At 63.2% G+C, this 55,043-nt stretch carries 51 protein-coding genes; 26 read left to right on the top strand and 25 right to left on the bottom strand.

The genetic code is table 11. The features are described from left to right. From AB6809_RS19935 to AB6809_RS19960, 6 genes are all read right to left on the bottom strand, one after another. Nucleotides 1–578 (bottom strand): ABC transporter ATP-binding protein (locus tag AB6809_RS19935; protein ID WP_371027048.1); only part of this gene is annotated, 578 nt, incomplete at its 3' end. A gap of 23 nt (nucleotides 579–601) precedes the next feature. Continuing rightward, nucleotides 602–1,771, bottom strand: a complete 1,170-nt coding sequence (locus AB6809_RS19940) for an ABC transporter ATP-binding protein (RefSeq protein ID WP_006050123.1) — start codon at nucleotides 1,769–1,771, stop codon at nucleotides 602–604. A 22-nt stretch (nucleotides 1,772–1,793) separates the two neighbouring features. Continuing rightward, nucleotides 1,794–2,744, bottom strand: a complete 951-nt coding sequence (locus AB6809_RS19945; RefSeq protein WP_006050122.1) for a branched-chain amino acid ABC transporter permease — start codon at nucleotides 2,742–2,744, stop codon at nucleotides 1,794–1,796. A gap of 229 nt (nucleotides 2,745–2,973) precedes the next feature. Further along, nucleotides 2,974–4,173 (bottom strand): branched-chain amino acid ABC transporter substrate-binding protein, encoded by a 1,200-nt coding sequence (locus AB6809_RS19950; RefSeq protein ID WP_029968029.1) that lies wholly within the window; start codon nucleotides 4,171–4,173, stop codon nucleotides 2,974–2,976. Between the two features lie 543 nt (nucleotides 4,174–4,716). Further along, a complete protein-coding gene (ispH, locus tag AB6809_RS19955) occupies nucleotides 4,717–5,676 on the bottom strand; it encodes a 4-hydroxy-3-methylbut-2-enyl diphosphate reductase (protein ID WP_006050120.1) in 960 nt (319 codons plus the stop codon). A gap of 2 nt (nucleotides 5,677–5,678) precedes the next feature. Next, nucleotides 5,679–6,134: a peptidylprolyl isomerase gene (locus AB6809_RS19960; RefSeq protein ID WP_006050119.1), complete on the bottom strand. Its 456-nt coding sequence runs from the start codon at nucleotides 6,132–6,134 to the stop codon at nucleotides 5,679–5,681. A 177-nt stretch (nucleotides 6,135–6,311) separates the two neighbouring features. Between AB6809_RS19960 and radC the strand changes: the two genes are divergently transcribed. The 4 genes from radC (at nucleotide 6,312) to nadB (ending at nucleotide 9,608) form a co-directional block, all read left to right on the top strand. Next, nucleotides 6,312–7,076: a DNA repair protein RadC gene (gene radC, locus AB6809_RS19965; RefSeq protein ID WP_029968031.1), complete on the top strand. Its 765-nt coding sequence runs from the start codon at nucleotides 6,312–6,314 to the stop codon at nucleotides 7,074–7,076. 283 nt (nucleotides 7,077–7,359) lie between these two features. Next, entirely contained in the window at nucleotides 7,360–7,593 is a 234-nt protein-coding gene (gene rpmB, locus AB6809_RS19970) for a 50S ribosomal protein L28 (RefSeq protein WP_006050117.1), read from the top strand. Between the two features lie 10 nt (nucleotides 7,594–7,603). After that, nucleotides 7,604–7,771, top strand: coding sequence for a 50S ribosomal protein L33 (rpmG, locus tag AB6809_RS19975; RefSeq protein WP_006050116.1), 168 nt, complete (start codon nucleotides 7,604–7,606; stop codon nucleotides 7,769–7,771). A 238-nt stretch (nucleotides 7,772–8,009) separates the two neighbouring features. Then, nucleotides 8,010–9,608, top strand: coding sequence for an L-aspartate oxidase (gene nadB / locus AB6809_RS19980; protein WP_029968033.1), 1,599 nt, complete (start codon nucleotides 8,010–8,012; stop codon nucleotides 9,606–9,608). Between the two features lie 81 nt (nucleotides 9,609–9,689). Here nadB and nadC read toward each other — a convergent pair whose 3' ends face one another. The 6 genes from nadC to purN all read right to left on the bottom strand — a co-directional run bounded on the left by nadC (nucleotide 9,690) and on the right by purN (nucleotide 16,643). Next, entirely contained in the window at nucleotides 9,690–10,619 is a 930-nt protein-coding gene (nadC, locus tag AB6809_RS19985) for a carboxylating nicotinate-nucleotide diphosphorylase (RefSeq protein ID WP_029968034.1), read from the bottom strand. After that, the gene (nadA, locus tag AB6809_RS19990) at nucleotides 10,619–11,758 is read right to left on the bottom strand and encodes a quinolinate synthase NadA (protein ID WP_006050113.1); all 1,140 of its coding nucleotides are present in this window, start codon (nucleotides 11,756–11,758) and stop codon (nucleotides 10,619–10,621) included. Before nadA ends, nadC begins: the two co-directional genes overlap by 1 nt. Nucleotides 11,759–11,888: 130 nt before the next feature. Further along, nucleotides 11,889–13,085, bottom strand: a complete 1,197-nt coding sequence (locus AB6809_RS19995) for a fatty acid desaturase (protein ID WP_006050112.1) — start codon at nucleotides 13,083–13,085, stop codon at nucleotides 11,889–11,891. Between the two features lie 202 nt (nucleotides 13,086–13,287). Further along, on the bottom strand, nucleotides 13,288–14,661 hold the full coding sequence (locus AB6809_RS20000; protein WP_029968036.1) for a mechanosensitive ion channel family protein: 1,374 nt from the start codon (nucleotides 14,659–14,661) through the stop codon (nucleotides 13,288–13,290). 72 nt (nucleotides 14,662–14,733) lie between these two features. Further along, nucleotides 14,734–15,993, bottom strand: coding sequence for an RsmB/NOP family class I SAM-dependent RNA methyltransferase (locus tag AB6809_RS20005; RefSeq protein ID WP_029968038.1), 1,260 nt, complete (start codon nucleotides 15,991–15,993; stop codon nucleotides 14,734–14,736). Beyond that, nucleotides 15,990–16,643, bottom strand: coding sequence for a phosphoribosylglycinamide formyltransferase (gene purN, locus AB6809_RS20010; protein WP_029968040.1), 654 nt, complete (start codon nucleotides 16,641–16,643; stop codon nucleotides 15,990–15,992). The genes AB6809_RS20005 and purN overlap by 4 nt, the downstream gene beginning before the upstream one ends. 116 nt (nucleotides 16,644–16,759) lie before the next feature. On the opposite strand from purN, the gene AB6809_RS20015 reads away from it, so the two are divergent. From AB6809_RS20015 to dut, 6 genes are all read left to right on the top strand, one after another. Next, nucleotides 16,760–17,755, top strand: coding sequence for a bifunctional riboflavin kinase/FAD synthetase (locus tag AB6809_RS20015; RefSeq protein ID WP_006050108.1), 996 nt, complete (start codon nucleotides 16,760–16,762; stop codon nucleotides 17,753–17,755). A gap of 166 nt (nucleotides 17,756–17,921) precedes the next feature. Further along, nucleotides 17,922–20,759 (top strand): isoleucine--tRNA ligase, encoded by a 2,838-nt coding sequence (gene ileS, locus AB6809_RS20020; RefSeq protein ID WP_371027049.1) that lies wholly within the window; start codon nucleotides 17,922–17,924, stop codon nucleotides 20,757–20,759. 11 nt (nucleotides 20,760–20,770) lie between these two features. Next, nucleotides 20,771–21,277 carry a signal peptidase II gene (gene lspA / locus AB6809_RS20025; protein WP_035569887.1) on the top strand — a complete coding sequence of 169 codons (507 nt, stop codon included), beginning with the start codon at nucleotides 20,771–20,773 and terminating at the stop codon, nucleotides 21,275–21,277. Nucleotides 21,278–21,416: 139 nt separating this feature from the next. Next, the gene (coaBC, locus tag AB6809_RS20030; protein WP_029968043.1) at nucleotides 21,417–22,631 is read left to right on the top strand and encodes a bifunctional phosphopantothenoylcysteine decarboxylase/phosphopantothenate--cysteine ligase CoaBC; all 1,215 of its coding nucleotides are present in this window, start codon (nucleotides 21,417–21,419) and stop codon (nucleotides 22,629–22,631) included. Between the two features lie 64 nt (nucleotides 22,632–22,695). Next, nucleotides 22,696–23,715, top strand: coding sequence for an LLM class flavin-dependent oxidoreductase (locus AB6809_RS20035; RefSeq protein WP_029968046.1), 1,020 nt, complete (start codon nucleotides 22,696–22,698; stop codon nucleotides 23,713–23,715). Nucleotides 23,716–23,732: 17 nt separating this feature from the next. Then, entirely contained in the window at nucleotides 23,733–24,179 is a 447-nt protein-coding gene (gene dut / locus AB6809_RS20040) for a dUTP diphosphatase (protein ID WP_006050102.1), read from the top strand. Nucleotides 24,180–24,274: 95 nt separating this feature from the next. Here dut and clpA read toward each other — a convergent pair whose 3' ends face one another. Together clpA and clpS are read right to left on the bottom strand one after the other, a co-directional pair. Beyond that, nucleotides 24,275–26,572, bottom strand: coding sequence for an ATP-dependent Clp protease ATP-binding subunit ClpA (gene clpA / locus AB6809_RS20045; protein ID WP_029968048.1), 2,298 nt, complete (start codon nucleotides 26,570–26,572; stop codon nucleotides 24,275–24,277). Then, nucleotides 26,569–26,883, bottom strand: coding sequence for an ATP-dependent Clp protease adapter ClpS (gene clpS / locus AB6809_RS20050; protein ID WP_006050100.1), 315 nt, complete (start codon nucleotides 26,881–26,883; stop codon nucleotides 26,569–26,571). Before clpS ends, clpA begins: the two co-directional genes overlap by 4 nt. Before the next feature lie 548 nt (nucleotides 26,884–27,431). Here clpS and AB6809_RS20055 point away from each other — a divergent pair. Continuing rightward, nucleotides 27,432–27,638, top strand: coding sequence for a cold-shock protein (locus tag AB6809_RS20055; protein ID WP_007180614.1), 207 nt, complete (start codon nucleotides 27,432–27,434; stop codon nucleotides 27,636–27,638). A gap of 174 nt (nucleotides 27,639–27,812) precedes the next feature. On the opposite strand, the gene AB6809_RS20060 is transcribed toward AB6809_RS20055, so the two are convergent. The 8 genes from AB6809_RS20060 to icd all read right to left on the bottom strand — a co-directional run bounded on the left by AB6809_RS20060 (nucleotide 27,813) and on the right by icd (nucleotide 33,424). Beyond that, nucleotides 27,813–28,622 (bottom strand): hypothetical protein, encoded by an 810-nt coding sequence (locus AB6809_RS20060; protein ID WP_035569889.1) that lies wholly within the window; start codon nucleotides 28,620–28,622, stop codon nucleotides 27,813–27,815. 228 nt (nucleotides 28,623–28,850) lie between these two features. After that, on the bottom strand, nucleotides 28,851–29,573 hold the full coding sequence (locus AB6809_RS20065) for an immunity 52 family protein (protein ID WP_371027050.1): 723 nt from the start codon (nucleotides 29,571–29,573) through the stop codon (nucleotides 28,851–28,853). 7 nt (nucleotides 29,574–29,580) lie between these two features. Continuing rightward, entirely contained in the window at nucleotides 29,581–30,183 is a 603-nt protein-coding gene (locus AB6809_RS20070; protein WP_371027051.1) for a restriction endonuclease fold toxin 5 domain-containing protein, read from the bottom strand. Beyond that, entirely contained in the window at nucleotides 30,071–30,538 is a 468-nt protein-coding gene (locus tag AB6809_RS20075; RefSeq protein ID WP_006050093.1) for a hypothetical protein, read from the bottom strand. The genes AB6809_RS20070 and AB6809_RS20075 overlap by 113 nt, the downstream gene beginning before the upstream one ends. Continuing rightward, a complete protein-coding gene (locus tag AB6809_RS20080; protein ID WP_029968054.1) occupies nucleotides 30,531–31,040 on the bottom strand; it encodes a DUF4123 domain-containing protein in 510 nt (169 codons plus the stop codon). The genes AB6809_RS20075 and AB6809_RS20080 overlap by 8 nt, the downstream gene beginning before the upstream one ends. Nucleotides 31,041–31,043: 3 nt before the next feature. Next, nucleotides 31,044–31,457, bottom strand: coding sequence for a PAAR domain-containing protein (locus AB6809_RS20085; protein WP_029968055.1), 414 nt, complete (start codon nucleotides 31,455–31,457; stop codon nucleotides 31,044–31,046). Between the two features lie 168 nt (nucleotides 31,458–31,625). Continuing rightward, a complete protein-coding gene (locus tag AB6809_RS20090; protein ID WP_216649322.1) occupies nucleotides 31,626–31,916 on the bottom strand; it encodes a DUF1330 domain-containing protein in 291 nt (96 codons plus the stop codon). A gap of 251 nt (nucleotides 31,917–32,167) precedes the next feature. Next, nucleotides 32,168–33,424 (bottom strand): NADP-dependent isocitrate dehydrogenase, encoded by a 1,257-nt coding sequence (icd, locus tag AB6809_RS20095; RefSeq protein ID WP_006050089.1) that lies wholly within the window; start codon nucleotides 33,422–33,424, stop codon nucleotides 32,168–32,170. A 339-nt stretch (nucleotides 33,425–33,763) separates the two neighbouring features. Here icd and AB6809_RS20100 point away from each other — a divergent pair, with 339 nt between their 5' ends. The 11 genes from AB6809_RS20100 to AB6809_RS20150 all read left to right on the top strand — a co-directional run bounded on the left by AB6809_RS20100 (nucleotide 33,764) and on the right by AB6809_RS20150 (nucleotide 46,433). Then, the gene (locus AB6809_RS20100; protein WP_029968059.1) at nucleotides 33,764–34,333 is read left to right on the top strand and encodes a pseudouridine synthase; all 570 of its coding nucleotides are present in this window, start codon (nucleotides 33,764–33,766) and stop codon (nucleotides 34,331–34,333) included. A gap of 386 nt (nucleotides 34,334–34,719) precedes the next feature. Then, nucleotides 34,720–34,914, top strand: a complete 195-nt coding sequence (locus AB6809_RS20105; protein ID WP_027212290.1) for a hypothetical protein — start codon at nucleotides 34,720–34,722, stop codon at nucleotides 34,912–34,914. 144 nt (nucleotides 34,915–35,058) lie between these two features. Beyond that, entirely contained in the window at nucleotides 35,059–35,589 is a 531-nt protein-coding gene (locus AB6809_RS20110) for a DUF192 domain-containing protein (RefSeq protein ID WP_006050087.1), read from the top strand. A gap of 254 nt (nucleotides 35,590–35,843) precedes the next feature. Further along, the gene (gene fusA, locus AB6809_RS20115; RefSeq protein ID WP_006050086.1) at nucleotides 35,844–37,949 is read left to right on the top strand and encodes an elongation factor G; all 2,106 of its coding nucleotides are present in this window, start codon (nucleotides 35,844–35,846) and stop codon (nucleotides 37,947–37,949) included. Between the two features lie 196 nt (nucleotides 37,950–38,145). Then, the gene (locus tag AB6809_RS20120; RefSeq protein ID WP_006050085.1) at nucleotides 38,146–38,670 is read left to right on the top strand and encodes a cupin domain-containing protein; all 525 of its coding nucleotides are present in this window, start codon (nucleotides 38,146–38,148) and stop codon (nucleotides 38,668–38,670) included. An 18-nt stretch (nucleotides 38,671–38,688) separates the two neighbouring features. Beyond that, nucleotides 38,689–39,717 (top strand): HoxN/HupN/NixA family nickel/cobalt transporter, encoded by a 1,029-nt coding sequence (locus AB6809_RS20125; RefSeq protein ID WP_029968060.1) that lies wholly within the window; start codon nucleotides 38,689–38,691, stop codon nucleotides 39,715–39,717. A 369-nt stretch (nucleotides 39,718–40,086) separates the two neighbouring features. Further along, nucleotides 40,087–41,760 carry an ABC transporter substrate-binding protein gene (locus AB6809_RS20130; protein WP_029968062.1) on the top strand — a complete coding sequence of 558 codons (1,674 nt, stop codon included), beginning with the start codon at nucleotides 40,087–40,089 and terminating at the stop codon, nucleotides 41,758–41,760. 59 nt (nucleotides 41,761–41,819) lie between these two features. Beyond that, complete coding sequence (locus AB6809_RS20135) at nucleotides 41,820–42,827, top strand: ABC transporter permease (protein ID WP_029968064.1); 1,008 nt, start codon at nucleotides 41,820–41,822, stop codon at nucleotides 42,825–42,827. Beyond that, on the top strand, nucleotides 42,824–43,693 hold the full coding sequence (locus tag AB6809_RS20140) for an ABC transporter permease (RefSeq protein WP_006050081.1): 870 nt from the start codon (nucleotides 42,824–42,826) through the stop codon (nucleotides 43,691–43,693). The genes AB6809_RS20135 and AB6809_RS20140 overlap by 4 nt, the downstream gene beginning before the upstream one ends. Then, a complete protein-coding gene (locus tag AB6809_RS20145) occupies nucleotides 43,690–45,834 on the top strand; it encodes an ABC transporter ATP-binding protein (protein WP_035569892.1) in 2,145 nt (714 codons plus the stop codon). Before AB6809_RS20140 ends, AB6809_RS20145 begins: the two co-directional genes overlap by 4 nt. 116 nt (nucleotides 45,835–45,950) lie before the next feature. Beyond that, nucleotides 45,951–46,433: a hypothetical protein gene (locus AB6809_RS20150; protein WP_029968069.1), complete on the top strand. Its 483-nt coding sequence runs from the start codon at nucleotides 45,951–45,953 to the stop codon at nucleotides 46,431–46,433. A 31-nt stretch (nucleotides 46,434–46,464) separates the two neighbouring features. Here the strand turns inward: AB6809_RS20150 and AB6809_RS20155 are convergent, their stop codons facing one another. Next, entirely contained in the window at nucleotides 46,465–47,310 is an 846-nt protein-coding gene (locus AB6809_RS20155; protein ID WP_029968070.1) for an aldo/keto reductase, read from the bottom strand. A gap of 217 nt (nucleotides 47,311–47,527) precedes the next feature. Between AB6809_RS20155 and AB6809_RS20160 the strand changes: the two genes are divergently transcribed. After that, on the top strand, nucleotides 47,528–48,274 hold the full coding sequence (locus AB6809_RS20160) for a GntR family transcriptional regulator (RefSeq protein WP_006050077.1): 747 nt from the start codon (nucleotides 47,528–47,530) through the stop codon (nucleotides 48,272–48,274). Nucleotides 48,275–48,340: 66 nt separating this feature from the next. On the opposite strand, the gene AB6809_RS20165 is transcribed toward AB6809_RS20160, so the two are convergent. Continuing rightward, nucleotides 48,341–49,750: a CoA transferase gene (locus AB6809_RS20165; protein WP_029968072.1), complete on the bottom strand. Its 1,410-nt coding sequence runs from the start codon at nucleotides 49,748–49,750 to the stop codon at nucleotides 48,341–48,343. A 119-nt stretch (nucleotides 49,751–49,869) separates the two neighbouring features. Between AB6809_RS20165 and AB6809_RS20170 the strand changes: the two genes are divergently transcribed. Beyond that, nucleotides 49,870–51,096 (top strand): citrate synthase family protein, encoded by a 1,227-nt coding sequence (locus AB6809_RS20170; protein ID WP_029968074.1) that lies wholly within the window; start codon nucleotides 49,870–49,872, stop codon nucleotides 51,094–51,096. A gap of 99 nt (nucleotides 51,097–51,195) precedes the next feature. On the opposite strand, the gene AB6809_RS20175 is transcribed toward AB6809_RS20170, so the two are convergent. Then, the gene (locus AB6809_RS20175; protein WP_029968075.1) at nucleotides 51,196–51,513 is read right to left on the bottom strand and encodes a DUF2917 domain-containing protein; all 318 of its coding nucleotides are present in this window, start codon (nucleotides 51,511–51,513) and stop codon (nucleotides 51,196–51,198) included. A 173-nt stretch (nucleotides 51,514–51,686) separates the two neighbouring features. On the opposite strand from AB6809_RS20175, the gene AB6809_RS20180 reads away from it, so the two are divergent. Together AB6809_RS20180 and mdtD are read left to right on the top strand one after the other, a co-directional pair. After that, complete coding sequence (locus AB6809_RS20180; protein ID WP_029968077.1) at nucleotides 51,687–53,096, top strand: PLP-dependent aminotransferase family protein; 1,410 nt, start codon at nucleotides 51,687–51,689, stop codon at nucleotides 53,094–53,096. A 217-nt stretch (nucleotides 53,097–53,313) separates the two neighbouring features. Further along, nucleotides 53,314–54,774: a multidrug transporter subunit MdtD gene (mdtD, locus tag AB6809_RS20185; protein ID WP_006050071.1), complete on the top strand. Its 1,461-nt coding sequence runs from the start codon at nucleotides 53,314–53,316 to the stop codon at nucleotides 54,772–54,774. Nucleotides 54,775–55,043: the final 269 nt, after the last annotated feature.

The following is a 55,043-nucleotide window of genomic DNA, read 5'->3' on the forward strand; positions in this document are numbered from 1 at the left end:
TCGACCTTCTCCGTGGCGTTCATGCCGGCTGCGGGTTCGTCGAGTGCGAGCAGCTTCGGATCGGTCGCAAGCGCACGCGCGATTTCGAGCCGGCGCTGGTGGCCGTACGACAGATTGCGCGACGTGTAGTCCGCGTACTGCGCGATGCCGACGTACTCCAGCAGTTCGATCGCGCGCTCCTTGATCTCGCGCTCTTCCTTGCGCTCGGCCGGCGTCTGGAACACCGCGCCGATCAGGCCGTGCTTCGTGCGCACGTGGCGGCCGACCATCACGTTTTCCAGCGCGGTCATGCCGCCGAACAGACGAATGTTCTGGAACGTGCGCGCGATGCCGGCCTTCGCAACCTGATAGACGGCCGTCGGCGTGTAGTTCTGGCCGTCGAGCTTGAAGTCGCCCGAGTCAGGCGTGTAGAGGCCCGTGATCACGTTGAAGAACGTGGTCTTGCCGGCGCCGTTCGGGCCGATCAGACCGTAAATGGTGCCTTCCTCGATCTGAAGACCGACGTCCGATAGCGCCTGCAAACCGCCGAAGCGCTTGTTCACGCCCTGCACGGACAGCCGGATTTTTTTATCGCTCATGTGATTTCTCCTATCCGTGTCCGTTACGCGCGCACCGGCTTCTTGCCGGCACGCTTCGACAGTTTGGCAATCTTGTCTTCGTGCTTCGGCGACGGCCACAGGCCTTCCGAGCGGTACAGCATGATCAGCACCATCGCCAATGCGTAGACGAGCTGACGGATCACTTCCGTATCGACGATTTCATGGCCGAAGATCATGTGCTGCAGCGGACCCATCGTCGAGCGCAGGAATTCAGGCAGCACCGCGAGCAGCACCGCGCCGAGAATCACGCCCGGAATGTGGCCCATGCCGCCGAGCACCACGCACGCGAGCACCACGATCGACTCGGGCAGCGTGAACGATTCCGGCGACACGAAGCCCTGGAACGCGCCGAACATCGCGCCTGACAGACCGCCGAACGACGCGCCCATCGCGAACGCGAGCAGCTTCACGTTGCGCGTGTTGATGCCCATCGCCTTCGCGGCGATTTCGTCTTCGCGGATCGCGGCCCATGCGCGGCCGATACGCGAGTGCTGCAAACGCGTACACACCCAGATCACGAGCAGCGCGGCGAGCACGAACAGGTAGTAGTACGAGTACACCGACGGGAACTGGAAGCCGAACAGCGAGTGCGACTGCGACAGGCTGAAGTCGCCCAGGTGCACCGGCGCGATTGCCGTGATGCCCTTCGGGCCGTTGGTGATGTTCACCGGACGGTCGAGGTTGTTCAGGAAAATCCGCACGATTTCCCCGAAGCCCAACGTCACGATGGCGAGGTAGTCGCCGCGCAGACGCAGCGTCGGTGCCCCGAGCAAGACGCCGAACAGCGCGGCCACGCCCATCGCGCACGGCACGATGATGAGGAACGGCACGTGCAGCCCGTTCGGCGCGAGATGCGCGATCCATTCGAATTGCGACGACAGGTGCGGCGACGACAGCAGCGCCGCCGTGTACGCGCCGACCGCGTAGAACGCGATGTAGCCCAGGTCGAGCAGGCCGGCGAAGCCGACCACCACATTGAGGCCGAGCGCGAGCATCACGTACAGCATCGCGAAGTCGAGCACGCGGACCCAGTAGTTGCCGCCCGCAGTGCCGATGATCATCGGCGCGGCGATCACGAGCACCGCCGTGATGATGCCGACGGTCAGCGTCTTCGCCAGGTTCTTCTCGGGAATGAGCGTCGTGGACGGCTCGATCGGTTGAATTGAGGTCATTTGATTTACTCCTTGGCCTGGATCAAGCGCGATCCGCAACGCGTTCGCCGAGCAGACCCGACGGACGGAACACCAGCACGATGATCAGCACGATGAACGCAAACACGTCCTGATAGTTACTGCCGAACACACCACCTGTCAGGTTGCCGATATAACCCGCGCCCAACTGTTCGATGAGCCCCAGAATCACGCCGCCGACCATCGCGCCGCCGAGATTGCCGATACCGCCGAGCACGGCCGCGGTGAACGCCTTCAGGCCTGGGATGAAGCCCATGTAGAAGTGCGCGTTGCCATATTCGGAGGCGATCATCACACCGGCGAGCGCGGCGAGCGCCGAGCCGATCATGAAAGTGGCCGAGATCACGAAGTTCGGGTTCACGCCCATCAGCGAGGCGACGCCGGGGTTCTCGGCAATTGCGCGCATTGCGCGGCCGAGCTTGGTCTTGTGCACGAGGAGCAGCAGGCCCGCCATCACGAGGAACGCGACGACGATGATCACGATTTCAGTCATCGAGATCACGGCGCCGGGCGTCGTATCGGTGGCCTTGATCACGTTCAGCGGATCGGTCGGCAGAAGCTGCGGGAACGGCAGCGGATTGCGCGACCAGATCATCATGGCGAGCGTCTGCAGCAGGATCGACACGCCGATCGCGGTGATCAGCGGCGCGAGACGCGGCGCCTTGCGCAGCGGCCGGTATGCCACGCGCTCGATCGTATAGCCGACGACCGCGCAGACCACGGCGGCAATCGCCAGCGCGATGCAGAGCGTCGGCACATTGCCCAAGCCGGGGAAGTGGTTCTGCAGCACGCCTATGGCTGACAGCGCAACCATCGCGCCGACCATCAACACGTCGCCGTGAGCGAAGTTGATGATGCCCAAGATGCCGTAAACCATCGTATAGCCCAGTGCGATGATGGCGTAAACGCTGCCAAGCACCAGCCCGTTGAGGACCTGCTGGATGAAGATATCCATTTAATGCTCCTTAGCCCGTGCGGCTGGATTCGCGCTCTTCATCAGCCGGTGGGCGGTGATGCGTCACGCAATCTCAACGGCACTGCGGGTACTGATGTAAAAGACCGGTAAGGGTTTATCCGCCGCCGATTCGCCTTCACGACTGGGTCACAGTCGCAGGCTAGCCTTCAGCGGATGCAAAAACGGCACCGTCGGGTGGTTCGGTGCCGTCAGGCTGAACGTCCCGTCATTACATCTTCACGACGTCGAGAACCGCTTTCTTGCCGTCCTTGAAGTCGTAAAGCGTAATGGCGCCCTCTTTCAAATCACCCTTGTCGTCGAACGCGATGCGGCCGATTACCCCGTGGTAATCGGTGGACGGCATCGCAGCCAGCACCTTGGGCGCCTCGATCGAATTAGCGCGCTTCATTGCATCGACAATCACGTACACAGCGTCGTACGTGAACGGTGCGTAAATCTGCACCGGCGTGTGGAAGCGGTCGACGTACTTCTTCTCGAAGTCCGCTCCCCTGTCCATTTTCGAAAGCGCGAGTCCCGCTTCCGAACAGACCAGGTTTTGCACGGCGGTTCCCGCCAGCTCACCTACCTTGTCGGTACACACGCCGTCGCCGCCAAGGATTTTTGCCCTGATACCGAGCGCCGCCGCCTGTTTGGCAAACGGCCCGCCCGTTGCGTCCATGCCGCCGAACATGATGGCGTCCGGATGAACACTCTTGATCTTCGTGAGGATGGCCCGGAAGTCCGTGGCCCGGTCGTTCGTCGCTTCGCGCGTGACGACTTTCGCTCCGTTCGCCTCGGCGGTCTTCGCGAATTCGTCCGCGAGTCCCTTGCCGTAGGCGGTCGCATCGTCCACAACGGCGATGCGTTTCGCGCCCAGCGCCTTCGTCGCGTAATTGGCAAGCGCGGGACCCTGCTGCGCGTCGGTGGCGACGACGCGGTAGGTCGTCTTGAAACCCTGCTGCGTGTAAGCCGGGTTCGTCGACGACGGCGAGATCTGCACGATGCTCGCGTCGCTATAGACCTTGGAAGCCGGAATCGACACGCCCGAATTCAGATGCCCGACGACGGCCACCACGTGATCGTCCACCAGCTTTTGCGCGACGGCCGTTCCCGTTTTGGGATCGGCGGCGTCGTCCTGCGCGTCGAGTTGCAAGTCGATCTTGTGGCCGTCGATCGTCAGGCCCTGCGCGTTGATTTCCTCGACCGCGAGACGCGCGCCGTTTTCGTTGTCTTTACCGAGATGCGCAATGCCGCCCGTCAACGGAGCCGCGTGGCCGATTTTCACGACGATTGCTTCGCTTGCCGGCGCCGCGGATGCTGCTGCCGCCGACGCACCTGCTCCCGCCTCGCCATCCTGTTTTTTGCCGCACGCGGTCAACATCGCAACCGCGGCCGCGATGGACACGGCGTAAGCAAACTTGACTCGCATTAAGTAGGTCTCCCGCCCTTGCAAATTCCATCGTCTGAAGGCGCTAAGGCCTTGAGAACGCGCGCATTGTAACTCCAATTTTGCGACGGGCAATATTGTTGAACCGGCAGGGTTTTCCTGCATTGCAACCGTATTTTGAGACCGCTTTCGCGCAAAAGGCGCAACCCGGTTGCGACTGTTTTTCGTGCATCAGTTGCACCGGCTTGGGAACGCATGGCATCAAGTGTTGCGGCCGAACGGCGCTGCGGCCTGCTACAGCGTGGTTTACGTCAAATGGTGGGTTTTGTTGAGCCGCCTTTGGCGAGCACCATTTTAGTGCGCCAAAATTGCAACAGGGCAGATAGGTCGCAAATAATCGGGGACGCATCATCCGAAAAGGGATTTAATGCCAGATCGAATTTCAAAAAAGATTGACTGCGTCGGTGTGGGAAACCGCATTTCGCAGTGATGTGGCACCGTTTCTTGCATGGCCTTCGCGGCGTCGGGATGAAAAAAACGCGCCCGAAGGCGCGCTTTCTTATGGTCTATGGTGGCTGCGAACCGTCAGGCCGGCAGACCCAAGCCACGCGGCAGCGGAAACGCGATGTTTTCCTCGATGCCGTCGAGCGCGCGAACATTGCGCACACCCAACTCCCGCAATCGGGCGATGACCGCCTGCGCCAGCACTTCCGGCGCCGAAGCGCCGGCAGTCACGCCGATGCGGCGCTTGCCCTCGACCCATGTCGGATCGATCTGATCCGGGGAATCGACCATATAGGCCGGGACGCCGAGCTTCTCAGCCAGTTCGCGCAGCCGGTTCGAGTTCGAACTGTTCGGGCTGCCGACCACGATCACCACGTCGCACTGCGGCGCCATGAACTTGACGGCGTCCTGGCGGTTCTGCGTCGCGTAGCAGATGTCCTGCTTCTTCGGCTCGCGGATGGACGGGTATTTCGCCTTCAGCGCGCCGATGATTTCGGCGGCGTCGTCGACCGACAGCGTGGTTTGCGTAACGAACGCGATGCGCTCGGGGTCGGCCAGTTGCAGCGCCTGCACGTCCTCGATGTCTTCGACGAGATGCATGCCCTCGCCCGCCTGGCCCATCGTGCCTTCCACTTCCGGATGGCCCTTGTGGCCGATCATCACGATGTCGAAGCCGTCCTGGCGCATCTTCGCGACCTCGATGTGCACCTTGGTCACGAGCGGACAGGTCGCGTCGTACACGCGCAGCCCGCGCGATTCGGCTTCGCTGCGCACCGCTTTCGACACGCCGTGCGCGCTGAAGATAACCGTGTTGCCGGGCGGCACTTCTTCCAGCCGCTCAATGAAAATCGCGCCCTTCTTGCGCAGATCTTCGACGACGTAGGCGTTATGGACGATTTCGTGACGCACGTAAATCGGCGAGCCGTGCAGCTTGATCGCGCGTTCGACGATCTCGATAGCCCGATCGACGCCGGCACAGAACCCGCGCGGCTGCGCCAGCAGGATCTCGGTTTCGGCAAGGGTCGTATCCGCGATGGTCATGTTTACAAAATCCCGATGATTTTCACTTCGAACGCCAGCGCCTGGCCGGCAAGCGGGTGGTTGAAATCGAACAGGGCCGACGTTTCGCTCACTTCTTTCAGAACGCCGGCGTAGCGGCCGCCACCCGGCGCGTTGAATTCGACCAGGTCGCCCGGAGAAAAATCCTCACCGATCATGCTGTTTTCGCGCAGCGTGGCCAGCGACACGCGCTGGATCAACTCGGGATTGCGCGGACCGAAGGCGACGCCGGGATCTAGCCGAAAGGTCGAATGGTGCCCGACCTTCAAACCCAGCAAAATGTCTTCCAGCGGCGGCGCGAGCTGACCGGCGCCGAGCAGCAGCGTGGCGGGCTTGTCGTTGAAGGTATTGATGACTTCGGCGCCATCGGCAAGGGAAAGCCGGTAGTGAAGCGTCACGTGTGAACCGGGCTTCACTTCGGAAATGTCGATGATGCTCATGCAGTGCTCGCTCAGTCGAAGCGCGCTCTCACGCGTGCGCCGCGGGCGCAGCTGACGCGTGCGGCACACCGTCGGCGTGCCGTGCGCAAAGCGTCTATTGTAAGCCACATGGCTGGCCTCGGCTTGCGTCCATCGCACGCACGAAGCTTCAACCCTAAGCGGAGGAATTGTCTCTATATGTCTGATTATGCGTCCACAATCGGCGATCCAATGTTGGATTTCGCTCGTTCGCCGCCCGTCGCCCGCCCTGCCGATGCGCCCAATCCGCGCCGCCGGCGCAAATGGCCCAAACACGATATGCCGCGCGAACGGCTCATCGATCAGGGCCCGGCTGTGCTGTCGGACACGGAGATGATCGTGCTCGTGCTCGGCTCCGGCCTGCCCGGCCACGACGTGTTCAGCGTGGCGCGCGAACTGCTCGACCGCTTCGGCTCGCTGCGGGCCATGCTCGATGCGACTTACGCGGATTTCGACGGCCTGCGCGGCATCGGGCCCGCGAAAAAAGCGCAATTGCTCGCGATCATGGAAATGGCGCGCCGTTCGCTGGTCGACAAGATGCGCCGGCGTTCGCTGATGAATTCGCCCGAGGCCGTGGAAGATTACCTGCGGCTTCTGATCGGCGGCCGTCCGCAGGAAGTGTTCGTGTCGCTGTTCCTCGACGCGCGGCATCGGCTGATTCGCAGCGAGGAAAGCGCGCGCGGCACGCTCACGCGCATGGCGGTGTATCCGCGCGAAATCGTGCGGCGGGCGCTGGCGCTCAATGCGGCAAGTCTGATCGTCGCGCACAATCATCCGTCGGGCGCGGTGCAGCCGAGCGCCAGCGACTGCAGTCTCACGCGCACACTGCGTGAAGCGCTGGCGCTGATCGACGTGCAACTCGTCGATCATCTCGTGATCGGCGCGGACAGCGTATACTCGTTCGCCCGCGCCGGGTGGCCGTGACGCAGTGCGGCCGGCACCTTGACGGGTCTTTCGGCGCTCTTTAGGCGACATGAAAAAAGCGTGAACGGGACGCGAAAAGGCGCCGCGCCGTGTCTCGCCACCGCAAATAAGGTTTGATTTTGCGGCTTTTTTCCTGCTAGAATTCCGGTTTGCCTATTTCCAACCCCCTGTTCCGAAGCCACCAAGGCGTTCCGGAAAGGATACGTGCCTGATTTCAGCGCGACTCTTTTCGGGAAACTTTCACGGCGTTCGAACTCAGAATTAGCGTATTAGGAGTGCTCTCATGGCACGCGTATGCCAAGTAACTGGGAAAGCGCCGATGAGCGGCAACAACGTTTCCCACGCGAACAACAAAACCAAGCGCCGGTTCCTGCCGAACCTGCAAAGCCGCCGTATTTGGGTGGAAAGCGAAAACCGTTGGGTGCGTCTGCGTATTTCGAACGCCGGCCTGCGCCTGATCGACAAGAACGGTATCGACGCTGTGCTCGCAGATCTGCGCGCACGCGGTGAAGCCTAAGGAGTAAATCATGGCGAAAGGCGCACGCGACAAGATCAAGCTGGAATCGACCGCAGGCACGGGTCACTTCTACACGACTACGAAGAACAAACGCAACATGCCGGAAAAGATGCTGATCAAGAAGTTTGATCCGGTCGTCCGTAAGCACGTTGACTACAAGGAAACCAAGATCAAGTAAGTCTTGGCTCCTGCCTTTTGACGAAGGCAAAGACATGTGCAAAAAGCCTCGCATTCGTGCGGGGCTTTTTTGTTTCTGGGTCGTCAAAACCGTCGTTTGACCTTGATGTGCGCGGTCGTGAAGTCTTATGACGTCCGGCTAGCTTTCCCTCGACCGTCGCGGCGCGTATCCTTTCTCGTTTTAGCAGCGCGTGATTGACGCGTTTGCACAGCAAAACGAAAAGACGGAGATGCAAGCAATGGAATTCGATGTGGCGATTGTCGGTAGCGGTCTCGCGGGGCTGAGCGTCGCGCTCAACCTCGCAGAAACGCGGCGGGTCGCGGTGATCGCCAAGCGGTCGATGACTGAAGGCGCGAGTGATTGGGCGCAAGGCGGCATCGCCGCCGTGCTGGATTCCGCGGACAGCATCGACAATCACGTGCGCGACACGCTGATTGCCGGCGGCGGCCTGTGCGACGAAGCGGCGACGCGGTTCATCGTCGAACACGGGCGTGCCGCGATTGAATGGCTGATCGACCAGGGCGTGCCGTTCACGAAAGACGACGCGGCGGAGCTCGGCTTCCACCTCACGCGCGAGGGCGGCCATAGCCACCGGCGGATTATTCATGCGGCCGACGCCACGGGCCATGCGGTTGTCACCACGCTCAGCGAGCGTGTGCGGCGGCATCCGAACATCACACTGCTCGAAGATCACTGCGCGATCGACCTGATCACCTCCGACCGGCTGGGATTGCCGGGACGCCGTTGTCATGGCCTCTATGCGCTCGATGTGCAAACCGGCCGCACCGTCACCATCGAAGCGCCGCACACAGTGCTCGCCACCGGCGGCGCGGGCAAGGTCTACCTGTACACCACGAATCCGGACACGGCGACGGGCGACGGCATCGCGATGGCATGGCGCGCGGGCTGCCGCGTCTCGAACATGGAGTTCATCCAGTTCCATCCGACCTGCCTGTTCCATCCGTACGCCAAGTCGTTTCTGATTTCGGAAGCCGTGCGCGGCGAGGGCGGCGTGCTGAAGCTGCCGGACGGCACGCGTTTCATGCCGAACCACGACGAGCGCGCCGAACTCGCGCCGCGCGACATCGTCGCGCGCGCGATCGACTTCGAGATCAAGAAGCGCGGCATCGATTGTGTGTATCTGGACATCAGCCATCAGCCGGCCGATTTCCTGCGCGAGCATTTTCCGACGATCCTCGCGCGCTGCCTGGAATTCGGCATCGACATCACGAAGGAACCCATTCCGGTCGTGCCGGCGGCGCACTATACGTGCGGCGGCGTCGTCACCGATCTGGCGGGCCGCACCGATCTCGCGGGCCTCTATGCAGTCGGCGAGACCTCTTGCACGGGGCTGCACGGCGCGAACCGCCTGGCCAGCAATTCGCTGCTCGAGTGTCTGGTGATCGGCCGCTCGGCTGCGCGCGCCATCGAAGAAGAAGGCTTTAGCGGCGCGGTTCATGCGCCGTTGCCGGACTGGGACGAAAGCCGCGTGTCCGATCCGGACGAAGAAGTGGTGGTCGCCCACAATTGGGACGAGCTTCGCCGGCTCATGTGGAACTACGTGGGCATTGTGCGCACGGACAAACGGCTTGCGCGAGCGCGCCACCGGCTCGCCCTCTTGCGCGACGAGATTCACGAGTATTACGCGAATTTCAAGGTGAGCCGCGACCTGCTGGAGTTGCGCAATCTGGTGGACGTGGCTTCGCTAATCGTCGACGGCGCGCGCTCGCGGCGCGAAAGCCGCGGCCTGCATTTCAGCCGCGACTGGCCGGCGACTTTGCCCAAAGCGCTGCCGACCGTGCTCTCGCCGGAATACGTGCGCAACCGCAACGTGTGATGCAAACGGAAACGCCATCGCCGGCTTTCATGCCAGCGATGGCGCTTTATGTCTCATCAACCCGAACCGCTGGAAACCGCGTCAGACGATTCGCAACGAGTAATCGGTCGCTCGCACGTCTTTCGTCAGGGCGCCGATCGACACGCGGTCGACGCCTGTCTCCGCAATCGTCCGCACCGTCTCGAAGTTGACGCCGCCGGACACTTCCAGCACCGCGCGCCCGGCGGTGATGCGCACCGCGTCGCGCATTGCATCGAAGGAAAAGTTGTCGAGCAGAATGGACTGCGCGCGATGCGCCAATGCCGTTTCCAACTGTTCGAGCGTTTCGACCTCGATCTGAATCGGGACGCCCGCGTTGAGCGCAAGCGCTGCGTTCATGGCCGCGCCCACTCCGCCGGCGGCGGCAATGTGGTTTTCCTTGATCAGGATGCCGTCGTACAACGCGAGCCGTTGATTCGCGCCGCCGCCCACACGCACCGCGTACTTTTGCGCGAGCCGCAAGCCTGGCAAAGTCTTGCGCGTGTCGAGAATGCGCGTGCGCGTATGCGCGATTGCGTCGACGTACCGGCGCGTCGCGCTCGCCACGCCGGACAGCAACTGCAGAAAGTTGAGCGCGTTGCGCTCGGCGGTAAGCAGCGCGCGCACCGGCCCGCGCAGTTCGCACACCGGCGTGTCCGCCGTCATGCGGTCGCCTTCGCGATAACGCCACTGCGCCTCGATCCGCGGATCGACCTGCCGCAAGACGGCGTTGAACCAGGGCACGCCGCACAACACCGCATCCTCGCGGGCGATGACGCGCGCGTCGCGCACTTCGTCGGCGGGAACGAGGCGGCCGGTCTGGTCGCCGGTGCCGATGTCTTCCGCGAGCGCGTCCGCGACGTTGCGTGCCAGCGCGGCGTCGAACGCGGCGCCGTACTGCGCGCGGATCTCGGCGAAGAGCGGCGACACGGCTTCCGCCTGGCTATAGGCGGCGGAACCGGCCTCTGCTGAATCTTGCGCTACCGCGTTCATCAGGCGGCTCCTACGTTCGAATACAACTGGGCGTCGCGCGCCAGATCGCCGCTCGCTTGCACGCGCTTCTTGTGACGCGCGGCGAAGTCCAGCATGCGATCGATCGGCAGACGAGCCCGTTCGCCGATAGCACGGTCGACGAAAATCTCGTTGTGGCCGCGCTCGAGCACGTCGGCCAGATTCGCGAGGCCGTTCATGGCCATCCACGGACAGTGCGCGCAGCTCTTGCAGGTCGCGCTGTTGCCGGCCGTGGGCGCGGCAATCAGCGTCTTGCCGGGCGCAGCGAGTTGCATCTTGTGCAGGATGCCGAGGTCCGTCGCGACGATGAAATGCGTCGCATCGAGCTTCTGCGCGGCGTCAATCAATTGGGTGGTGGAACCGACGACATCGGCAAGCGCCACGACGTTGGCCGGCGACTCGGGATGCACGAGCACTTTCGCGCCGGGATATTCGGCGCGCAGCAAATCGAGTTCGATGCCCTTGAATTCGTCGTGCACGAGACACGAGCCCTGCCACATGAGCATGTCCGCGCCGGTCTTGTTCTGGATATAACCGCCCAGGTGCCGGTCCGGCGCCCAGATGATTTTTTCGCCGCGCGCGTGCAGGTCGGCAACGATCTCCAGTCCGATCGATGAAGTCACCATCCAGTCGGCGCGAGCCTTCACCGCGGCACTGGTGTTCGCATAGACCACGACCGTGCGATCCGGATGGGCGTCACAGAAAGCCGAGAATTCGTCCACTGGGCAGCCAAGATCGAGCGAGCAGGTGGCGTCGAGGTCGGGCATCAGAATGCGCTTGTCGGGACTCAGAATCTTCGCGGTCTCGCCCATGAAACGCACGCCCGCCACCACCAGCGTTTGCGCCTCATGGTCACGCCCGAAGCGCGCCATTTCCAGCGAATCGGCGACGCAGCCGCCGGTTTCGTCGGCAAGCTCCTGCAATTCGGCATCGACATAATAGTGGGCCACGAGCACTGCCTTCTCGCGCTTGAGCAATGCGCGGATGCGCTCCTTCAGCGCCACTTTCTGTTCTGCCGACGGCATGTCGGGCACCTTCGCCCACGCCTGTCCGATCCCGCAGGACGTGCCCTGCGCCTGCGGCCGGTCGTATTCGACGGTCCTGATCGCCTGCTGATCCATGATCTCCTCTGCCTTCGCTCTGCCGCCGCGGCCTGCGCACTGCGTCATGCTGCATTTTCCGCGGCCCAAAAAGCAAAACCCCGCCAACGCGGGGTTTTGTGACGTAACGAAATTTTAATGGATTTCGCGATCAAGCATAACGGCGCAGTCGCATTGCAAAATCCTGCAGCGCTTTGATGCCGCTCGCCTCAGCGCGATGACACCAGTCCTGCAACTGAACCAGCAACTGGTCGCGCGATGCGTTCGAGCGCTCCCACATTGCCGCGAGTTCGTTGCGCATGTCGATGTACGTCTTCAGTTTCTGGCTGTTCGCGAAGATTTGCGGCAGCAGACGTTTCTGCGGCTCGTCGAGCCCCGCTTCTTCCTTATGGAACCAGTTGCGCGCGCCGCGCATGAGCTGATACTTCTCGCGTGCGCCGACTTCCTTCAGATGCGCGAGTTCCTGACGATACGCACGCTTAAGCGCCTTGCCGTAACGCGCCATCACTTCGTAACGGTTTGCCAGCACGGCCTGCAACGTGTCCTGGTCGAGCACCAGCTTGCCGGTGGTCAGACGCGGCGTGGGCGCGATCTTCTTCACCTTCGCAAGACGGAAGGCCGACATGATGCGGATATACATCCAGCCGATGTCGAACTCGTACCACTTGTTCGACAGCTTGGCCGACGTCGCATACGTGTGGTGATTGTTATGCAGTTCCTCACCGCCGATGATGATGCCCCACGGGAAAATGTTCGTGCTGGCGTCCGACGAATTGAAGTTGCGGTAGCCCCAGAAGTGCGCGAGACCGTTGACGACGCCGGCCGCCCAGAACGGGATCCACACCATTTGCACGGCCCAGATGGTCAGGCCGACGACGCCGAACAGCGCGACGTTCAGCACCATCATCAGGCTCACGCCGAGAATCGGGTACTTGGTGTAGACGTTGCGCTCCATCCAGTCGTTCGGCGTGCCGTGACTGAACTTGCGCATCGTTTCTTCGTTTTTCGCTTCGGTGCGATACAGTTCCGCGCCTTCAAGCAGCACCTTCCAGATGCCGCGCGTTTGCGGGCTGTGCGGATCTTCTTCGGTCTCGCACTTCGCGTGGTGCTTACGGTGAATAGCCGCCCATTGACCGGTCAGCATGCCCGTGGTCATCCACAGCCAGAACCGGAAAAAATGACTGACGACAGGGTGCAACTCCAGCGCGCGGTGCGCCTGGCAGCGGTGCAGATAAACCGTCACGCCGATGATCGTGACGTGCGTGACCGCGAGGGTGTACAGCACAAGTTGCCACCAGGAGAAGCGCAGCAGGCCGTGGGCAAGGAAATCGAGCAAGGAATTCAACAAGGCAATTTACCTGTGGAACGAGAGACACGAGACACCCGCGGACTGCGCGTGTCAAGAAAGTGAAAGCATACAGCGGGATTGGACGACATTCTACTGGAAGCGTTCCAAGTGTTTGTAACAAATAGGGATTTTTTGTGCGGCATCAACGAGCGATAGTCTGCAATGAGCCCATTTTGACTCACCGCAGACCCAGAAGTGCCCGTCAGAGCGCGTTGCCTGCCTGATTGGCGGCAGGCGCGGTCATAGTTACCGGCTGCGGTGCGACACCGGAGACATTTGCAATGTGTCCGACGTTTCCGACGATCCGCACTTCGCGTTGCGCGAAAGGAATCGAAATGCCGTGCGCGGAGAAAAGCTGCCAGATGTTGCGATTGACCGCCGAGCGCACGGCCGAGGTGCCGGTTGCGGCGTCGGCGATCCAGAAACCCAGTTCGAGGTTGATGCCGTCAGCGCCGAAACTCGTCAGGTAAGGCGTGGGCGCCGGGTCCGCGAGGACGCGCGGCACGCCGGCGGCGGCTTGCGCGAGCAGCGCCATCGCCTGTTCGACGTCGGCCGTGTAGGCGATCTGCACCGCCGCCTTCGCGTAGCCGCGCGTCAGATACGACGACTGGTTCTGCACGACGTCGGTGATCAGCTTCTCGTTTGGAATCAGCGTCTCGATGCCGTCGAGGCCACGCACGACCGTGTAACGCGTGCGGATCTGCGTGACCATGCCTTGCAGGCCGCTCACGTTGATCGTGTCGCCGATCCGCAACGACCGGTCGATCAGGATGATGAAGCCCGACACATAGTTGCTCGCGATCTTCTGCAGCCCGAAACCGAGCCCCACGCCGAGCGCGCCGCCGAACACGCCGAGCACGGTGATGTCGATGCCCACGAGCGACAGGCTGATCAGCACAGCCGCCAGCACGAAAGCCGCACGGCCGACGCGCGCCACCACCACTTTCAGATTGGCGTCGAGCGTCGTGGCGCGCATCAGCCGGTCTTCGAACGCCGAGCCGAGCCACATCGCGACGATCATCGTCACGCCCACCCACAGCAGGCCGGTGACGAGCGAAAGCAGCGTCATATGCGCATTGGCGATGCGAAAGTGAACGCTCGCCATCCACTCGATCACGTCGTCCTGAATGCCCATCACGGTCAGCACCATGGCGACCCAGACGACCAGCGAGACGATTTTTTCGACGACGAAAAGCCACGGATGCGTCTCGCCGTCGTGGCTAAAGACGCGTCGCGCGAAGAAAAACACGATGTAAATCAAGCCGATGCCGAAGAGCGGCACCAACGCGAGATCGAGCAGCGCAGTGTGGATGAACTGGCCCGCGATCGCGCGCGCGAGCCACACCAGCACCGCGCCGATCAGCGGGAAAAACGCGCGGTTCAGGCTTTCGGCGCCGAAGCGCAACGTCTGGTAGCGCGTCTGCCGGCGCAAATCGAGCGCCCGGCGCAGCACGCGCGCGAGCAGCCACGCGAGCGCGAGCGTCGTGAGAAGCAAGCCGATTTGCCACAGCATGACCGGCTGGCCGAAGTCGCGCGTGAGATCGCCGAAAAGGTGCGAAAAGAGTCTGTTTTGCATGATGTTGCGGGAATGGCCGGCTCGCCGGCATCGAAGAATCGATCGGCGAGCCGGCGGGCAGCCCGTCGGGCCTCAGCTCTGGCGTTCGAGCACGGCGGCGAAGAAGCCGTCGGTCGCGTGGCGATGCGGCCAGAGCGACAGGTAATCGCCCATTTCGAGGTCGATGCGCTGCTCGGCCAGCACTTCACGCGCCGGGACGAGCGCGAAGTCCGGGTGATCCGCGAGGAACTGCTGCACGACCGCTTCGTTTTCCGCTTCGAGGATCGAGCACGTCGCGTACACGAGACGCCCGCCCTTCTTCACGAGCCGCGCCGCGCTCGCGAGAATCGACGCCTGCTTGGGCGCAAGTTCCGCGACCGATTCCGGCGACTGACGCCACTTCAGATCGGGATTGCGGCGCAGTGTGCCCAGGCCGCTGCACGGCGCGTCGACCAGCACGCGGTCGATCTTGCCGGCAAGCCGCTTGATCTTGGCGTCGTGTTCACTGTCGATCAGCACCGGATTCACGTTCGACAAGCCGCTGCGCGCAAGCCGCGGCTTGAGCTTGGCGAGACGCCGCTCGGAGATGTCGAATGCGTACAGACGCCCGGTCGAGCGCATCGCCGCGCCGAGCGCGAGCGTCTTGCCGCCCGCGCCCGCGCAGAAGTCGACGATCATTTCGCCGCGCTTGGGCGCGACGAGCGAGCACAGCAACTGGCTGCCCTCGTCCTGGACTTCGAGCCAGCCTTGCTGGAACGCGTCGAGCTTGGTGAGCGGCGGCTTGCCGACCACCCGCACGCCGAACGGCGCGAACGGCGTGGCGCCGGCTTCAATGCCGGCCTTCGACAGCGCGTTCAGCACGTCGTCGCGGCTCGCCTTGATCGGGTTCGCGCGCAGATCCAGAGGCGCCGGGTAGTTGAGCGCGGCGGCCAGTTGCGCGAGTTCCGCGGCTTCGAACCGCTTGGTCAGCGCCTGATAGATCCAGTCCGGCAGATTCAGGCGAATCCGCAGCGGCAGGCTTTCCGGGTCGATCATCGCGACATGTTCGAGCCACCTGGACTCCGAGTCCGACACGAAGGGCTTGAGCGCCGAGCGGCCCGCCGTCTGCATCAGACCGAGCAGAGCCATGCGGCGCGCCGGGCTGCCGGCGCCGCTTTCGGCCAGATGCGCGAATTCCATGCGCCGGCGCAGCACCGCGAAAACCGCCTCGGCGATCACGCCGCGCTCACCATGCCCCAACTTCGGATGCGCGCGGAAAAAGCGGCTCGTGGTGGCGTCGGCGGGACCGTTCAGTCTTAGGACTTCAGCCAGCAAAGTCTCAGTTTGTCCAATCAAAAAACCATGCAATCTCATGCGCCCTCTCCGGCGGTGTGACCGGCAAAGAGCCATTGCGGCTCCGGCGGCGTAAGCGTGACACGCAGGCCGTCAAGAGCAAGACGCCCTTCGACGAACCAGCGCACCGCGCGTGGATAAATGATGTGTTCGGTCGCGAGCACGCGTTCGGCGAGCGTCGCGGGCGTGTCGCCGGCCACGACGGGCACCGCCGACTGCATGACGATCGGTCCGTGATCGAGCTGCGACGTCACGAAATGCACCGACGCGCCGTGCAGTCGCACGCCGGCGTCGAGCGCCTGCTGATGTGTCTTGAGTCCAGGAAAGCTCGGCAGCAGCGACGGGTGCACGTTCAGCATGCGCCCCGCATAACGGTCGACGAAACCGTCCGTCAGCACGCGCATGAAGCCGGCGAGCGCGACGAGATCCGGCGAGAAACTATCGATTTGTTCGGCCAGCGCCGCATCGAAGCGCTCGCGGTCGGGAAACTGGCGGTGATCGACCACCGCCGTCGCAATGCCGTGCGACGCCGCGAACGCAAGGCCCGCGGCGTCAGGACGGTTGGCAATCACAGCGGCCACCTGCGCGGCCCACCCTTCGTCCGCACACGCGCGGACAATGGCTTCCATGTTGCTTCCCCGCCCTGAAATCAGGATGACGAGTTTTTTCATGCGCGGATTTTATCATTCGGGGACACCCAAACCGCGAGGCGCCGCCGTCCGTTGCGCCGAGCGTTTATAATCGTTTGTTTTGCGGCACCCCGCCCGCCCTACCCCGACGCGCTATCGTGAGAGTCTTCCGCGGTCTTCCCAACGCTGAAAGCCGTGCGCCGTGCGCACTGACCATCGGCAACTTCGACGGTGTCCACCGCGGCCATCAGGCTTTGCTCGCGCACGTGCGCGCAGCGGCCGACGCGCGCGGCCTGCCCGTCTGCGTGATGACCTTCGAGCCGCACCCGCGCGAATTCTTCAACCCGGCCGGCGCGCCGCCGCGCATCGCGATGCTGCGCGACAAGCTCGAAGCGCTGCGCACCAATGGCGTGGACCGCGTGGTCGTCGAGCACTTCAATCACACGTTCGCGAGCCAGTCGCCGGATGCGTTCGTCGAACGGATCATCGTGAACGGGCTGCACGCGCGCTGGGTGATGATCGGCGACGACTTCCGCTATGGCGCCAAGCGCGCGGGCGACTTCACGTCGCTGAAGGCGGCAGGGCAGCACTACGGTTTCGAAGTCGAGCAAATGGCCACGGTCGCCGATCCGTCCGGTGCGCGCATCTCCAGCTCGGGCGTGCGCGCGGCATTGGTGGCGGGCGATCTCGACGCGGCGCGCGCCGCGCTCGGCCGCGACTATCTGATCAGCGGCCACGTCGTGCACGGCATGAAGCTCGGCCGCGATCTCGGCTTTCCCACGCTCAATCTGCCGATCGCGCACAAGCGTCCGGCGCTCGCGGGCATTTTCGTCGTGCGCGTGCATGGCGTGACCGACGAACCGCTGCCTGGCGTCGCGAGTCTGGGCCTGCGTCCCACCGTCGACGATTCGGGCCGCGTACTGCTCGAAGTGCATCTGCTCGACTGGCACGGCGACGCTTACGGCAAGCTCGTGCGCGTCGAATTCCTGAAGAAGCTGCGCGACGAGGAAAAGTACGTCGACCTCGAAACGCTCACCGCCGCGATTGCACGCGACGTCGCCAACGCGCGCGCGTGGTTCGCGGCCGTCGGCGCGGGCACGCCGGGCAGCCGCTCCACCGGTTTCGCCACGTCGGCCACCGACCGAATTAGATAGCCGCCGCGGTCCCTGCGCGCGTTCACCTGCCGCATGGACCGCCGCTGCGCGTATCGAAGGACATCCGCGCATTGCGCGACATGCCTGCCGCCGCGCCCAACCCTCTCGCGCACCGTGCGCAACCCGCGCCCCGCTGCGCTTATAAAGAATTCACCGCGACCACATCATGAGCAACAAGAAAGCCGATTCGAAACCGCAATCACGCTACCCCGTGAACCTGCTGGACACGCCGTTCCCGATGCGCGGCGACTTGCCCAAGCGCGAGCCGCAATGGGTCAAGGAATGGCAGGAGCGCAAGGTCTACGAGAAGATCCGCGCAGCCAGCAAGGGTCGCAAGAAGTTCATCCTGCACGACGGCCCGCCGTACGCGAACGGCGACATCCACCTCGGCCACGCGGTGAACAAGATTCTCAAGGACATGATCGTCAAGGCGCGCAACATGGCGGGCTTCGACGCGGTCTACGTGCCGGGCTGGGACTGCCACGGCATGCCGATCGAAATCCAGATCGAAAAGCAGTTCGGCAAGTCGCTGCCCGCCGCGGAAGTCATGCAGAAAGCGCGCGCGTATGCGACCGAGCAGATCGAGAAGCAGAAGCTCGGCTTCCGGCGTCTGGGCGTGCTCGGTGAGTGGGACAACCCCTACAAGACCATGAACTTCACGAATGAAGCCGGCGAAATCCGCGCGCTCGCGAAGATCCTGGAAAAAGGCTACGTGTTCCGCGGCCTGAAGCCGGTCAACTGGTGTTTCGACTGCGGCTCGGCGCTCGCTGAGGCGGAAGTCGAGTACAAGGACAAGACCGATCCGACCATCGACGTGCTGTTCGGCTTCGCCGAGCCGGAGAAGACCGCGCAGGCGTTCGGCCTGAACGCGCTGCCGCGCAACGAAGGCGGCATCGTGATCTGGACCACGACGCCGTGGACCATTCCCGCGAACCAGGCGTTGAACCTGCATCCGGAAATCGTCTACGCGCTCGTCGATACGCCGCGCGGCCTGTTGATTCTCGCCGAGGAACGCGTCGAAGCGTGCCTGAAGGCGTACGGCCTGGAAGGCTCGGTGATCGCGACTACGCCGGGCGCCAAGCTTGTCAACTTGCGCTTCAATCATCCGCTCGCGTCCGCACATCCGAGCTACAAGCGCACGTCGCCGGTTTATCTCGGCGACTACGTGACGACGGAAACCGGCACGGGCGTCGTGCACTCGTCGCCGGCGTATGGCGTGGAAGACTTCGTGTCGTGCAAGGCGCACGGCATGGCCGACTCCGACATCATCAATCCGGTGATGGGCGACGGCCGTTACATCGAATCGCTCGCGCTCTTCGGCGGCCTGTCGATCTGGGCGGCGAATCCGCAGATCGTGGAAGCGCTGCAAAGCGCCGGTTCGCTTTTGCGCACCGAAAAGTACACGCACAGCTACATGCACTGCTGGCGCCACAAGACGCCGATCATCTATCGCGCGACGTCGCAATGGTTCGCCGGCATGGACGTGAAGCCGAACGACAGCGACAAGACGCTGCGCGAAACCGCGCTCGAAGGCATCGAAAACACGGCGTTTTATCCGTCGTGGGGCAAGCAGCGGCTTTTCAGCATGATCGCGAATCGTCCCGACTGGACGCTGTCGCGTCAGCGTCAATGGGGCGTGCCGATGGCGTTCTTCGTCCACAAGGAAACGGGCGAGTTGCATCCGCGCACGCTCGAGTTGCTCGAGGAAGTCGCGAAGCGCGTCGAGCAGGCCGGCATCGAGGCTTGGCAAACGCTCGATCCGCGCGAACTGCTCGGCGACGACGCGAATCTGTACGAAAAGAACCGCGACACGCTCGACGTGTGGTTCGATTCCGGCACGACGCATTGGCACGTGCTGCGCGGCTCGCACAAGGACGAACTGCAATTCCCGGCCGACCTGTATCTGGAAGGCTCGGATCAGCATCGCGGCTGGTTCCATTCGTCGCTGTTGACGGCTTCCATGCTCGACGGCCGTCCGCCGTATAACGCGCTTCTGACGCACGGCTTTACCGTCGACGGCGAAGGCCGCAAGATGAGCAAGTCACTCGGTAACGGCATCGATCCGCATGAGGTGGCGAATCGCCTCGGCGCGGAAATCATCCGCTTGTGGATCGCGTCGACCGATTACTCCGGCGAGCTCGCGATCTCCGAGGAAATCCTCAAGCGCGTGACGGAAGGCTATCGCCGTATCCGCAACACGCTGCGCTTCCTGCTCGCGAATCTGTCGGACTTCGACTACGAGAAGAACGCGCGCCCAGTGGAAGACTGGTTCGAGATCGACCGTTACGCGGTGGCGCTGTCGGCGAATCTGCAAAACGACATCCTCTCGCACTACGACAAGTACGAGTTCCACCCGGTGGTCGCCAAGCTGCAGACGTTCTGCTCGGAAGATCTCGGCGGTTTCTATCTGGACGTGCTGAAGGATCGCCTGTACACGACGGCTGCTGACTCCGTCGCGCGCCGCTCGGCTCAAACCGCGCTGTATCACATCGCGCAAGGTTTGCTGCGTCTGATGGCGCCGTTCCTCTCCTTCACCGCCGAAGAAGCGTGGAAGGTGTTTCAGCCGAACAGCGAAACCATCTTCACCGAGACGTATCACGCGTTCCCGGCCGTGCCGGACGCCGGCGCGCTGCTCGACAAATGGACGCTGCTGCGCGCCGCGCGCGGCGACGTGACCAAGGCGCTGGAAGAAGCGCGCGTTGCTAACCTGATCGGCTCGTCGTTGCAGGCGGAAGTGGAAATCCGCGCGAGTGGCGCGCGTTACGACGCGCTGACGAGCCTCGGCGACGACCTCAAGTTCGTGCTGATCACATCGGCGGCGAGCGTCGTGAAGGTCGCGAGCGAAGCGGAAGAAGGCGTCGAAGTGATCACGTCGAAGTATCTGAAGTGCGAGCGCTGCTGGCACTACCGCGCGGATGTCGGCGCGAACGCCGAACACCCCACGCTGTGCGGCCGCTGCGTCAGCAATCTGTTCGGCACCGGCGAGGCGAGGAGCGCGGCATAATGGCGAGAACCATGGCGAAATCCACATCGAAAGCATCCGCCGGCAATAGTTCGCTGGCGCCCTGGCTCGGCGTCGCGCTGATCGTGATCCTGTTCGATCAGCTGACGAAAATCGCGGTGCAGAAGGTGTTTGCCTACGGCGTCGCGCATGAGGTCACGTCGTTCTTCAACCTGATCCTCGTGTACAACCGCGGCGCCGCCTTCAGCTTTCTCGCGATGGCGGGCGGCTGGCAGCGTTGGGCTTTCACCGCGCTCGGCGTGATCGCCGCGCTGGTGATCTGCTACCTGCTCAAGCGCCACGGCGGGCAAAAAATGTTCTGCACGGCGCTGGCGCTGATTCTCGGCGGCGCGCTCGGCAACGTGATCGACCGGCTCGCGTACGGCCATGTGATCGACTTCCTGGACTTCCACGTGCGCGCGTGGCACTGGCCGGCGTTCAACCTGGCCGACAGCGCAATTACGGTCGGCGCGGTGCTGCTCGTCATCGACGAGTTGCGGCGCGTACGCGGGTCGCGCTAACGGGCGGATCGTTGCGAGGCGCGGGGCCGCCGGAAGTGGTTTTTCGCGCTTCGACGGCTCGCGCCCGCAGTCCGCTTTGAAGGCCGGCAACGGTGCAAGCGCGCCGCGCTCGGTCACCACGCTTTGTCGGAGGCTTTCGTTGGCAACCGCAGAACTCGCAGGAAAACACCTCGTCCTCGGCATGACGGGCGGCATTGCCTGCTACAAGATCGCCGAACTCACGCGTCTTCTGACCAAGGCCGGCGCGACCGTCCAGGTCGTGATGACCGAAGCGGCCACGCAGTTCATCACGCCCGTCACGATGCAGGCGCTCTCAGGCCGCCCCGTCTACACGAGCCAGTGGGACGCGCGCATCGCGAACAACATGGCGCATATCGATCTGTCGCGCGAAGCCGACGCGATCGTGATCGCGCCCGCGTCCACTGACTTCCTCGCGAAACTCGCGCACGGCATGGCCGACGATCTGCTCGCCACGTTGTGCGTCGCGCGCGATTGTCCGTTGCTCGTCGTGCCCGCGATGAACCGGCAGATGTGGCAGAACCCGGCGACGCAGCGCAATGTCGCGCAACTGCGCGCGGACGGAGTCGAAGTGCTCGGCCCCGATTCGGGACCGCAGGCGTGCGGCGAAATCGGCGACGGCCGCATGCTCGAAGCCGCGGCAACTTACGAAGCGATCGCATCGTTTTTCTCGCCGAAGATTCTGTCCGGTCGACGCGTGCTGCTGACAGCCGGCCCGACGTTCGAACCGCTCGATCCGGTTCGCGGCATCACGAATCGCTCGAGCGGCAAGATGGGTTTTGCGCTCGCGCGCGCCGCGCAGCAGGCCGGCGCCGACGTGCATCTCGTCGCGGGTCCGGTCGCGCTCGACACACCGTGGGGCGTGTTCCGCGAGGACGTGCAGACCGCCCAGCAGATGCACGATGCGGTGATGCGTTCGGTAGCGGACGCGGACATCTTCATCGGCGTGGCCGCGGTCGCCGACTGGCGCGTCGCTCACGCGAGCGAACACAAGATCAAGAAAGCCGCCGACCGCGCGCTGCCCACGTTTTCGTTCGTCGAAAATCCGGACATTCTGGCCTCGGTGGCCAAGCTGCCGCATCCGCCGTTCGCCGTCGGCTTCGCTGCGGAAAGCGGCGATCTCGAAGTGCATGGCGAAGAGAAACGTGTGCGCAAGAATGTGCCGCTGCTAATCGGCAATCTCGGGCCGCTCACGTTCGGCATGGACGACAACGAAGTGATCCTGTTCGAAGCCGGCGGTGCAACCCGGCTGCCGCGCGCCGACAAGCAGACGCTCGCGCGCGCGTTGATCGCGGAAATCGCGAAGCGTCTGCCCGACACAAGCCTGATTCGCTGAACTTGCCGCGCGCCGCCGAGACACCACAAAGCGAAGCGAACCGAAGCATCTGGAGCACACCGACATGACGCTACTTTCCGTGCTCGATCAAACGCCCGTCATCTCAGGGCACTCGGTGGCGGACGCTATCGCCGCCACTGTCGAACTCGCGCAACTTGCCGACGACCTCGGCTACACGCGCTACTGGTGCGCCGAACATCACGGCTTGCGCGGCGTGTCGAACCCATGTCCCGAAGTGATGCTGGCGCGTCTTGGCAGCGTCACGCGACGCATCCGGCTCGGCTCCGGCGGCATCATGCTGCCGTACTACAGCCCGTTCAAGGTCGCCGAGCAATTCATGATGCTCGAGGCGCTGTTCCCGAACCGCATCGATCTCGGCGTGGGACGCGCGCCCGGCGGCGACATGCGCACCGCGCAGGCGGTCGCTGCCGGCGACTACAACCGCGGCGAATTCTTCTCGCAGCAAGTGGCCGATCTGGTGGGACTGATGCACGGCACGCTGCCCGCCGACCACATCGCGCAAGGCGTGCTGCTGCAACCGCAAGTGCCGACGCGTCCGCAACTATGGATGCTGGGTTCGAGCGAATTCGGCGGCCTGCTCGCCGCGCAGTTGGGCATCCGCTTCGCGTTCGCGCATTTTATCAACGCGCATTTCGGGCATCAGGTTGCGCGCGCGTATCGCGAGCGCTTTGAGGCGAGTCAGGAAACACAGCAACCGTATCTGGCCGCCGCCGTCTTCGTGATTTGCGCGGATACGAAACAGGAAGCAGCGGATCTGGAAAAGGCCGTCGATCTGCGTCGCGTGCAAATGGCTTATGGCCTGAATGAGCCGATTCCGACCGTCGAACAAGGCATCGCGCAGGAGTACGGCGAGCGCGAGCAACTGGTGATCGATCGCGAAAAACCGCGCAGCATCGTCGGCACGCCCGAAGTCGTGACCGAGCGGCTCCATGCATTGCAGGAACAATTCCAGGCCGACGAACTGATCGTGCTCACCGTCGCAGGCAGCTATCGCGCGCGTCTGCGTTCCTATGAACTTCTTGCCGACGCGTTCGAACTCGGGCGCCCGGCTTCAACTCCTTAAACTCTCGAAAAACCTGCATGAAACTCGACTTGAAGATTCTCGATGCGCGCATGCGCGATCAGCTTCCCGCGTACGCGACCACCGGCAGCGCAGGCCTCGATTTGCGCGCGTGCCTTAAGGAGCCGTTGACGCTTGAACCGGGTCAAACCGCATTAGTGCCGACGGGGCTCGCGATTCACGTCGGCGATCCGGGCTACGCGGCGCTGATTCTGCCGCGCTCGGGTCTCGGTCATAAGCACGGCATCGTGCTCGGCAATCTGGTCGGCCTGATCGATTCCGATTATCAAGGCGAACTGATGATCTCGACGTGGAACCGCGGCGAGACAACGTTCGTGCTGAATCCGATGGAGCGTCTCGCGCAACTCGTGATCGTGCCGGTCGTGCAGGCGCAGTTCAATATCGTCGACGAGTTCGAGCAAAGCGAGCGCGGTGCGGGTGGATTCGGCAGCACCGGCAAGCATTGATCCAGATTTGCTGAGCACAAATAAAAACGGCGTGGATCCTGAGGTCCACGCCGTTTTTTGTTCGGCGAGTAAGCAACAGGCTTACTCGCTAACGCTTACTCGACTTCCACCGCTTCCGGATTCGGATTGCGCGGCGCCGGATGCTCGTCGAAGGTCAACTGCACCTTGTCTTCCACATCGACGTCGACCGACACGCGGCCGCCGTTCATCAGCTTGCCGAACAGCAGCTCGTCGGCCAGCGCGCGACGGATCGTGTCCTGGATCAGACGCTGCATTGGCCGCGCGCCCATCAACGGATCGAAACCGTGCTTGGCGAGATGCTTGCGCAGCGCGTCGGTGAAGAGCGCGTCGACCTTCTTCTCGTGCAACTGATCTTCCAGTTGCATCAGGAACTTGTCGACCACACGCATGATGATCTCTTCATCCAGCGCACGGAAGCTGATGGTCGCGTCCAGACGGTTACGGAACTCCGGCGTGAACATGCGCTTGATGTCGACCATCTCATCGCCGGTTTCGCGGCGGTTCGTGAAGCCGATCACCGACTTGCCCATTGCCTCGGCGCCCGCGTTCGTCGTCATGATGATGATGACGTTGCGGAAATCCGCCTTGCGGCCGTTGTTATCCGTCAGCGTGCCGTGGTCCATCACCTGCAGCAGCACGTTGTAGATGTCCGGATGCGCCTTCTCGATTTCGTCGAGCAGCAGCACGCAGTGCGGCTTCTTGGTGACAGCCTCGGTCAAGAGGCCGCCCTGGTCGAAACCGACATAGCCCGGAGGCGCGCCGATCAACCGGCTCACGGCGTGACGCTCCATGTACTCCGACATGTCGAAGCGGATCAGCTCGATGCCGAGCGTGAACGCCAGTTGCTTCGCCACTTCGGTCTTGCCGACGCCCGTGGGGCCGGAGAACAGGAACGCGCCGATCGGCTTGTCCAGCTTGCCGAGGCCCGCGCGCGCCATCTTGATCGCGGCCGACAGCGCGTCGATGGCCGGGTCTTGCCCGAACACCACGCTCTTCAAATCGCGATCCAGCGTTTGCAGCTTGCTGCGATCGTCTTGCGACACGCTTTGCGGCGGGACACGGGCGATCTTCGAGATGATTTCCTCGATCTCGTTCTTGCCGATGGTCTTCTTCTGCTTCGACTTCGGCAGGATGCGTTGCGCCGCGCCGGCTTCGTCGATCACGTCGATGGCCTTGTCCGGCAGATGACGATCTGTGATGAAGCGTGCCGACAACTCAGCGGCCGCCGACAGCGCACCCGACGAATACTTCACGCCGTGATGCTCTTCGAAGCGCGACTTCAGGCCACGCAAAATCGCCACGGTTTGTTCGACCGACGGTTCCGTCACGTCCACCTTCTGGAAACGGCGCGACAATGCCGCGTCTTTTTCGAAGATGCCGCGATACTCCGTGAACGTCGTCGCGCCGATGCACTTGAGCGTGCCCGACGAGAGCGCCGGCTTCAGCAGATTCGACGCGTCCAGCGTGCCGCCCGACGCGGCGCCCGCGCCGATCAGCGTATGAATCTCGTCGATGAACAGAATCGCGTGGGGACGTTCCTTCAGTTCCTTCAGGACCGTCTTGAGACGCTGTTCGAAGTCGCCGCGATACTTGGTGCCCGCGAGCAGCGCGCCCATGTCGAGCGAATACACCTGCGCGTCGGCCAGAATATCCGGCACTTCGCCGCGCGTGATGCGCCACGCGAGCCCTTCGGCGATCGCCGTCTTGCCGACGCCCGCCTCGCCCACCAGCAGCGGATTATTCTTGCGGCGACGGCACAGCACCTGCACCACGCGCTCGACTTCCGACTCGCGCCCGATCAGCGGATCGATGCGGCCGTCTTTCGCCATCTGGTTCAGGTTCTGCGTGAACTGGGCGAGCGGCGTTTCTTTCTGCGCGGCGGCTTCGTCGGACTCGGCATTCGCGTCGCTCGCTTTCGCGGCGTCCGAACTGCTCGTCTTGGCGATGCCGTGCGAGATGAAATTGACCACGTCCAGACGCGTCACGCCCTGCTGTTGCAGGTAATACACCGCGTGCGAGTCCTTCTCGCCGAAGATCGCGACCAGCACGTTCGCGCCGGTCACTTCCTTCTTGCCATTCGAGGTGGACTGCACATGCATGATCGCGCGCTGGATCACACGCTGGAAACCCAGCGTGGGCTGCGTGTCGACGTCGTCCGTGCCAGGCACGGTCGGCGTGTTGTCATGAATGAAGTTGCGCAGGTTCTGGCGCAGATCCTCGATATTGGCCGCGCATGCACGCAACACCTCTGCCGCTGTCGGATTGTCCAACAGCGCCAATAAGAGATGTTCGACCGTTATGAACTCGTGCCGCGCCTGGCGTGCTTCCATGAACGCCATGTGCAGGCTGACTTCCAGTTCCTGGGCAATCATGCTTCCTCCATCACACACTGCAGCGGATGCCCGGCCTGCCGTGCGTGGGTAACGACTTGCTCGACTTTGGTCGACGCGATGTCCCGCGTATAGACCCCACAAACTCCCCTGCCCTCGCGATGCACCTTCAACATCACCTGCGTTGCGGTTTCACGATCTTTATTGAAGTATTCCTGCACGATCATCACGACAAATTCCATTGGCGTGAAGTCGTCATTCAGCAGCACCACCTTGTACATGGATGGCGGCTTGAGCTTTTTCTCCTGCCGCTCCAGTACGGTGCCGTCCTGCTTGTCCGGGATAATCGCCATACACCCATTCTAAACAACTAGGACAGGCCCGCAATCCTGTCAAAACCCGGCCAGCCGGCCAGTGAGCCCGTTCGCTACCGCACGGCGAAAATTACCGCCTGCGTGCGCCATTCGACGAGCCGATTGCGGGGCCGGCTCCAGTCCAGATCATGCGTTGCGGCCGTGCTGCGCCGCAGTCGGATCGAGTATCGCACAACCTGCCGGAGCTGGCTGACCGCCGCCCACTCGCGCAACCGGCGGCGAGCGACCCGCAGAACACCATGTGAGACGATTATGCGACTTTTCAAGACAGCCCGCTTGCGCAACCGCACATAACGAAAGCGGGAAAAACCCTGGAAACCGCCTGTTTGCAACGTGTGTCAGGGCATCTCAAAATTTTCTTGACACTCGAATAAAGAGCCTCAACAATCAAGCTGGCACTTTTTTCACTGCGCCAAATTTCGAAAAAATGCCGATGGTGAGCTTGTGAGGAGGGAGCGGCTGCATCACGCGGCCGTCGAGCTTTTCGAGGGCTCGTGGTAGTGACATGAGTTACAGGGGAAGTTGGAATGGCAACTGGTACGGTCAAATGGTTCAATGACGCAAAAGGTTTCGGATTCATCACGCCGGATGAAGGCGGCGAGGATCTGTTTGCACACTTCTCGGCCATCCAGATGAATGGGTTCAAGACCCTCAAGGAAGGCCAAAAGGTGACCTTCGAGGTCGTGCAAGGCCCGAAGGGCAAGCAGGCATCGAACATCCAGGCACCCGCCTGATACTTGTTCGATACCCGTCCTTTTGAAACCCGGCTTCGCGCCGGGTTTCTTTTTGGGCGATTATTTTTTCGCTTCTTTTTTTGCGTGCGTTTTCGGTGCGGCGATTTACCGTCCGCGGCGAATCGTCGATGTCCCAAATAACGGGCAAATTGTCGCGCTGGCTATTGTTTATTGCTATTGCACGGCGGCGTGTGTCATCGAGCGTTGAAGTTCGAGGCTTCGAGAAAGGTCGCCTTCGTAAGTCGCAATGCCCTGGTGGCTGAGGTTCGAGCGCGTATCGATGACGGGCGTGATGCCAATGCTCTCGACCAAGTGACAAAACCAGTAGTCCTCCGACAGATAGACCCGCGTCTCTGGATCGATCCCGGTGTCGAAAAACGCATAAAGAAAGTCGGCGGTCTTGCCCTCGTCGAGTTCCGGGCGGCCGACGAACGGCGAGCGGCACCGCAATTCCGGATAACGCGCGATCAGCGCGACAAACACCTCGCGGCGGATCAGCATGAAACCGGTCGGCGCATAGCGCGCGTCGAGGAAACCGTCGGCGTCCGGCTCGAGCGAGTCGGTGCGCGCGACAGCCGGATAGGTCGCGTAGAGCGCGCGGAAGTCCGCTTTGGTCGAACCGGCCGGCATCGCATGCGTGAGTCCGGTTGCCGGCCAGCCGTCGTTCTTCAACGGATAAACGCCTGCCGCGACGGGTCGATCGGCGCGCAAGAGACGCACCACGTCTTCGCCCCTGAAACCGATGTCGCTATCGATCCACATCAGGTGAGTAAAGCGGTCGTCCGCGAGAAATTCGGCGACCATCGTATTGCGCGCGCGCGTGATGAGGCTGTCGAAACTGTTGAAGTTCACGCGGATGCCGAAACCGTGTGTCGACGACATGTCGTAGAGGTCGAGCAGTCCGAGTGCGTAGCCCGTGGTAACGACGGCGCCGTAGCTCGGCGTGGCGACGTAGACGTTTGCGGCGATGTGAGCTGGGTTCATGTTCTGATCGTTATCTGATTGCATGCGGGAGGCGGCTGTCGTCCGCCGCGGCGTAACTTAACCGAGGCGGCGCGTTGTGCGTCTCGATAAAGTTGGGGCTGTGGCGGTGTGGGTGCAATCAGCGATCGTTAGGCGTGGGAAAACCCGGCTGATTGAACGCGGCCGGGTTTGTTGCGGGGGGTGAGAACCGGGTGTGGTGCCGGTGCCTGCGGGTCTGGCACCGCGCGCTTAGATGTCCGCGTAGGGGGGTAATAAATCCAGATCGACTAAACGGATTTCGATGCGGTTTGCGACTTCCACGTGTTCTGGGTTGTCCGCAGAGAATACCGCGTCGGTGACGCTGACGATGATCGTGCCGGTTTGCTCGCGGCCGGACGCGGGCACGGAGATCAACGCGCGAGCTTCCGGCACTTGCTGCACCGTGATGACTTTTGGCAGGTACAGCATCCAGCCGACGCCGGGTTTGTCGTCGAATACACGTCGCTCGAAATATTCTTTCGGCGTTACTTCCACGACAAGCGGTTCGAATGTGGCGACGATCGCCTGAACTACACGAGCCATGTCGTCCGCCGATTCTGGGGCCAGCGCCGTATCGATATCAAGCGTCGCCCGATCGGGCAGCACCTTTGCATCCGATACTTGACATGAAATCACGGCGCTGTCGTCATCGCATGCGTCATTCCAGATCGCGGCATGCGATACGCCACGCTTTTTACCGCCGGCTCGCGTCGTCAGCACGGCGAGTGCTGAGGTAGAAGGCTCTCCGTTTTCGTCAAAGGCTGGATAGAGGCGAGCCTCCTCCAGCGAGTCGGCTGTCAGTCGCCAGTTGGCATGTGCCATCAGCGGCTGTTTCGCGAACAGCGCAGCGACGAGCCGCGATTCACGAGCCAACATTTCCCGGAAATCATGGGACGGCAGTGAAGCGTCCCGAAAGAGTGCATTTATTTCCATTGTCGGATCACGGTTGGTAGACAGCTGGAACGCCCACGCGCGTGAGCAGCGGGGCCATCTTTTTGTACGTGAGCGGCGTTTGAAAGTACCACGTCATGCGTGCAGGCGGATTCATGCGCACCACGGTGCCCTGCTCAACGATCTGGTCTTCCATCGTCCTGAAACCTTCGAACCACTTTTCGGCCTTCGGGATTGAGCCATCAAGAAACTGATCGTACTTGCCCTTTGCTTCTTGAAGCATGCACGCTCCCGCCTGAAACCCGTCGAAGTCAATGCCGAGCCATTGCCACTCGTCGCTCCATCGGCATTCCTCGACGTCAAACGCAAAGCCCGTGATTCGCGCTTGATACTGGTAGGAATTCCAGTTGACCCCGTGGTTGCGGCGAACCTTCGATCCCCCCTCCGGCGGACACTTCTTGCAACTCTCCTCACTCCGCGGCAGCGTCCGCACAGCCGGCGCAGCCTTGCTGTCTTCCTTCGTCGTATCGCCGGACAGGCTAGCCGTTCCCGCTACCGCCGCCCCGCCCAATAAAGCTGCGCCAACGCGCGCCAAGACCGGACCGAGCGCCGTCGCTGCTCCCTCGATTAACGGTATTGCCAGACCCGCCATTGCTTAGTCCTCCCTGAAATTCAGGATGTTCGATCTTCCAGCGCACGACGCGCACATAGTCGTGAAACCGTTCGTCCGCCGAGCGGCCCGGACGCGTCAACCACGCGCGTATTGCGGGCTGTTCGTAAAAGCCCGGCGCATACGCCTCGATGCGAAGAAACGCGACGAGATTCTCGTCACGCTCGATGCCAGGTTCGCGCGCCGCCTTGAACGCGCGCCACAGCCGCGACGAAAGCGTCGCGTCGTCCGCGAGCTTCGGATCGTCTTTGCACAAATCCGCCCGCACGCCATCGACAAAGCCCTTCGCATCAATTTCGGCGAGCGCCGCAACCTGTTCCGTCGTCAGCTCAAGCATGCGGGTGCACTCTCGTCAGTTCGCCGTTGACCTCGACCAGCCAGTCGAGCGTCGGCACAAAAAATTCGATGCGCTGCGTGAACGACAGCAGGTCTGCGATCTCGCTCATCAAGCGAGCATCGTAAAAGCGCAGCAGCGCGGTGCGACCGTCGGGCATGCGCGCGTCTAAACGCGCTCGCAACTCGTCGGCAAGCGAAGCAAAGGGATAGGCGCTGACGAGCCATGAAACGCCCTGAGCGCCTGCGCCCATCGCGAAGAGTGACTGTCGAACGTCGCCGGTTGCCTGCTCGACATCGATCAACCAAGGTCCGGCGCCGGCCAACGATGCGTCGGGTGTGCCGTCGAATAACGCAATAGCGGATGCGGGCCGCTCTACTGACTCGCCATCCGCATCCGCTGCCGCGGGCGCATAAAGCAGCGCGTCGATGAGCGCATACAGCCGCAGCGGCAACGTCGCCTGCGCCTGGCGCTGTGCGAAATAAGTGTTGATCGTCGACGGCACGGCTTACCCCCGCATCACCATCGTTGCGCCACTTTCTGCCGCGGCTTTCAGGCATTCGAGACAGAGCGTCGGGCTCGGAGACAGCGGCAACGCAGTAGCCGCCGCGAGCGCTGCGCCGGTATGCGCCTGCCCTTGCCCGTCGTCGCTAAGAGCGGAACTGGACTGCGACGCGATCAGCGTCGCGCCGCATGCAGTGCGCATACCTTCGACAGCCGTATTCCGACCGTCGATTGCGTGCGGATAACGACGGCCGAGCACGTCGGGCAAGATCGGAAATGTGCCCTTGCATTGCGGACACGCAACCATATGGCCGACGCCCGAAATGGGCTTGCCTTCCACCGTTGCTGTCGGGTTTCCTTCAAGCACTCTGCCGCCGTGCGACGTTGTGTCGCCTTCGCAAATAATGCTGCGTCCCAAGTGGCCCTCTCTCAGTTCTGTTTCGTCTGAACTTTATCATCGGCAAGCGACAAAACGAACGAGTCGGGATGTGCGAGAGCTTAAGAAGTGTTAATTCACTTTCCGGAGTTTATTTTTCAATCGACCTCGCCTTTCCGTTGTTGGTTAAAGCGCTGCTCAACACACTACCTAAGCCGTTCCCTCCACCAAAACAAAATTCCCGCTCGCCGCCCCTGCGCGCAAAACTTTCGCCGCCTGATATTCCGGGCTCTCATAGAACGCCTTCGCGTCAGCGAACGAATCGAATTCGATAACCATGTGCTTCGTGTGCGTCTCGCCCTCCACATGTTCGTGTCGGCCAGAAACTGCGATGACCTTTGGCGCGACGTGTTTCGCGGCGAAGCTCGCTATCGCTTCGCCTGCGGCTTTTGAATAGATGGCGTAAGCGTTTGCGTCGGTGATGTTGACGTGTGCGATCAAATAACCTTTTGGCACGTGTGATATTCCTGTGGTTGACGGCTGCCCACTGTGCGCAGCCCGAGCCTCGCACTGTGCCCGCGTCAATGCCGCCGATAAAGCCGTCGCGAAGAACAAGACAATTCGAGCCGCACTAATAATCCGTGTTGGCGCGCCGCGCAAATGAACATGAAATAAAAAACCCAGCTAATCGTTCGCATTAGCTGGGTTTTTATCGACCTGACGGGACGTTGCCGCGCGTCCCGAAAGCCGGACTACATATTCTCGATCATCACCTGCCCGAACCCCGAACATGACACCTGCGTCGCGCCTTCCATCAAACGCGCGAAGTCGTACGTGACGCGCTTTTGCAGAATCGACGTTTCCATCGACTTGATAATCAGATCCGCCGCCTCGAGCCAGCCGAGATGGCGCAGCATCATTTCCGCCGAGAGAATTTCCGAGCCCGGATTCACGTAGTCTTTGCCCGCGTACTTGGGCGCCGTACCGTGAGTGGCCTCGAACATCGCGACCGAATCCGACATGTTCGCGCCCGGCGCGATGCCGATGCCGCCCACTTGCGCGGCCAGCGCGTCAGACACGTAATCGCCGTTCAGATTGAGCGTGGCGATCACGTCGTATTCGGCGGGGCGCAACAGAATCTGCTGCAGGAAAGCGTCGGCGATTACATCCTTGACGACGATGTCGCCGCCCGTCTTCGGATTCTTGACCTTCATCCACGGACCGCCGTCGATCAGCTCCGCGTTGAACTCCTTCTGCGCGAGCGCATAACCATAGTCACGGAACGCGCCTTCCGTGTACTTCATGATGTTGCCCTTGTGCACGAGCGTGACCGAGCGGCGGTCATTGTCGATCGCATACTGAATCGCCTTGCGCACGAGACGCTCCGTGCCCTCGCGCGAGACCGGCTTGATGCCGATGCCCGACGTATCCGGGAAGCGGATTTTCTTCACGCCCATCTCTTCCTGCAGGAACTTGATGACCTTCTTTGCCTGCTCGGACTCGGCCGGCCATTCGATGCCCGCGTAGATGTCTTCGGAGTTCTCGCGGAAGATCACCATGTTGGTCTTTTCCGGCTCACGCACCGGCGATGGCACGCCCTTGAAATACTGCACCGGACGCAGGCATACGTACAAATCGAGTTCCTGACGCAGCGCGACGTTCAGCGAACGGATGCCGCCGCCGACGGGCGTGGTGAGCGGTCCCTTGATCGACACCACATATTCCTTCAGCACCTGTAGCGTTTCTTCAGGCAGCCACACGTCCGGCCCGTACACTCGCGTCGATTTCTCGCCCGCGTAGATCTCCATCCAGTGGATTTTCTTCTTGCCCGCGTAAGCCTTCTCGACCGCTGCGTCCACGACCTTGATCATGACCGGCGTGATGTCGAGGCCGGTGCCGTCGCCTTCGATATACGGAATGATCGGCTGATCCGAAACGTTGAGCGAGAAATCCGCATTGACGGTGATCTTGTCACCACCGGTCGGAACCTTGATGTGCTGATACGGCATGATCGGACTCCAGTGAAGGCTGTGCTGCAAGCTGATGGGAGACTGCCAAGACGATGCTCCTCGCTACGCGCAATGCCGGACGCGCGCACGCGGCCTGGCCGTTATTCTAGCCCACACGGCCGCGGCATCGAGGCCGCCGCGGCTCGGGGTTTTCCAACATGCAGACTGGAATAAAGCACCGCGTCCGTCTGTTGTCTTGTCCATCTCGTCGATGAGCGCAGCCGCCCCGCCGCGCCCTATGCATTATTATCCCGCCATTCGCCACAGGCATCGCTCCTGCGGCCCCGCGTCGCGCCTCATGCTGCTGCGGCAGGCGCCGCACGACATCATCACCTTCCTATGCGCCTCATCGCTCTGAACAAGCCGTTCGGCACCATCTGCCAGTTTTCCGCGCACGAAACGCGCGCGTCGCTCGCCGACTGGGTCAAGGTGCCGGGCGTGTATCCGGCGGGCCGTCTCGATTCGGACAGCGAGGGCCTGCTGCTTCTCACCGACGACGGCGCGCTGCAAGCGCGCATCGCCGAGCCGCGTCACAAGCTCGTCAAGCGCTATTGGGCGCAAGTGGAAGGCGCGGTGGATTCGGCCGCGCTGAAGAAGCTCGCGCGTGGCGTCGATCTCGGCGATTACGTGACGAAGCCGTGTCGCGCCGAGTACGTCGAGCCAGGCGACACGCTATGGACGCGCACGCCGCCCATTCGCTATCGCGCCGCGATTCCGACGACATGGATCGAGTTGTCCATCACCGAAGGCAAGAACCGCCAGGTGCGCCGCATGACGGCCGCGGTCGGCTTTCCGACGCTGCGTCTCGTGCGCGTCGGCATCGGCGCGCTGGATATTTTTTCGCTCGGCCTGCAACCGGGCGAGAGCGTCGAGTTGCCGCACAACGCGCCTTGGGAAGGCGTCGCCTGATTCGCTAACTCGTTGTATGCGCGAACAAAATCGCGCGTGAAACCAGCTAATGAAAAAGCCGTGAAACAGCGGCTCGCGCATGCATGGCGCGAAGCCTGGTTCACCTCAATGTCGCGTGCTGAAATTTTCCGCAAAATTGACGTCAACCGGTGCGCAAGCTCACGCGTTATTCGACGCAGATGCCGCCCGAAGCTGTCCGGCATTCAGCCTTAAGAGCCTTTGTACAAGCCGCTTGTGCGGTCCGTGCGGGCAGTCTGAGCGCTCGGCAGACGCGTCGAAAATTTGTTCGATGCGCTGTCAACCGAAAGGTGGATGGCACGTTTACCGACATGACTCAAACATAACCGGGTCATTTGGTTAATTAACTCAAGCTGAGGATTTTCAAAATGAACAAACTGATCGCCGCTCTGGTCGCTGGCCTTTTCGCAACGGCAGCATTCGCACAAGCTTCGGCACCGGCAGCAGCTTCGGCAGCTCCGGCAGCAGCAGCTTCGTCGGCAAAGAAGACCACGAAGCACGCTCACAAGAAGTCGCACAAGAAGGCAGCTGCAGCAGCAGCCGCTTCGGCAGCTTCGGAGTAAGTTTGTCGTAAAAACGCAGTCAAGAACTCGCTTCATTGCCGTTCTTACGGCGTTGAAAGGCAGATCACCGCAAGGCGATCTGCCTTTTTGTTTTTGACGCGCTCGCGTAACATTCCCCGGTTAATCTCAGCAAGGAGTCACGCCGTGCGATTTCCCCTGCGCTCGTTGATGGCGCGCTTCATGACACCTTTCATGGCACGTCTCGCCGTTGCCGCGATCCTGCCGTTCGCGGCCCTGTCGTTTTCGGCTCTGAATGCACTGCCTGCTCACGCGCAGCAAATGCCCTCTGGCGCAAAACAGCCAGGCGAATTTCCGCGCGCGAAGCTGACCGCGGGCATGTTCGTGATCGACGCGGCCGTCGCCGCCAACGACGCCGACCGCGAGCAGGGCCTGATGTACCGCACGAGCCTCGCGCCCAACGAAGGCATGCTGTTCGTCTTCAATGAAAACGCCGTGCATTGCTTCTGGATGAAAAACACGCTGATTCCGTTGTCGATCGCGTTCATTCGCGCGGACGGCACCGTGACCGACATCGACGAAATGCAGGCCGAGACGACGAATAACCACTGCCCGAAGAACAACGGCGTGTACGCGCTCGAGATGAGCAAGGGCTGGTTCACGTCGAAAGGGATCAAGCCTGGCATGAAGATCCAGGGGCTTCCGGCGGCGCAGTAAAACCGCCCCCAACGTCGCCTCGCTCACCGCAAAGCCGGTGCCTGTTCATAAGGCACCGGCTTTTGTCGTTTTTACGCTCCGCGCGCCGCCAGCCACACCGCCAGCCACGCCACAGCCACACCTGGCAAGATTCCTGCAAAAGACGGGCCGACGCGCTATCCTAGTAGTCTTAGCAACGCAGCAATCCCGCGGTTCGGGCGGCACAGACTGCCGCCCGGCAAGCGTTTCAGGCGCGCTATTCCAAGGAGGTTCACGTGCCCCGCAAGACTCCCATCGAGCGCTACCGGAATATCGGCATCAGCGCTCACATCGATGCCGGCAAAACCACCACCACTGAACGCATCCTGTTCTACACCGGCGTGACCCACAAGATCGGCGAGGTTCACGACGGTGCGGCGACGATGGACTGGATGGAACAGGAGCAGGAGCGCGGCATCACGATCACGTCGGCGGCCACCACCGCCTTCTGGAAGGGCATGGCCGGCAACTATCCCGAGCATCGGATCAACATCATCGACACGCCGGGGCACGTCGACTTCACGATCGAAGTCGAGCGCTCCATGCGCGTGCTCGACGGCGCCTGCATGGTCTACGACTCGGTCGGCGGCGTGCAGCCGCAATCGGAAACCGTCTGGCGTCAGGCGAACAAGTACAAGGTGCCGCGCATCGCGTTCGTCAACAAGATGGACCGCGTCGGCGCGGACTTTTTCCGCGTGCAGCGTCAGATCGGCGACCGCCTGAAAGGTATCGCCGTGCCCATCCAGATTCCGATCGGCGCGGAAGAGCACTTCCAGGGCGTGGTCGATCTCGTCAAGATGAAGGCGATCTTCTGGGACGAAGAGAACCAGGGCATCAAGTTCGAGTACCGCGATATCCCGGCGGAACTCGCGGCGACGGCGAAGGAATGGCACGACAAGATGGTCGAAGCCGCCGCCGAAGCGAGCGAGGAACTGCTGGAAAAATATCTGGGCGGCGACACGCTGACCGAAGACGAAATCAAGCACGGCATCCGCACACGCTGCATCGCCAATGAAATCGTGCCGATGCTGTGCGGCAGCGCGTTCAAGAACAAGGGCGTGCAGGCCATGCTCGACGCGGTGATCGACTACCTGCCGTCGCCGGTCGACGTGCCCGCGATCACCGGTCACGACGAGCACGACAACGAAATCGAGCGTCATCCGAACGACACCGATCCGTTCTCGGCGCTCGCCTTCAAGATCATGACCGACCCGTTCGTCGGCCAGCTGATTTTCTTCCGCGTGTACTCGGGCGTCGTGAATTCGGGCGACACCGTCTACAACGCGATCAAGGAAAAGAAGGAGCGCCTCGGCCGGATCCTGCAGATGCACGCAAACGAGCGCAAGGAAATCAAGGAAGTCTACGCAGGCGACATCGCCGCGGCAGTCGGCCTGAAGGAAGCGACGACCGGCGACACGCTGTGCGATCCGAACAACGTGATCATCCTCGAAAAGATGATCTTCCCCGAGCCGGTGATCTCGCAGGCCGTGGAGCCGAAGACCAAGGTCGACCAGGAAAAGATGGGCATCGCGCTCAATCGTCTTGCGCAGGAAGACCCGTCGTTCCGCGTGCAAACGGACGAGGAATCCGGTCAGACGATCATCTCCGGCATGGGCGAGCTGCACCTGGAAATTCTCGTCGACCGGATGAAGCGCGAGTTCGGTGTCGAGGCAACGGTCGGCAAGCCGCAGGTTGCGTATCGCGAGACCGTGCGCAATAAGGTCGAGGACGTCGAAGGCAAGTTCGTCAAGCAGTCGGGCGGCCGCGGCCAGTATGGCCACGCGGTCATCACGCTCGAGCCCGCGCCGCAGGGCAAGGGCTACGAATTCGTCGACGCGATCAAGGGCGGCGTGATTCCGCGCGAATACATTCCGGCCGTCGACAAGGGCATCCAGGAAACGCTGAAGGCCGGCGTGCTCGCGGGCTATCCGGTGGTCGACGTCAAGGTGACGCTGACCTTCGGTTCGTACCACGACGTCGACTCGAATGAAAACGCGTTCCGCATGGCCGGCTCGATGGCGTTCAAGGAAGCCATGCGCAAGGCCAAGCCCGTGCTGCTCGAACCGATGATGGCCGTCGAAGTCGAAACGCCCGAAGACTTCATGGGCAACGTGATGGGCGATCTGTCGAGCCGTCGCGGAATGGTGCAAGGCATGGAAGACATCGCGGGCGGCGGCGGCAAGCTCGTGCGCGCGGAGGTGCCGCTCGCGGAAATGTTCGGCTATTCGACATCGCTGCGTTCGGCGACACAAGGCCGCGCGACCTACACGATGGAGTTCAAGCACTACGCCGAAACGCCGAACAACGTCGCGGAAGCCGTCATCAACGCGAAGCACAAGTAAGCCTGTGCGCCGGTGAAAGCGGCCTGGGTTCTGCAAGGCAAAGCAGGCGAAGCCCGTCCCTCGTGGACGGGCTTTTTTTCGTCGATCGAATAAGCTCGTGAGCGCACTCACGCGACGCGCAGCTTTTTTAACGTGTAAAAATGCCGGACGGGGCCGCGAAGCTCGCCCCGCCTCCCAAGCCACGAGGAGACACGCGATGAGCCAGGATCACGAACATCCGCATTACAACGACGAGAAAGACGCGCCGCAGCCGGCGCCTGTCGATTGGCGCGAGCATGGCGTCAAGGTCATCAGGGGCGATCAGCTCGACACCAACACGGCGCAGACGCCCGGCATGAATCGCGCCGCCGCGATCAATGCGGCGCGCGTCGGTGCACAGAAAATCTGGGCCGGCACCGTGACGATTCATCCAAATGCGAAGACCGGCGCGCATCATCACGGCGCGCTCGAAAGCGTGATCTACGTGGTGCGCGGCCAGGCGCGCATGCGCTGGGGCGAGCATCTCGAGTTCACCGCCGAAGCCGGCCCCGGCGACTTCATCTTCGTGCCGCCGTATGTGCCGCATCAGGAGATCAATGCGAGCACCGACGATCCGCTCGAATGCGTGCTCGTGCGCAGCGACAACGAAGCGGTGGTGGTCAACCTGAACATCGACGCCGTCGAGCAGCCCGAAACGGTGTACTGGGTCGATCCGATTCACAAACATCCGCACGATCACTAATCCACTCTCACGCGACTCATGACGCCGACCGCTTCGCTGCGCCCTCGCCTTCTCACGCTGTACGCCGTTCTGATCGCCGCCAATCTCGCCGCCTGGGCGTGGGCGTTGATCGCGTTCCGCCACTATCCGCTGCTCATCGGCACGGCCTTGCTCGCGTATGGATTCGGTCTGCGCCATGCGGTCGACGCGGACCACATCGCCGCCATCGACGCCGTCACACGCAAGCTGATGCAGACCGGCAAGCGCCCGCTTGGCGTGGGTCTCGCGTTTTCGCTGGGACATTCGACCATCGTGATTCTGGCGACGCTCGGCATAGCGTGGACCGCGCATTCGCTGCACGGCCGCTTCGAGACCTTCAAGGCCGTGGGCGGCACGATCGGCACGCTTGTTTCGGCGACGTTTCTGCTCGTGCTCGCGGCTGTGAATCTCGTGATTCTGCGCGATGTATGGCGCCGCTATCGTCATGTGCAACGCGACGGCGAAGCCGCTGTGATCGCGTTCGATCGTGCCGATGCAGGCGCGCCCGGCGGTCTTCTATCGCGCGCGCTGCGGCCGCTGTTCCGGCTCGTGACGAAAAGCTGGCATATGTACCCTGTCGGCGTGCTGTTCGGCCTCGGCTTCGACACCGCCACCGAGATCGGTCTGCTCGCGATCGCCGCGTCCGAAGCCGGCAAGGGCTTGCCGCTGTATTCGATCCTCGTGTTCCCCGCGCTCTTCACCGCGGGCATGACGCTCGTCGATTCGACGGATAACGTGCTGATGGTCCACGCATACGGCTGGGCGATGGACGACCCGAAGCGCAAGCTCTACTACAACGCGAGCATTACGTTCGTGTCGGCGGTCATCGCGATTGTGATTGGCGGCGTCGAAGCGTTGGGACTGCTGTCGGACAAACTCGGGCTCAGTGGCGGCGTGTGGGATGCGGCGGCGAGCGTCAACGAGCAGTTCGGTGTGCTCGGCTACGGAATCGTCGCCGCGTTCATGGCGTGCTGGATCGGCTCGGTGCTGTTTCACCGCTGGCGGCGGCGGGACGTCGCAGCGCGGTGAGTCGATGAACCGCGCTCGAGCGTTCAACAGCGCTCGAGCGTTCAAGCTCTTCATAGCTCCGTTGCCGGTTCGTTCGCTATAGCGCCGCCAATGGCAATCGAAGTCCACGCGCGCAGCCCGCAGCAGGGACGCGCGGCTTCCGCGCGATGCCCCGTGAAGCCATCGCAACCGTTGTCATCACGACACACACCGGCCCTTTTTATCCGCCGATCGCGGATCTCACGCCGACGCGAGCGCTCCAATCCGCGAGCAATCGCTTAAACTGAAACGGCCTTGCATCGCCGAAACAGCGCCCATGCGCAGTCAACCTGCCGCGCATCCGGCGCGGCTTCTCAGAACCGGCAACCGAACGGACTGGACATTCCAACGATGAAGACTCCCGCTGACCGATTTCCCGCTCTCGACCTCGCCCGCCGCACCGCCGACGCCTACGGCAATCACGCCATCGACGAATTCCGCGCCGGCCGCATCACGCGCCGCGAACTGCTGCGCTATGCGAGCGTGATCGGCTTGTCGCTCGTGGGCGGCGGCGTGCTCGACGCGCCGCGCGCATCGGCACAGGGCAGCGCGAAACCCGGCACGCCGTCGAATCAGACGATTCGCGTTGCGCATCTGACGCCCGCCGGCGCAGTCGATCCGCTCACGGTGACGGACGCGGCGAGCCTCGCGCTGCTGAACCAGACCGGCGAATTCCTGATCGACGACGACGGCGAAAAGCTCATGCTGAAGCCGGCGCTCGCGTTGTCGTGGAAGCCGAACGACAAGGGCGATGTGTGGACCTTCAAGCTGCGCGAGAACGTGAAGTTCCACGACGGCCAGCCGTTCACCGCGAAAGACGTGGTCGCCACGTTCGACCGTCTCGCCGATCCGGCAAGCGGCTCGGCGGCGCTGTCGGTGCTAAAGGGCGTGCTGTCCAAAGGCGGCGCAAAGGCGGTCGACGACCACACGGTCGCTTTCCACCTCGACGCACCGAACGGCAACTTCCCCTACTACGTTTCCTCGGACAATTACAACGCAGTGATCCTGCCGGCGAATTACGCGGGCGGTTATGAAAAGAGCTTCATCGGCACCGGTCCGTTCAAGCTCGAGAAGTATCAGGCGAAGGTCGGCGCGTCGTTCGTGCGCAACCCCGATTACTGGGGCGAAAAAGCGTTACCGCAACGGGTACAGTTTTCGTTTTACGCGGACCAGCAGGCGCAACTGCTCGCGCTGCAAGGCCATCAGGCCGATGTGATGGGCACGTTCACCGTGCAGGGCGGCGCGGCCATTCTGAACAACCCCGACTACAAGGCAGTGGGCGTCAAGTCGAGCGCGCATCGGCAGATTCATATGCGCAACGACAATCCGCTCTTCAAGGACAAGCGCGTGCGCCAGGCGCTCGCGTTGTCGCTCGATCGCGACGTGCTGGTGCGCGGCCTCTTCAAGGGCCGCGCGCAACTCGGCAACGACAGTCCGTTCGCGCCGGTGTTTCCTTCGTCGGATGCGGGCGTGCCGCAGCGCAGGATCGACGTCGCGAAGGCCAAGCAGCTGCTCGCGCAAGCGGGCGTGCCCAACGGCTTCGACGTCACGCTGACCACCGAAAAGTACATGGAGATTCCCGATCTCGCGGTCGTCGTGCAGAACGCGGCGAAGGCGATCGGCGTGCGCATCAACCTGAAAGTCGAGAGCCAGTCGTTGTATTACGGCGCGGGTACGCCGGGCAAATCGGACTGGCTCGACTCGCCGCTCGGCATCACCGACTACGGTCATCGCGGCGTGCCGAATGTGTTTCTGAACGCGCCGCTCACGAGCGGCGGCACATGGAATGCCGCGCACTTTAAGAATCCGCAATACGATCAACTGGTCGCGCAGTTCGTCGCGGCTGTCGACCTCGCCTCGCAGAAGAAAATCTCCGGGCAGATTCAGACCTTGTTGCTCGACGAAACGCCGATCATCATTCCATTCTTCTACGATCAACTGATCGCGATGCGCAAGGGCGTGAACGGCGTGCGTTTCACCGCGCTCGCGCAGCTTTATTTCGACCGCGCGGTGCTGAGCGCCTGAGCGTCCCAGCGTCTGAGCGTTTTACTCGCGCGCCGCCTTTGACTGGTCAGCCGTTCACTATGTCGACCACTGCAAATCCCTCCGCTTCCGCGCCGAACGGCAACGCCGGGCGCGTCGTGCGTTTTCTGGCGACGCGCGTCGGCCTCTCGTTGATCACGCTGTGGCTGTTGTCGATGATCGTGTTTGCGGGCGGCCAACTGTTGCCCGGCGACATCGGCCGCGCGGTGCTCGGTCCGCTCGCCGACGCGCGCGCGGTCGCCGCGCTCAATCATCAACTCGGCGCCGACCGTCCGCTGATGACGCAATACGTCGACTGGATCACGCATTTTCTGCGCGGCGACATGGGGCTTTCGTACGCGTATCGCGAGCCGGTGGGACCGTTCATCGCCGATGCGCTCGCGCATTCCGCGAAGCTCGGCTTGCTCGCGTTCATCGTCGTCGTGCCGCTCGGCATTGCGGGCGGCGTGTGGTCCGCCATGCACGCGGGACGCTGGCTCGATCGCACGATCAGCATCGCGGGCTTGTCGGCAACGGTGGTGCCCGAGTTCGTCTCGTCGATCGTGCTGATTCTCGTGTTCGGCGTGTGGCTGCGCTGGCTGCCTATCGAGGCGTCGTATCCGCCCGATGCCGGCGCGCTCGAACAGTTGCGTTACCTGATCCTGCCGATCCTGCCGCTCGTGCTGGTGTTCTTCGGCTACATCGCGCGGATGGCGCGCGCCGGCACCGTCGAAGCACTCGACGCCGACTACACGCGCACCGCGATATTGAAGGGCTTGCCGCGTCATGTCGTGATCTGGCGGCATGTGCTGCGCAATGCGCTGCTGCCGACCATCACCGTGGCCGCAACTCAGCTCGGCTACATGATCGGCGGACTTGTCGTGGTGGAGACGCTGTTCCGCTATCCGGGCATCGGCTCGCTGATCTACAACGCCGCGAAGGCCAAAGACTTCCCCATGCTCGAAGCCGGCGTACTGACCATCGGCGTGGTGTACACCGCCGCCAATCTGATCGCGGATGCGTTGCACGTGCTGCTCAATCCGCGCTTGCGCGTGAGGAGCGCCGAATGAGCACGATCGTTCCACCGGCCGCGCCGCGCGCCGCGAGCGAGCCGCGCTTCGACCCGTTGCGCGTGCTGCTGCGCTCGCCGACGTTCGTCGTCGGCCTCGTCATCGTCGTATGGTGGATTGTTTGCGCGATCGCCGGGCCGTGGTTTGTGCCCGTCGATCCCTACGCGTCCGACCCGCTCAACTCGCTGATGCCGCCTGACCACACGCACTGGTTCGGTACGGATCAACTGGGCCGCGATGTGTTCTCGCGTGTGATCGTCGGCGCGCGCGACATTCTCACGATTGCGCCGCTCGCGACGCTGCTCGGCACGGCGACGGGCACCGCGCTCGGTCTCGTGGTCGGCTACTTCGACGGCTGGGTCGACAACGTGGTAGGCCGCGCGATCGACGCCATTCTCGCGCTGCCGCTCGTGATCGTCGCGTTGCTCGCGCTTGCCGCGGTGGGCGCGTCGAACTTCACGGTAATACTCGTGATCGGCATCACGTTCGCGCCGATCACCGCGCGCACCGTGCGCGCCGCCGTGTTCGCCGAGCGCCATCTCGACTACGTGGCCGCCGCCCAACTACGCGGCGAACGCGCGCCGTACATCATGTTCGCGGAGATCTTGCCGAACGTGCTGCCGCCCATCATCGTCGAGGCGACCGTGCGGCTCGGCTACGCGATCTTCGCGGTGGCCACGCTGTCGTTTCTCGGCTTCGGCATTCAGCCGCCGTCCGCCGACTGGGGCCTCGCCCTCTCCGAGTCGTACACGCTGATGGCGGGCGGCGCATGGTGGACCGTCGTGTTCGCGGCCGCCGCGATTGCGTCGCTCGTCGTCGGCGTGAATCTGATCGCCGACGGCGTACAAGGTGTACTCGACCGATGAACGGACCGCCGCCCTCCTCGTTCCCCGCCTTCGACGTCTCGAAGAGCGATCGCACGGATGCGCTGACCGTCGTCGGCCTGACGGTCACGTACCGGATGCGCGGACGCGATCGCGAAGTGCTGCAGGACGTGTCGTTTCGCGTGCGGCGCGGCGAAGCGTATGGGCTCGTCGGCGAATCGGGCTGCGGCAAGTCGACCGTCGCGATGGCGGCGCTGCGCTATCTGCCGCGCAACGGCAAAGTGAAGGCGGGCAAGATCGCGATCGCGGGCGCCGAGGTGAACAAGCTCGATGCCGATGCATTGCGGGCGCTGCGCGCCAATACGATTTCGATGGTCTATCAGGACCCCGGCCGCGCGTTGAATCCGTCGCTCACGATTGCGCGGCAAGTGTCCGAAGCATTCGAAGCCGCCGGTCTCGCGCGCGAAGAAGCATTGCAGCGCTCGCTCGAGATGTTGCAACGGGTGCGCATTGCGTCGCCCGAGCGGGTGATGGCCAGCTATCCTCATCAATTGTCGGGCGGCATGCAGCAGCGCGTGGTGATCGCGATGGCGCTCGCTTCCAACCCGGCGCTGCTGATTCTCGACGAACCGACCACGGGGCTCGACGCCACGGTCGAAGCCGAAGTGCTCGACCTCGTCGCGCAACTGCGCGCGGAGCTGGGCACGGCCGTGCTGTTCATCAGCCATAACCTCGCCGTGATCGGACGCATGTGTGAGCGCGTCGGCGTGCTTTACGCGGGCAAGCTGGTCGAGGAAGGCGCGACCGAAGATGTCTTCACGCGGCCGCGTCATCCGTACACGGTGGGCTTGTTGCGCTGCCTGCCCACGGCGGGGCGCAGCAAGGACAGCGAGCGGCTCGATACGATTGCGGGCGGCTTGCCGTCGCCGGGGTCGGTCACGCAAGGCTGCATCTATGCCGAGCGTTGCCGTCTCGCCGACGACCGCTGCCGCCGCGAAGCGCCGCCGCCGTATCGCGTGAGCGCAGCGCATGGCGATCAGATGTCGCGTTGCCATTATCACGAGCGCGCGATCGAGTTGCCGCGCGCAAGCGCGCAAGCGTTGCCCGCGGACCATCGCGCGATGAGCGGCAACGAGCCGCGTGCGCTCGTGCTGCGGGCCGAAAATCTGTCGAAGACTTTCCATGTATCGGGCGGCGGGTTGCGCGCGGTCGACAACGTATCGCTCGATCTCGCAGCCGGCGAGACGCTCGGCCTCGTCGGCGAATCGGGCAGCGGCAAGACGACGCTTGCGAAGCTGATGCTCGGCCTGCTCACGCCCGACGCCGGCAGCGTGCTCGAACTCGACGGCGCGCCGCTCGCCGCGCGCGTCACGCGACGCAACGACGAGCAGGTCAAGTCGCTGCAGATCGTGTTCCAGAATCCCGACTCGGCGTTGAATCGCGCGCATTCGGTCAAGCGTCTGATAGGCCGCGCGTTGTCGCGTCTTGGCGCGCTGCGCGGCGCCGCCATCGACGAACGGCTTGCCACGCTGACCGCCGCCGTGCGTTTGCCGGAGCGCTATCTCGGCTCGCGCACGCGCCAGCTTTCCGGCGGACTCAAGCAGCGCGTGGCGATTGCGCGCGCATTCGCGGGCGAGCCGCGCGTGGTGGTCTGCGACGAGCCGACTTCCGCGCTCGACGTCTCCGTGCAGGCCGCGATTCTCAATCTGCTCGCCGATTTGCAGCGCGAGCGCGGCGTCAGCTACGTGTTCATTTCGCACGATCTGCACGTCGTGCGCTATCTGTCCGATCGTATCGCCGTGTTGTATCTCGGCAGGCTGCTCGAAATCGGGCCGGCTGCAGCCGTGTTCGACGGACCGCAGCATCCTTATACGGAAGCGCTGCTGTCGTCAGTACCGACACTCGATGCCCACGCGCGTAAAACCCGCATTCGGCTTTCAGGCGATTTGCCGAGCGCCGCATCTCCGCCGTCGGGTTGTGTGTTTCATACGCGCTGCCCGCGCAAGCTGGGCGCGATCTGCGAGCAGCAGGACCCGCCTTTTGCGGACGCAAGCGGCGGCACCGAAACCACCGAAGGCAAGCACCTGATCCGCTGCCATATTCCCGTCGATCAATTGCGCATGCTGCAAGCCGCCCCGCGCGACGAGGTCAACGACATTCCCGACGATGCGCCAACCGTCTAACGCAAGAAACGCCGGACGCGACCCATCGCAATAGATGCGCCGGCCGCGCGTGCCTGGAACCAAAGCGCCGCGATTGCCTCATATCAATTCAACGTTCGATATGAGGGCATCACAACATGCAACGAAACGTCCCCCGCTACGCGGCGCGTGCGGTCGCCGGCCTTGCCGCGGCCGCCGCTTTGAGTCTCGCCTCGCTCGCGCATGCGCAGACCGGCGCGCAAAAGCCGGCGCCGGCCGCGCAGCCACTGTCGCCCACGTTGTCGCAGGCCGCGCCGCCTGTCGATCCCAGCTTCTCCGCGTACTCGCTCGCGCAGACCTGCAAGCAGAAGAACGATAACGTCGCGCAGGGCCAGTGTGTCGGCGCGATTCGCGGCATCATCCACGGCTATCAGTACGGCGTGTTGTTCCTCGGTCAGCGCACGTCCTTGCCGGCCAACGAAACGCAGCGCGTGTCGCTGTGTCTGCGCAATGCGCCGGTGTCGTCGATCGTCGAGGAATTCGTCACGGACGCGGGCCAGGTCAACGACGAGTCGCTCAAGCACACGCCCGCCGAAGTCGCGGTGCTGGGCTCAGTGCACATGCATCACAGCTGCAATTGACGACGCACTGCCCCTGCGGTGAGCGCGACGCTCAGAGCATTTCCAGCGCGCGCTTGCCGCGCGGCGGCTTGAAGTAGCCGTCGATGGCGGCAAGCTCCTCTGCGTCGAGCCGCAATTCGAGCGCGCGATAGTTGTCGCGCACGTGCTCGACGCGGCCCGCCTTCGGAATCGCGAACACGCCCGGCTGTTGCAGCACCCAGGCAAGCGCCACCTGGAACACCGAGACGCCGCGCGCGCTCGCAATATCGTCGAGCGGCGAGCGGCGCGGCAGACGCGCGTGATCGACGGGACTGTAGGCCATGGCCGGCATATTGCGCGCGGCGAGCCAGGGCAGCAGGTCGAACTCCGGCCCGCGCCGCGCGACGTTATACAGAATCTGGTTCGTCGCGCACGACTCGCCGCCGGGCGTGGCCACGAGTTCTTCCATGTCGTCGGTATCGAAGTTGCTCACGCCCCAGTGGCGGATCTTGCCGGCTTCGCGCAGCGCCTCGAATGCCGCGACCGTCTCCGCGAGCGGCACCGAGCCGCGCCAGTGCAGCAGATACAGATCGAGCCGATCCGTGTTCAGACGTTTGAGGCTGCGTTCGCACGCCGCAATCACGCCGCGCCGGCTCGCGTTATGCGGATACACCTTGCTGACAAGGAACACCTGGTCGCGCAGTCCTGCAAGCGCTTCGCCGAGCAGCGATTCGGTTGCGCCGTCGCCGTACATTTCGGCGGTATCGATCAGCGTCATGCCGAGCTCGACGCCGCATCGCAGCGCGTCGATCTCAGCCGCGCGGCGCGCCGGCTGCTCGCCCATCTCCCATGTGCCCTGCCCGAGTTTCGGGATGCGCTCGCCGTCGGGCAGGCTCACGCTTGCGATGTCGCTCGTCATGCTGGCTCCTGAAGTGACTGACTATGGCTGAATGTCCGACCATGCGACGGCGCGAAACACAGACCCGGCGCACGGCGCTGCTGCTCGATTCGTATCGACGACGCATCGACGAGTTTAGCGGCTACGCCGCGATCCGACCGATGACCAGGCAAAAGCCCGCTATAACGTCGCGCGCCGATGTCTTAGAATTGCTCCTCGCCCTTCTAGCGTAAGCCCCATGACCTCTGCCTCGGAAGACCGCTGGCGCGATCTGCGCCCGGACCCGGAAAACGACACACCGCTCTACCTGCAACTTGCCCGCAAGCTCGGCGCCGCGATTCACGAGAATCGCTGGAACGCGGGCGAAGCGCTGCCTTCGGAGCGTGTGCTCTCGGAGGCGCTTGGCGTTTCGCGAATCACGTCGCGCAAGGCCATCGCGTTGCTCGTCGAACAAGGTTTGATTCGACGCACGCAGGGCGCCGGCAGTTTTATCACGCCACGCTACGAAGACCCGCTGTCGCGTCTGTCGAGCTTCAGCGAAATGCTGCGGCGGCGGGGTTTTACGCCGAGTTCGCAGTGGCTGTCGCGTGAGATCCTGCCGGCCAATCGCGATGAAGTGATCCAGCTCGGGCTGTCGCCGGCTGCGGCGGTGACGCGTCTGCGGCGCTTGCGTCTCGCGGACGGCATCGTGATGGCCGTCGAGAACTCGACCTTTCCGGCTGCGGTGATTCCCGATCCGCAGGCCATCGGCGATTCGCTTTATACGTACCTGGAGAACCGCGGGCTGACCATCGTCCGCGCGTTGCAGCATTTCCGCGCGGTGAATGCGAGCGAGGAAATCGCGCAGCAAATGAGCATCGCGCCGAATGAGGCGCTGCTGTTGATCACTCGTGTGGGCTATACGGCGGATCAGCGCGCTATTGAACTGACCGACACTTATTGCCGTAACGATTACTACGATTTTGTGGCGGAGTTGCGTAAGTAGGTGGTTGGGAGTTTGCCGTGCAAGCTTTCTTCGATGCGGCCGTCGTGATGCGGCCGCATCAACGCATCAAACCCACTTCGCCTCGTGCGTGCCGATCGGCGCGGGTGGCAGCGCAAGGAAAGCCGGCGTCTCGTCGAGCTGCTCGGCCGGCTGCACAGCCTGCACGCGGCCAAACCCGGACTGCACGGTATCGACGCAGTCGCGTACGTCGTCAAGCGTGAGCTCAGGCGCCTGCCAGCCGTCGGGAATCTCACCGAACGATTGCAGCCAGCGGCCCGTCTGTGCGAGCGACACCTTCACATGCCAGCTACCGCCTTCGGTAGCGCGCCGCGCCAACGCGGCCATCGCGCCGAACGCGGCGAGATAGCCGGTCGCGTGATCGAGCGCCTGACACGGCAGATGCCTCGGCTCCGCGGATGCCGCCGCGCGCTGCTCCGTCGCCGCGATGCCGCTCGCGGACTGCACGAGGCTGTCAAACCCGCGCCGCGACGCCCACGGCCCTTCGTATCCATACGCGCACACCGACACGTAGACGATGCCGGGCCGCAGACGCGCTGCATCGTCGGGACCGAATCCGCGCGCCGCCAGTGCGCCGGGGCGATACGCCTGTAGAAAGACATCGGCATCGCGTGTCAAGCCGCGCAGCGTTTCGCGGCCTGCCGCATCGCGCAGATCGAGCACGGCCGAGCGCTTGCCGCGGCCGTTGTCGATGACGAGCGGCGCAATGTTCGGCAGATGCGGGCCGTTGATCATCAACACTTCGGCGCCATGCTGCGCGAGCGCGCGCCCACCGACCGGACCGGCGATGATGCGCGACAGGTCCAGCACGCGCACACCCGACAGCGGCCGGCTGCCCGCATTCACCGACGGCGACGCATGCCGCGTCGCGAGTTCCGGCGGGGCATCGCCGATTCGCTCTATTTCGAAGAGCGGCAGACTCGCGATTGCCTTTGCCTGATCGAGCGCGGCCCACTCTTGCGGCGTGCGAATCAACGCCGCGCACAGGCCGGCGTCGGCGAGCGTCTGGTCGAGCGCCGAGCCATCCCATCCACGTATCGCCGATGCGACCGCCGCGCGATCGTTCTCGCAGCCGAGCACTTTCAATACGCCCGCCAGATGATGCGCGAAGTTCGTGTGCAATTGAATCCAGCGGCCGTCGCGCGTCTCATAAAAACCCGTCACAGGATCGCGCAGCGCGGGCGGCGGACCACCGTCGATTCGCAGATAACGTTCGCTGCGAAACGAAGCCAGCGCGCGGCGCATGTCCACGCTGACGCGCTGCCCGCGTCCCGTGCGCAACCGATGATATTCAGCCGCTGCCAGCCCCGTCGCGGCGATGGTCGCGCACGCCAGCGCGCCGACACGAAACACGGACGGCAAGGCCGGCTCGCTGCCGGTGAAGTGAACCGAGCGGAGCGCGGCTCGCTCGCAGTGTGCGAGCGTCCAGATGTGATCGAGTGCGAGTTCGGGGGTCATGGCGTTCACATTCGGGTCGAGGAATGTGGATGAGTCTAGGAGCGTGGGTTGTTTGAATCAATCTTGATTGTGATAATCAATGTATATTGATTTGTTTGGTTGTTGTGCGGCCTATCCTCATGTCCCCATCTCCCGATTCCTTGACTGCCACCGAAGCCGCCGCCGAACTCGGCATCAGCGTGACCACGCTTTATGCGTACGTGAGCCGCGGCTTGCTGAGTTCGTCGCCGGATGCACAAGGCAAGCATCGCCGCTACGACGCGCGCGAAGTGCGGCGGCTCGCGCGGCGCAAGGAAGACGGCAAGCGCGCGGGCAAAGTCGCGCAGAAAGTGCTGGATTGGGGCGTACCGGTGCTGGAATCGTCGATTACGCTCGTCGCCGATGGTCGCCTGCTGTATCGCGGACGCGATGCGATGGAGCTTGCGCGCACCGAATCGCTCGAAGATATTGCGGCGTTGCTATGGGAGTGCAGCGCGGCGCGTATCGCCGATGCGCCGCCCGTCCCGCTCGGCGCCGCTCAATGGGCCGCGTGGCTGAAGCTGTGGGGCGACAGCACGCCGCTCGATCGCGCGCTCGTGCTGCTGCCCGCGGCGGCCGCGCAAATGCCGCGGGTCTGGGCGCTCGGGCGCGATGCGCAACTGGACAACGCGTGCGCCGTGATGCGGCTGCTGGCCGCCGCGATGATCTCGGCCGCGCCTTCGAATGCGCCGCTGCATCGACAGTTGGCGTCCTCGTGGCAGGTCCGCAACCGGCAGCAGGCGGCGCTGCTGCGCGCCGCGCTGGTCGCGTGCGCGGACCATGAGCTGAATGCGTCGACGTTCACGGTTCGCTGCATTACGTCGACGGGCACGCATCTGTTCGGCGCGGTGGCGGGCGGTCTCGCCGCGCTGGCCGGCCCGCGTCACGGCGGCGAGACAATGCGCATCGCGGCGTTGTTCGAAGAAGCGTCGCGCGCCGCCGATCTCGATCGTTACCTGGCCACTCGTCTGTCGCGCGATGAGCACGGCGCGCAGGGGCCGGTGCTGTCCGGCTTCGGCCATCCGCTGTATCCGCAAGGCGATCCGCGCGCGCGGCTCCTGCTGGAATTGTTGCGCGAGTGCGCGCCGGCGCGCTCGCCGCTCGGCGAGGTGCAGGCGCTGGCGCGGGCGGTCCGCGATACGACCGGTGCTGAGCCGACCGTCGACTTCGCGCTCGCGGCTATCGAGCGGGTGCTTGGCTTGCCCGTGGGCGCCGCTTTCACGTTGTTTGCGGTGGGGCGTGTCGTCGGGTGGATCGCGCATGCGATGGAACAGGCGCGCGACGGCGGCTTGATCCGGCCGCGGGCGAGGTATGTGGGGGAGAGTTGAGCGTTTCTTGTCGTCGGGCGGGGCACTCACGCGCCGGCCCGGCGGGCTCCTTCTCTCTTCACGCAACGACTGTCGCGCAAAACGCTCCCCTCCGCTCCTTCACATAGCGCCGAGCCAACGCGGCAGCCAGCTCGGCACCGCCGCACCGCGCGTCGGCCTCGCCGGGCCGCGTTCCGCACCACGTTCCGAGCCGCTGGCGAGCGCGAAGCGCGCACCCGCCTCTCCCGCGCTGATCCACGCGACCGCCCCGCGCGGCAGATCGATCGATTCGCCGGTGGCGAGCCAATAGTCGTCGCGGTCACCTTCGACGGTCAGCCAGATTTCACCCGAGATCACCTTGAAAGTGGACGGGCGCGCGACGCGCCACGCGGCCACCGGCTCGTCATGTTCCAGTTCAAAAATCCGCACTTCACGCATGGCCGTTCTCCTTCAGAGGGCTTTTGTGTTGTATCGATTATTGTCGTGCGATCATCGGATACCCATGCACAGTTCCGAACAGTTTCATCGGAACTGTGCAGTCGAAAAACCGAACAGTTGGCGTGTGTGAGCTCCTGAACCGCACCGCACGTCTTGTCCGGGAAGGAAAGCACATGCGACTTGAGATTCAGCTTGATAGAGACAACGGCGTACCGCTGACGGAGCAGATCGTCGCGGGCGTCAGCACCTGGATTCGCTCACGGACCGCGCATCCGGGCTCGAAATTGCCGTCGATCCGCCAGTTCGCCGCCGACTACGGCGTGAGCCGCTTTCCGGTCATCGAGGCGTATGACCGGCTGGTATCGCTCGGTTACATCGACTCGCGCCACGGTTCGGGCTTCTATGTGGCGGACCGGCCGCCCGGCGGCGCGCAGTGCGACGGCACCTCGGACCCGCGCCGCGCCGAAGAAGAATCCGACCATCTGCTGCAGCAGTTCAATCATCCCGGCGAAACGCTGAAGCTCGGCAGCGGCTTTATCCCCGAGCCGTGGCGAGATACGGACAGCATCGCGCAGGCGATACGGCACGTGCTGCGCACCGATCCCGCGAGCATGGTCGATTACGCGACGCCGCTCGGCAACCTCAGCTTGCGGGAACATTTGCAGGCGCGAATCGCGCAACTCGGGATTCGTGCTGACACGTCGCAGATCCTGATCACGAACGGCGCGAGTCAGGCGTTCGATCTGCTGATGCGCTACATGCTGAAGGCGGGCGACACGATCTTCGTCGAAGACCCCGGCTACTACAATCTCTACGGCCTGCTGAAGCTGCACGGCGTGCGGCTCGTCGGCATTCCACGCGCGCGCAGCGGGCCGGATCTCGACGTCATGCAGGCGCAGTTGAAGCAGCACCGGCCCAAGCTGTTCTTCATCAATACCGTGTTCCACAATCCGACCGGGACCACGGTCGCGCCGCCGGTCGCGTTCCGGCTGCTGCAACTGGCGCGCGAGCACGGCTTTACGATCATCGAAGACGATATCTACGCCGACTTTCAGACCGACGTCACCGACCGCCTCGCCACACTCGATCAGCTCGAACATGTGATCTACATCGGCGGACTGTCGAAGACGCTGTCGTCGTCGTTGCGCATCGGCTGCGTGGTCGCGAGTCACGCGATCATCAAGGATCTCGTCGACATCAAGATGCTGACGAGCATTGGCGGCTCGCTTTTCGCGGAAACAGTGACGGCGTCGCTGCTCGAGCGCGGCGCATATCGTAAGTATCTCGAACGACTGCGCCGCCGTATGCGTGACGCGCTCGGCTCGACAATCCAGACACTCGAGGATGAGGGCTGGGAAGTGTTCGAGAAGCCCGTCGGCGGAAAATTTTTGTGGGCGCGCGTGCCGCACGTGGACAATGCCGAGCGGCTGGTGGAATGCGGCGCGCCGCTGGGCGTGACGGTCGCGCCGGGCAGTTACTTCAGGCCGGGTATGGAGCCGAGTCCGTGGATTCGAATTCACGCGGCGTTCGGTAACGAGCCGCGTGCGCAGGCGTTTTTTCGGGCGGCGGCGAAGTTGAAGTGAGTGACTCGGACTTGCGCGCTGGATGTCTGAGCCTGGCTCCGCACCGCGGCCGTGCTGCGTCGGTGCTGCGTCGGTGCATTCTCCAAACGATACCGGGCAGCAGATGCGAACACGCTCGTCTCGCGCGGTGCTGCGGCCCGACCCCTCGCTGTGTCGTCCGCGGCTTTTCCCTAGAATAGCGAGTTCCTGCCCGTTCTGAGCGCCAAGCCGCTACTTCATGTCCACGCCGCCGACCCAGCCCGTTCCCTCGACCGTCGCGCCCAGCGCGCCTTCCGCCCGCTCGCTGACGGTCATGCTGTGGCTCGTCGCCACCGGCTTTTTCATGCAGACGCTCGACTCGACGATCGTCAACACCGCCCTCCCGGCGATGGCGACGAGCCTCGGCGAATTGCCGTTGCGCATGCAGTCCGTCGTGATCGCCTATTCGCTGACGATGGCCGTGATGATCCCGGTCTCCGGCTGGCTCGCCGACAAACTGGGCACGCGACGCGTGTTCTTCAGCGCGATTCTGGTTTTCGCGGTCGGCTCGTTGCTGTGCGCGAACGCTCACACGCTGAACCAGTTGGTGATCTTCCGGATCGTGCAAGGCGTGGGCGGCGCGATGTTGCTGCCGGTCGGACGGCTCGCCGTGCTGCGGACTTTTCCGGCAGAGCGCTATCTGCCGGCGCTGTCGTTCGTCGCGATTCCCGGACTGATTGGCCCATTGATCGGCCCGACGCTGGGCGGCTGGCTCGTCAAGATCGCGTCGTGGCACTGGATCTTTTTGATCAACGTGCCCGTTGGCATTGCAGGATGCATCGCCACGTTCATCTTCATGCCCGACAGCCGCAACGAAGAGGTCGGCAGGTTCGACGTCAAGGGCTATTTGCTGCTGGTCGTCGGCATGGTGGCGATTTCGTTTGCACTCGATGGCCGCACCGAATTCGGCATTCAACACGCAACGGTGCTGGTGCTGTTGATTCTGGGCCTGGCCTGCTTCGTCGCCTATGGCTTGCACGCGGTGCGCGAGCCCGCGCCGATTTTTCCGCTCGACCTGTTCAAGATTCACACGTTCAGTGTCGGACTGCTCGGCAATCTGTTCGCGCGGATCGGGAGCGGCGCGATGCCTTATCTGATTCCGCTGCTGCTGCAAGTGAGTCTCGGCTACAGCGCATTCGAAGCCGGCATGATGATGCTGCCCGTTGCTGCTGCCGGCATGGCGTCGAAGCGGCTCGTGACGAAGCTGATCGTCAGGTACAGCTATCGTCGCGTGTTGATCGTCAACACGGTTCTCGTCGGCCTGACGATGGCCAGCTTCTCGCTGACCAACGCGGGACAGCCGCTGTGGCTGAGGCTCGTGCAACTGGCGTTGTTTGGCGGCGTCAACTCGATGCAGTTCACCGCGATGAACACCTTGACGCTCAAGGATCTCGGCACTGGCGGCGCAAGCAGCGGCAACAGTTTGTTCTCGCTGGTCCAGATGCTGTCGATGAGCCTCGGCGTCACCGTGGCCGGCGCGCTGCTGGCGACCTTCACCGGGCTCTTGCCGCGCGTGACGGCTGCCAACTCGCTGCCCGCGTTTCATGCGACGTTCCTTTGCGTGGGGATTATCACCGCGGGTTCGGCGTGGATTTTCGCGCAGTTGTCGCCGGATATCCGGACGCCGGCCAGGAAAACTGATCCGTCGGAGCGGACGTGAGGGGTGGGGTTGGTGGGGGTTTGCTGGTGGGAAGGTTGCGCTTGGAATGCGGGCGGAAGTGGCTCGATGGCTTGATGGCTTGATGGCTTGATGGCTTGATGGCTCGATGGCTCGGCGGCTCGATGGCTCGATGGCTCGATGGCTCGATGGCTTGATGGCTCGGCGGCTCGATGACTTGGGGGCTGGAGGTGGAACGGTGGAGGCTAGCCGCTGAGGGGTGAAGGCTGGTGGCTGGTGGCTGGTGGCTGGGGGTTCGTGGCTGGGGGTTC

The organism is Paraburkholderia sp. RCC_158 (assembly GCF_041355255.1).
GTDB classification, from domain to species: Bacteria; Pseudomonadota; Gammaproteobacteria; order Burkholderiales; family Burkholderiaceae; genus Paraburkholderia; species Paraburkholderia graminis.

Bases quoted from the DNA above. Each gene is read 5' to 3' on its own strand.
- AB6809_RS20060 (WP_035569889.1), bottom strand. From the start codon at position 28,622: ATGAACCCAGCTCACATCGCCGCAAACGTCTACGTCGCCACGCCGAGC.
- AB6809_RS20035 (WP_029968046.1), top strand. From the start codon at position 22,696: ATGACGCTACTTTCCGTGCTCGATCAAACGCCCGTCATCTCAGGGCAC.
- clpA (WP_029968048.1), bottom strand. From the start codon at position 26,572: ATGATTGCCCAGGAACTGGAAGTCAGCCTGCACATGGCGTTCATGGAA.
- AB6809_RS20120 (WP_006050085.1), top strand. From the start codon at position 38,146: ATGAGCCAGGATCACGAACATCCGCATTACAACGACGAGAAAGACGCG.
- ileS (WP_371027049.1), top strand. From the start codon at position 17,922: ATGAGCAACAAGAAAGCCGATTCGAAACCGCAATCACGCTACCCCGTG.
- AB6809_RS20140 (WP_006050081.1), top strand. From the start codon at position 42,824: ATGAGCACGATCGTTCCACCGGCCGCGCCGCGCGCCGCGAGCGAGCCG.
- AB6809_RS20175 (WP_029968075.1), bottom strand. From the start codon at position 51,513: ATGCGTGAAGTGCGGATTTTTGAACTGGAACATGACGAGCCGGTGGCC.
- AB6809_RS20005 (WP_029968038.1), bottom strand. From the start codon at position 15,993: ATGAGATTGCATGGTTTTTTGATTGGACAAACTGAGACTTTGCTGGCT.
- AB6809_RS20130 (WP_029968062.1), top strand. From the start codon at position 40,087: ATGAAGACTCCCGCTGACCGATTTCCCGCTCTCGACCTCGCCCGCCGC.
- nadA (WP_006050113.1), bottom strand. From the start codon at position 11,758: ATGGATCAGCAGGCGATCAGGACCGTCGAATACGACCGGCCGCAGGCG.
- icd (WP_006050089.1), bottom strand. From the start codon at position 33,424: ATGCCGTATCAGCACATCAAGGTTCCGACCGGTGGTGACAAGATCACC.
- dut (WP_006050102.1), top strand. From the start codon at position 23,733: ATGAAACTCGACTTGAAGATTCTCGATGCGCGCATGCGCGATCAGCTT.
- AB6809_RS20000 (WP_029968036.1), bottom strand. From the start codon at position 14,661: ATGCAAAACAGACTCTTTTCGCACCTTTTCGGCGATCTCACGCGCGAC.
- AB6809_RS19950 (WP_029968029.1), bottom strand. From the start codon at position 4,173: ATGCGAGTCAAGTTTGCTTACGCCGTGTCCATCGCGGCCGCGGTTGCG.
- AB6809_RS20170 (WP_029968074.1), top strand. From the start codon at position 49,870: ATGTCCCCATCTCCCGATTCCTTGACTGCCACCGAAGCCGCCGCCGAA.
- purN (WP_029968040.1), bottom strand. From the start codon at position 16,643: ATGAAAAAACTCGTCATCCTGATTTCAGGGCGGGGAAGCAACATGGAA.
- AB6809_RS19940 (WP_006050123.1), bottom strand. From the start codon at position 1,771: ATGACCTCAATTCAACCGATCGAGCCGTCCACGACGCTCATTCCCGAG.
- AB6809_RS19945 (WP_006050122.1), bottom strand. From the start codon at position 2,744: ATGGATATCTTCATCCAGCAGGTCCTCAACGGGCTGGTGCTTGGCAGC.
- AB6809_RS20105 (WP_027212290.1), top strand. From the start codon at position 34,720: ATGAACAAACTGATCGCCGCTCTGGTCGCTGGCCTTTTCGCAACGGCA.
- rpmG (WP_006050116.1), top strand. From the start codon at position 7,604: ATGGCGAAAGGCGCACGCGACAAGATCAAGCTGGAATCGACCGCAGGC.
- radC (WP_029968031.1), top strand. From the start codon at position 6,312: ATGTCTGATTATGCGTCCACAATCGGCGATCCAATGTTGGATTTCGCT.
- AB6809_RS20135 (WP_029968064.1), top strand. From the start codon at position 41,820: ATGTCGACCACTGCAAATCCCTCCGCTTCCGCGCCGAACGGCAACGCC.
- ispH (WP_006050120.1), bottom strand. From the start codon at position 5,676: ATGACCATCGCGGATACGACCCTTGCCGAAACCGAGATCCTGCTGGCG.
- AB6809_RS20125 (WP_029968060.1), top strand. From the start codon at position 38,689: ATGACGCCGACCGCTTCGCTGCGCCCTCGCCTTCTCACGCTGTACGCC.
- AB6809_RS20100 (WP_029968059.1), top strand. From the start codon at position 33,764: ATGCGCCTCATCGCTCTGAACAAGCCGTTCGGCACCATCTGCCAGTTT.
- mdtD (WP_006050071.1), top strand. From the start codon at position 53,314: ATGTCCACGCCGCCGACCCAGCCCGTTCCCTCGACCGTCGCGCCCAGC.
- AB6809_RS20065 (WP_371027050.1), bottom strand. From the start codon at position 29,573: ATGGAAATAAATGCACTCTTTCGGGACGCTTCACTGCCGTCCCATGAT.
- AB6809_RS20180 (WP_029968077.1), top strand. From the start codon at position 51,687: ATGCGACTTGAGATTCAGCTTGATAGAGACAACGGCGTACCGCTGACG.
- nadB (WP_029968033.1), top strand. From the start codon at position 8,010: ATGGAATTCGATGTGGCGATTGTCGGTAGCGGTCTCGCGGGGCTGAGC.
- clpS (WP_006050100.1), bottom strand. From the start codon at position 26,883: ATGGCGATTATCCCGGACAAGCAGGACGGCACCGTACTGGAGCGGCAG.
- AB6809_RS20160 (WP_006050077.1), top strand. From the start codon at position 47,528: ATGACCTCTGCCTCGGAAGACCGCTGGCGCGATCTGCGCCCGGACCCG.
- AB6809_RS20075 (WP_006050093.1), bottom strand. From the start codon at position 30,538: ATGCTTGAGCTGACGACGGAACAGGTTGCGGCGCTCGCCGAAATTGAT.
- AB6809_RS20145 (WP_035569892.1), top strand. From the start codon at position 43,690: ATGAACGGACCGCCGCCCTCCTCGTTCCCCGCCTTCGACGTCTCGAAG.
- AB6809_RS20070 (WP_371027051.1), bottom strand. From the start codon at position 30,183: ATGGCGGGTCTGGCAATACCGTTAATCGAGGGAGCAGCGACGGCGCTC.
- AB6809_RS19960 (WP_006050119.1), bottom strand. From the start codon at position 6,134: ATGAGCATCATCGACATTTCCGAAGTGAAGCCCGGTTCACACGTGACG.
- rpmB (WP_006050117.1), top strand. From the start codon at position 7,360: ATGGCACGCGTATGCCAAGTAACTGGGAAAGCGCCGATGAGCGGCAAC.
- lspA (WP_035569887.1), top strand. From the start codon at position 20,771: ATGGCGAAATCCACATCGAAAGCATCCGCCGGCAATAGTTCGCTGGCG.
- AB6809_RS20055 (WP_007180614.1), top strand. From the start codon at position 27,432: ATGGCAACTGGTACGGTCAAATGGTTCAATGACGCAAAAGGTTTCGGA.
- AB6809_RS20150 (WP_029968069.1), top strand. From the start codon at position 45,951: ATGCAACGAAACGTCCCCCGCTACGCGGCGCGTGCGGTCGCCGGCCTT.
- AB6809_RS20155 (WP_029968070.1), bottom strand. From the start codon at position 47,310: ATGACGAGCGACATCGCAAGCGTGAGCCTGCCCGACGGCGAGCGCATC.
- nadC (WP_029968034.1), bottom strand. From the start codon at position 10,619: ATGAACGCGGTAGCGCAAGATTCAGCAGAGGCCGGTTCCGCCGCCTAT.
- AB6809_RS20165 (WP_029968072.1), bottom strand. From the start codon at position 49,750: ATGACCCCCGAACTCGCACTCGATCACATCTGGACGCTCGCACACTGC.